At 36.8% G+C, this 57,671-nt stretch carries 60 protein-coding genes and 1 riboswitch (1 of these 61 only partly in view); of the genes, 17 read left to right on the plus strand and 43 right to left on the minus strand.

The window, feature by feature from the left end; all coding sequences use genetic code 11:
- The 4 genes from G8Y84_RS06465 to G8Y84_RS06480 form a co-directional block, all read right to left on the minus strand.
- On the minus strand, window positions 1–545 hold the 5' portion of the coding sequence (locus G8Y84_RS06465) for a 5-oxoprolinase subunit B family protein (protein WP_103159353.1). 139 nt of this gene lie to the left of the window's left edge; only the first 545 of its 684 coding nucleotides appear in the window; it begins with the start codon at window positions 543–545; its stop codon lies off the left edge, out of view.
- A gap of 232 nt (window positions 546–777) precedes the next feature.
- Window positions 778–1,386, minus strand: coding sequence for an aminotransferase class IV (locus G8Y84_RS06470; protein WP_165806200.1), 609 nt, complete (start codon window positions 1,384–1,386; stop codon window positions 778–780).
- A gap of 3 nt (window positions 1,387–1,389) precedes the next feature.
- The gene (locus G8Y84_RS06475) at window positions 1,390–2,526 is read right to left on the minus strand and encodes an anthranilate synthase component I family protein (protein ID WP_165806201.1); all 1,137 of its coding nucleotides are present in this window, start codon (window positions 2,524–2,526) and stop codon (window positions 1,390–1,392) included.
- Complete coding sequence (locus tag G8Y84_RS06480; RefSeq protein ID WP_037572590.1) at window positions 2,510–3,103, minus strand: anthranilate synthase component II; 594 nt, start codon at window positions 3,101–3,103, stop codon at window positions 2,510–2,512. The genes G8Y84_RS06475 and G8Y84_RS06480 overlap by 17 nt, the downstream gene beginning before the upstream one ends.
- A 331-nt stretch (window positions 3,104–3,434) precedes the next feature.
- On the opposite strand from G8Y84_RS06480, the gene queC reads away from it, so the two are divergent.
- The 5 genes from queC to G8Y84_RS06505 all read left to right on the plus strand — a co-directional run bounded on the left by queC (window position 3,435) and on the right by G8Y84_RS06505 (window position 6,263).
- Window positions 3,435–4,106, plus strand: a complete 672-nt coding sequence (gene queC, locus G8Y84_RS06485; protein WP_037572593.1) for a 7-cyano-7-deazaguanine synthase QueC — start codon at window positions 3,435–3,437, stop codon at window positions 4,104–4,106.
- Window positions 4,103–4,534 (plus strand): 6-carboxytetrahydropterin synthase QueD, encoded by a 432-nt coding sequence (queD, locus tag G8Y84_RS06490; RefSeq protein WP_105962945.1) that lies wholly within the window; start codon window positions 4,103–4,105, stop codon window positions 4,532–4,534. Before queC ends, queD begins: the two co-directional genes overlap by 4 nt.
- The gene (gene queE / locus G8Y84_RS06495) at window positions 4,527–5,240 is read left to right on the plus strand and encodes a 7-carboxy-7-deazaguanine synthase QueE (protein ID WP_037572599.1); all 714 of its coding nucleotides are present in this window, start codon (window positions 4,527–4,529) and stop codon (window positions 5,238–5,240) included. The genes queD and queE overlap by 8 nt, the downstream gene beginning before the upstream one ends.
- A gap of 101 nt (window positions 5,241–5,341) precedes the next feature.
- Window positions 5,342–5,929 (plus strand): hypothetical protein, encoded by a 588-nt coding sequence (locus tag G8Y84_RS06500; RefSeq protein WP_037572602.1) that lies wholly within the window; start codon window positions 5,342–5,344, stop codon window positions 5,927–5,929.
- A 76-nt stretch (window positions 5,930–6,005) separates the two neighbouring features.
- Window positions 6,006–6,263, plus strand: coding sequence for a GlsB/YeaQ/YmgE family stress response membrane protein (locus tag G8Y84_RS06505; protein ID WP_037572603.1), 258 nt, complete (start codon window positions 6,006–6,008; stop codon window positions 6,261–6,263).
- Between the two features lie 807 nt (window positions 6,264–7,070).
- Here G8Y84_RS06505 and G8Y84_RS06510 read toward each other — a convergent pair.
- From G8Y84_RS06510 to norA, 8 genes are all read right to left on the minus strand, one after another.
- Window positions 7,071–8,048: a glycosyltransferase family 2 protein gene (locus G8Y84_RS06510; protein ID WP_037572604.1), complete on the minus strand. Its 978-nt coding sequence runs from the start codon at window positions 8,046–8,048 to the stop codon at window positions 7,071–7,073.
- Window positions 8,049–8,374: 326 nt separating this feature from the next.
- Window positions 8,375–9,739, minus strand: coding sequence for a hemolysin family protein (locus G8Y84_RS06515; protein WP_037572605.1), 1,365 nt, complete (start codon window positions 9,737–9,739; stop codon window positions 8,375–8,377).
- A 471-nt stretch (window positions 9,740–10,210) separates the two neighbouring features.
- On the minus strand, window positions 10,211–12,130 hold the full coding sequence (locus tag G8Y84_RS06520; protein ID WP_105962941.1) for a PTS fructose transporter subunit IIABC: 1,920 nt from the start codon (window positions 12,128–12,130) through the stop codon (window positions 10,211–10,213).
- A 1-nt stretch (window position 12,131) separates the two neighbouring features.
- A complete protein-coding gene (gene pfkB / locus G8Y84_RS06525; protein ID WP_107363567.1) occupies window positions 12,132–13,055 on the minus strand; it encodes a 1-phosphofructokinase in 924 nt (307 codons plus the stop codon).
- Window positions 13,052–13,807, minus strand: a complete 756-nt coding sequence (locus tag G8Y84_RS06530; RefSeq protein WP_105962939.1) for a DeoR/GlpR family DNA-binding transcription regulator — start codon at window positions 13,805–13,807, stop codon at window positions 13,052–13,054. Before G8Y84_RS06530 ends, pfkB begins: the two co-directional genes overlap by 4 nt.
- A gap of 153 nt (window positions 13,808–13,960) precedes the next feature.
- Window positions 13,961–14,437 carry a Cys-tRNA(Pro) deacylase gene (gene ybaK / locus G8Y84_RS06535; RefSeq protein WP_037572609.1) on the minus strand — a complete coding sequence of 159 codons (477 nt, stop codon included), beginning with the start codon at window positions 14,435–14,437 and terminating at the stop codon, window positions 13,961–13,963.
- Between the two features lie 18 nt (window positions 14,438–14,455).
- Window positions 14,456–16,777 carry a CDP-glycerol glycerophosphotransferase family protein gene (locus G8Y84_RS06540; protein ID WP_165806202.1) on the minus strand — a complete coding sequence of 774 codons (2,322 nt, stop codon included), beginning with the start codon at window positions 16,775–16,777 and terminating at the stop codon, window positions 14,456–14,458.
- A 68-nt stretch (window positions 16,778–16,845) separates the two neighbouring features.
- Window positions 16,846–18,006, minus strand: a complete 1,161-nt coding sequence (norA, locus tag G8Y84_RS06545; RefSeq protein WP_107367095.1) for a multidrug efflux MFS transporter NorA — start codon at window positions 18,004–18,006, stop codon at window positions 16,846–16,848.
- A gap of 291 nt (window positions 18,007–18,297) precedes the next feature.
- Here norA and G8Y84_RS06550 point away from each other — a divergent pair, with 291 nt between their 5' ends.
- Window positions 18,298–18,915, plus strand: a complete 618-nt coding sequence (locus G8Y84_RS06550; protein ID WP_037572616.1) for a DUF1361 domain-containing protein — start codon at window positions 18,298–18,300, stop codon at window positions 18,913–18,915.
- A 286-nt stretch (window positions 18,916–19,201) separates the two neighbouring features.
- Window positions 19,202–19,918 carry a CPBP family intramembrane glutamic endopeptidase gene (locus tag G8Y84_RS06555; RefSeq protein ID WP_107367094.1) on the plus strand — a complete coding sequence of 239 codons (717 nt, stop codon included), beginning with the start codon at window positions 19,202–19,204 and terminating at the stop codon, window positions 19,916–19,918.
- Between the two features lie 220 nt (window positions 19,919–20,138).
- On the opposite strand, the gene mdh is transcribed toward G8Y84_RS06555, so the two are convergent.
- From mdh to G8Y84_RS06575, 4 genes are all read right to left on the minus strand, one after another.
- Window positions 20,139–21,080 carry a malate dehydrogenase gene (gene mdh, locus G8Y84_RS06560; RefSeq protein ID WP_107367093.1) on the minus strand — a complete coding sequence of 314 codons (942 nt, stop codon included), beginning with the start codon at window positions 21,078–21,080 and terminating at the stop codon, window positions 20,139–20,141.
- 140 nt (window positions 21,081–21,220) lie between these two features.
- A complete protein-coding gene (locus tag G8Y84_RS06565) occupies window positions 21,221–21,505 on the minus strand; it encodes a hypothetical protein (protein ID WP_037572624.1) in 285 nt (94 codons plus the stop codon).
- A 24-nt stretch (window positions 21,506–21,529) separates the two neighbouring features.
- The gene (locus G8Y84_RS06570) at window positions 21,530–22,438 is read right to left on the minus strand and encodes an aldo/keto reductase (protein ID WP_037572625.1); all 909 of its coding nucleotides are present in this window, start codon (window positions 22,436–22,438) and stop codon (window positions 21,530–21,532) included.
- 20 nt (window positions 22,439–22,458) lie between these two features.
- The gene (locus G8Y84_RS06575; RefSeq protein ID WP_037572627.1) at window positions 22,459–23,379 is read right to left on the minus strand and encodes a CobW family GTP-binding protein; all 921 of its coding nucleotides are present in this window, start codon (window positions 23,377–23,379) and stop codon (window positions 22,459–22,461) included.
- 220 nt (window positions 23,380–23,599) lie between these two features.
- On the opposite strand from G8Y84_RS06575, the gene mgrA reads away from it, so the two are divergent.
- Complete coding sequence (gene mgrA, locus G8Y84_RS06580) at window positions 23,600–24,037, plus strand: global transcriptional regulator MgrA (protein WP_037572629.1); 438 nt, start codon at window positions 23,600–23,602, stop codon at window positions 24,035–24,037.
- A gap of 368 nt (window positions 24,038–24,405) precedes the next feature.
- Here mgrA and G8Y84_RS06585 read toward each other — a convergent pair whose 3' ends face one another.
- The gene (locus tag G8Y84_RS06585) at window positions 24,406–26,049 is read right to left on the minus strand and encodes an amino acid ABC transporter ATP-binding/permease protein (protein ID WP_165806203.1); all 1,644 of its coding nucleotides are present in this window, start codon (window positions 26,047–26,049) and stop codon (window positions 24,406–24,408) included.
- Between the two features lie 56 nt (window positions 26,050–26,105).
- Window positions 26,106–27,710 carry an ABC transporter ATP-binding protein/permease gene (locus G8Y84_RS06590; protein ID WP_103159336.1) on the minus strand — a complete coding sequence of 535 codons (1,605 nt, stop codon included), beginning with the start codon at window positions 27,708–27,710 and terminating at the stop codon, window positions 26,106–26,108.
- Window positions 27,711–27,956: 246 nt separating this feature from the next.
- Here G8Y84_RS06590 and G8Y84_RS06595 point away from each other — a divergent pair, with 246 nt between their 5' ends.
- From G8Y84_RS06595 to G8Y84_RS06620, 6 genes are all read left to right on the plus strand, one after another.
- Complete coding sequence (locus G8Y84_RS06595; protein ID WP_105962933.1) at window positions 27,957–28,811, plus strand: undecaprenyl-diphosphate phosphatase; 855 nt, start codon at window positions 27,957–27,959, stop codon at window positions 28,809–28,811.
- Between the two features lie 305 nt (window positions 28,812–29,116).
- Complete coding sequence (locus G8Y84_RS06600) at window positions 29,117–29,758, plus strand: CPBP family intramembrane glutamic endopeptidase (RefSeq protein WP_037572638.1); 642 nt, start codon at window positions 29,117–29,119, stop codon at window positions 29,756–29,758.
- A gap of 37 nt (window positions 29,759–29,795) precedes the next feature.
- Entirely contained in the window at window positions 29,796–30,152 is a 357-nt protein-coding gene (locus G8Y84_RS06605) for a DoxX family protein (RefSeq protein ID WP_037572641.1), read from the plus strand.
- 356 nt (window positions 30,153–30,508) lie between these two features.
- On the plus strand, window positions 30,509–31,816 hold the full coding sequence (locus G8Y84_RS11580) for a hypothetical protein (RefSeq protein ID WP_069191673.1): 1,308 nt from the start codon (window positions 30,509–30,511) through the stop codon (window positions 31,814–31,816).
- Window position 31,817: 1 nt separating this feature from the next.
- Complete coding sequence (locus G8Y84_RS06615) at window positions 31,818–32,279, plus strand: YaiI/YqxD family protein (RefSeq protein ID WP_105996673.1); 462 nt, start codon at window positions 31,818–31,820, stop codon at window positions 32,277–32,279.
- On the plus strand, window positions 32,279–32,845 hold the full coding sequence (locus G8Y84_RS06620) for an LOG family protein (protein ID WP_037573069.1): 567 nt from the start codon (window positions 32,279–32,281) through the stop codon (window positions 32,843–32,845). The genes G8Y84_RS06615 and G8Y84_RS06620 overlap by 1 nt, the downstream gene beginning before the upstream one ends.
- 38 nt (window positions 32,846–32,883) lie before the next feature.
- On the opposite strand, the gene G8Y84_RS06625 is transcribed toward G8Y84_RS06620, so the two are convergent.
- From G8Y84_RS06625 to G8Y84_RS06640, 4 genes are all read right to left on the minus strand, one after another.
- Entirely contained in the window at window positions 32,884–33,426 is a 543-nt protein-coding gene (locus G8Y84_RS06625) for a GNAT family N-acetyltransferase (protein WP_165806204.1), read from the minus strand.
- Between the two features lie 93 nt (window positions 33,427–33,519).
- Window positions 33,520–33,819, minus strand: a complete 300-nt coding sequence (locus G8Y84_RS06630) for a hypothetical protein (RefSeq protein WP_037572650.1) — start codon at window positions 33,817–33,819, stop codon at window positions 33,520–33,522.
- 100 nt (window positions 33,820–33,919) lie between these two features.
- Window positions 33,920–34,246 (minus strand): SA0632 family lipoprotein, encoded by a 327-nt coding sequence (locus G8Y84_RS11380; RefSeq protein WP_233650031.1) that lies wholly within the window; start codon window positions 34,244–34,246, stop codon window positions 33,920–33,922.
- 64 nt (window positions 34,247–34,310) lie between these two features.
- Complete coding sequence (locus G8Y84_RS06640) at window positions 34,311–34,760, minus strand: GNAT family N-acetyltransferase (protein WP_165806205.1); 450 nt, start codon at window positions 34,758–34,760, stop codon at window positions 34,311–34,313.
- 91 nt (window positions 34,761–34,851) lie between these two features.
- Between G8Y84_RS06640 and G8Y84_RS06645 the strand changes: the two genes are divergently transcribed.
- On the plus strand, window positions 34,852–35,556 hold the full coding sequence (locus G8Y84_RS06645) for a DUF1129 family protein (protein ID WP_103159333.1): 705 nt from the start codon (window positions 34,852–34,854) through the stop codon (window positions 35,554–35,556).
- Window positions 35,557–35,758: 202 nt separating this feature from the next.
- Here G8Y84_RS06645 and G8Y84_RS06650 read toward each other — a convergent pair whose 3' ends face one another.
- The 10 genes from G8Y84_RS06650 to G8Y84_RS06695 form a co-directional block, all read right to left on the minus strand.
- Window positions 35,759–36,247 carry a DUF456 domain-containing protein gene (locus G8Y84_RS06650; RefSeq protein WP_037572658.1) on the minus strand — a complete coding sequence of 163 codons (489 nt, stop codon included), beginning with the start codon at window positions 36,245–36,247 and terminating at the stop codon, window positions 35,759–35,761.
- An 18-nt stretch (window positions 36,248–36,265) separates the two neighbouring features.
- Entirely contained in the window at window positions 36,266–37,468 is a 1,203-nt protein-coding gene (locus tag G8Y84_RS06655) for a sugar efflux transporter (protein WP_165806206.1), read from the minus strand.
- A gap of 18 nt (window positions 37,469–37,486) precedes the next feature.
- Window positions 37,487–38,353: a LysR family transcriptional regulator gene (locus tag G8Y84_RS06660; RefSeq protein WP_037572662.1), complete on the minus strand. Its 867-nt coding sequence runs from the start codon at window positions 38,351–38,353 to the stop codon at window positions 37,487–37,489.
- An 87-nt stretch (window positions 38,354–38,440) separates the two neighbouring features.
- A complete protein-coding gene (locus G8Y84_RS06665) occupies window positions 38,441–39,019 on the minus strand; it encodes a ribonuclease FAU-1 family protein (RefSeq protein WP_069191674.1) in 579 nt (192 codons plus the stop codon).
- 216 nt (window positions 39,020–39,235) lie between these two features.
- Window positions 39,236–39,949, minus strand: coding sequence for a YebC/PmpR family DNA-binding transcriptional regulator (locus tag G8Y84_RS06670; RefSeq protein ID WP_105962931.1), 714 nt, complete (start codon window positions 39,947–39,949; stop codon window positions 39,236–39,238).
- A gap of 74 nt (window positions 39,950–40,023) precedes the next feature.
- On the minus strand, window positions 40,024–41,022 hold the full coding sequence (locus G8Y84_RS06675) for a HesA/MoeB/ThiF family protein (protein WP_165806207.1): 999 nt from the start codon (window positions 41,020–41,022) through the stop codon (window positions 40,024–40,026).
- Window positions 41,022–41,789 carry a thiazole synthase gene (locus G8Y84_RS06680; protein ID WP_165806208.1) on the minus strand — a complete coding sequence of 256 codons (768 nt, stop codon included), beginning with the start codon at window positions 41,787–41,789 and terminating at the stop codon, window positions 41,022–41,024. Before G8Y84_RS06680 ends, G8Y84_RS06675 begins: the two co-directional genes overlap by 1 nt.
- A gap of 1 nt (window position 41,790) precedes the next feature.
- The gene (gene thiS / locus G8Y84_RS06685) at window positions 41,791–41,991 is read right to left on the minus strand and encodes a sulfur carrier protein ThiS (protein ID WP_037572673.1); all 201 of its coding nucleotides are present in this window, start codon (window positions 41,989–41,991) and stop codon (window positions 41,791–41,793) included.
- Window positions 41,975–42,574, minus strand: a complete 600-nt coding sequence (locus G8Y84_RS06690; RefSeq protein WP_051604941.1) for a thiamine phosphate synthase — start codon at window positions 42,572–42,574, stop codon at window positions 41,975–41,977. The genes thiS and G8Y84_RS06690 overlap by 17 nt, the downstream gene beginning before the upstream one ends.
- Before the next feature lie 58 nt (window positions 42,575–42,632).
- Window positions 42,633–42,741: riboswitch (TPP riboswitch) on the minus strand.
- Window positions 42,742–42,755: 14 nt separating this feature from the next.
- On the minus strand, window positions 42,756–43,391 hold the full coding sequence (locus G8Y84_RS06695) for a Bax inhibitor-1/YccA family protein (protein WP_084275979.1): 636 nt from the start codon (window positions 43,389–43,391) through the stop codon (window positions 42,756–42,758).
- Window positions 43,392–43,672: 281 nt separating this feature from the next.
- On the opposite strand from G8Y84_RS06695, the gene G8Y84_RS06700 reads away from it, so the two are divergent.
- Complete coding sequence (locus G8Y84_RS06700) at window positions 43,673–44,494, plus strand: CHAP domain-containing protein (RefSeq protein WP_037572675.1); 822 nt, start codon at window positions 43,673–43,675, stop codon at window positions 44,492–44,494.
- Between the two features lie 221 nt (window positions 44,495–44,715).
- Here the strand turns inward: G8Y84_RS06700 and G8Y84_RS06705 are convergent, their stop codons facing one another.
- From G8Y84_RS06705 to G8Y84_RS06715, 3 genes are all read right to left on the minus strand, one after another.
- Window positions 44,716–45,717 carry an inorganic phosphate transporter gene (locus tag G8Y84_RS06705; RefSeq protein ID WP_037572676.1) on the minus strand — a complete coding sequence of 334 codons (1,002 nt, stop codon included), beginning with the start codon at window positions 45,715–45,717 and terminating at the stop codon, window positions 44,716–44,718.
- A 14-nt stretch (window positions 45,718–45,731) separates the two neighbouring features.
- Complete coding sequence (locus tag G8Y84_RS06710; protein WP_037572680.1) at window positions 45,732–46,349, minus strand: DUF47 domain-containing protein; 618 nt, start codon at window positions 46,347–46,349, stop codon at window positions 45,732–45,734.
- Window positions 46,350–46,861: 512 nt separating this feature from the next.
- Window positions 46,862–47,809 carry an NAD(P)H-binding protein gene (locus tag G8Y84_RS06715; protein ID WP_037572682.1) on the minus strand — a complete coding sequence of 316 codons (948 nt, stop codon included), beginning with the start codon at window positions 47,807–47,809 and terminating at the stop codon, window positions 46,862–46,864.
- 112 nt (window positions 47,810–47,921) lie between these two features.
- Between G8Y84_RS06715 and G8Y84_RS06720 the strand changes: the two genes are divergently transcribed.
- Entirely contained in the window at window positions 47,922–48,428 is a 507-nt protein-coding gene (locus tag G8Y84_RS06720) for a GNAT family N-acetyltransferase (protein WP_037572684.1), read from the plus strand.
- Between the two features lie 229 nt (window positions 48,429–48,657).
- Here the strand turns inward: G8Y84_RS06720 and G8Y84_RS06725 are convergent, their stop codons facing one another.
- The 8 genes from G8Y84_RS06725 to G8Y84_RS06760 all read right to left on the minus strand — a co-directional run bounded on the left by G8Y84_RS06725 (window position 48,658) and on the right by G8Y84_RS06760 (window position 57,293).
- Window positions 48,658–49,698, minus strand: coding sequence for an alpha/beta hydrolase (locus tag G8Y84_RS06725; RefSeq protein ID WP_037572686.1), 1,041 nt, complete (start codon window positions 49,696–49,698; stop codon window positions 48,658–48,660).
- A 42-nt stretch (window positions 49,699–49,740) separates the two neighbouring features.
- Window positions 49,741–50,808, minus strand: coding sequence for a YkvI family membrane protein (locus G8Y84_RS06730; protein ID WP_037572688.1), 1,068 nt, complete (start codon window positions 50,806–50,808; stop codon window positions 49,741–49,743).
- Window positions 50,809–51,048: 240 nt separating this feature from the next.
- Window positions 51,049–52,488 carry an MDR family MFS transporter gene (locus tag G8Y84_RS06735; protein ID WP_165806209.1) on the minus strand — a complete coding sequence of 480 codons (1,440 nt, stop codon included), beginning with the start codon at window positions 52,486–52,488 and terminating at the stop codon, window positions 51,049–51,051.
- Window positions 52,489–52,676: 188 nt separating this feature from the next.
- The gene (locus G8Y84_RS06740; RefSeq protein ID WP_037572694.1) at window positions 52,677–53,177 is read right to left on the minus strand and encodes a hypothetical protein; all 501 of its coding nucleotides are present in this window, start codon (window positions 53,175–53,177) and stop codon (window positions 52,677–52,679) included.
- A 165-nt stretch (window positions 53,178–53,342) separates the two neighbouring features.
- Window positions 53,343–54,359, minus strand: coding sequence for a FecCD family ABC transporter permease (locus tag G8Y84_RS06745; RefSeq protein ID WP_165806210.1), 1,017 nt, complete (start codon window positions 54,357–54,359; stop codon window positions 53,343–53,345).
- Complete coding sequence (locus tag G8Y84_RS06750) at window positions 54,356–55,315, minus strand: FecCD family ABC transporter permease (RefSeq protein WP_051604946.1); 960 nt, start codon at window positions 55,313–55,315, stop codon at window positions 54,356–54,358. The genes G8Y84_RS06745 and G8Y84_RS06750 overlap by 4 nt, the downstream gene beginning before the upstream one ends.
- A 64-nt stretch (window positions 55,316–55,379) precedes the next feature.
- Window positions 55,380–56,186 (minus strand): ABC transporter ATP-binding protein, encoded by an 807-nt coding sequence (locus G8Y84_RS06755; protein ID WP_103159326.1) that lies wholly within the window; start codon window positions 56,184–56,186, stop codon window positions 55,380–55,382.
- Between the two features lie 273 nt (window positions 56,187–56,459).
- Entirely contained in the window at window positions 56,460–57,293 is an 834-nt protein-coding gene (locus G8Y84_RS06760; RefSeq protein WP_037572705.1) for a YitT family protein, read from the minus strand.
- Between the last annotated feature and the right edge of the window lie 378 nt (window positions 57,294–57,671).

Raw genomic sequence — 57,671 nt, forward strand, 5'->3', positions numbered from 1 at the left:
GTCGTTGTGATTCCACATTTTTTATTTTCTAAAATCACAGAGCCTGCAGGGATAAATTGCTTTTCTTTCGCTGTATGGTGCACGGCCAATGTTTCTGGAAGGCCTGATAAATATGGGAAACCTGGAGAGAACCCCATCATCGAAACAAAATATTCAGGTGCCGTATGTTGTTGAATATAGGTCTCTCGGGTCAATCCTAGTTCTTCTAAAACAGACTCAAAATGTGGGCCATTGTCTCCACCATAGTAAACAGGGACTTTAATACAATGGCGTTTTTCATCCCAAGTTTCGTGACTTAAATCAATTTGTTCAATTAAGGCTTTCATATATAAAAAAGGAGATGAAATGTCCAAATGTTTCATCATTTGTCTTGCATCATAAGAAATAAGCATATCCGTTTCAGTAGGAACAATTTCAGTGATAAAAGGATAGCCTTGTTCTAATAAGTACTGCCTTAAAATTAATAATCGCTCTGTCGCTTTAGGCGAAAGTGCTCCCTTTAACGACACAACAATAGCCTGATCGCCTTGGCTATATACTTTCATGAATTTCACCCCATTAATTATTTATAGAATAACTTTAATATAAATGTGAGCCATTTTAAAAGTGCTTTGACAAAATGATAAATCAAAACCGCTTGAATGCTCAAAATAACAACTAATACAATATAGGCGCGGACTATCCACTCACGCTCTAAAAGCTTTTGATTTATTCTTTGTCCTATCCACAACACAACAATGATGGAAACCAAATATAAAAGAAGCATGTCGCCCACCTCTATACATTAATAAGTTTAACAGGCACCCATCCTCTTAAACTGTTAATCATCCATAGTTTACCACCTTGATTTAAAAATTGCCTCATGGTAGCTAATGTCATATGTTTTGTTATCAGTTGCTGTTGGTCTAGTAAACTTTGACGCATACATCCTTTTAAAAAATCTTTTTCATAGGGGGGTGTATAAAATCGACCTTCATATTCGACAACAACATTTCCAATATCAAATTCTAAAATTTTATCATTAGTATCATAAAGTAGAATCAGTTGCGTCTCGTGTGTATGTTTTAAATAATCTCGCTCCGTCGTTTTATAAATGCGCTGCCACGTCGGCGTGTTGGAACAAATCTGTTGTAAGCCTGCCGTCATTTGCTCAGTCGGCGGAAGTGGCGCATGCTCGAATTGAAATGTCCCTTCTTGTTTCAAACTAATTTTAATACGGTGCGTTCCAGTCGGGAGCAAAGTGGAAATTTCTGTCATGAACTCGTTCCATTTGATGTCATTAAAATTAAATTGAAACGCTTCACTTGCACGTTTCAGCCTTTGAAAATGATAGCTCTCTCGTTTAAATGTACCTTCTTCTAAACGCATTGTTTCAAAGAGTTCCATAATTTATCCCTCTAAAATTTTAGTTTTGTCTTGGAATTCTGCATATTCCTTCGCACTATCTGAATCTATTGTAATCCCAGCGCCCACACCGTAAACCGCTTTTTCATTTAAATATTGTACAGTGCGAATCGGCACATTAAAAATAGCGCGACCATCCGGTAAACAAAGTCCCAGTGTCCCACAATAGATATGTCTTGGTGAAGCCTCTAGTTCGTGAATGATACGCATCGTATTCACTTTTGGCGCACCTGTGATGGAGCCACACGGAAACAATGCCCCCAATACATCGTTTAATGATTTGTTATCAGCAACTTCACCGATTACCATTGACGTCATTTGAAAGACAGTGGGATAACGCTCTACATCAAAAAGTCGGGGTGTCCGAATCGTCCCTGGTTGTGCGATTCTCGTAATATCATTACGCAACAAATCGACAATCATCACATTTTCTGCGCGGTCTTTTTCAGAGGTTTCAAGCGCTTGTTTATGTTCATCATCTATTGCTTTTGTATTCCCTCTAGGCATCGTCCCTTTCATAGGCTTACTGACGACCATTTTTTCATGTTCATCAAAGGGACCCATCTGAAAAAACAACTCTGGCGAAATAGAAGCTACTTGTATTTCATCAGTATCAAATAACGCCGTATAATGTCCGTTAGTCTGTGTGGTGAGTTGTTGGTATAAAGCTTGAATCCCCATCGTAATAGGTGCTTCAAGGCGCGTTGTATAATTGACTTGATACGTTTGTCCTTCGATAATTTCTTGTTGAATGCGTTCAATTTGGTGCTGAATTTGCGCTTTAGATTCTGTAAAACGAAAAGCGAGGGGCTGATTCACAACCGTTTTCTTCTCGTAATTGTGTTCAGTCACAGGGTGTTCAAAGACATAACATGCGGCATATATCCCGTTTTCCGGATCTTTTAATTTAAAACTATCATTATAATACTTCGCCGCTTCATAAGGTAAATAAAGAGCGACATAGTAGCCTTCTTTTTGGTAATATTCGGCTTGATCGATGACTTCCCCGACAGCCTTACATCGTTTAGCAATAAAACGATGTACTGGCGTATCAAAGGTTAAATTGATTTTGTCACTATGATGCGCATCGTGATAATATTGAAAATTAAATGTGACAACCATGTTGAACACCGACCTTACTCAAAAAATTAATCATTTGTGCCCGTCCGTATTCTGATAATACGGATTCAGGGTGATATTGCACACCATAAATTGGATAATTTTCATGTTTTACTCCCATAATAATCCCCTCTTCATTTTGTCCAGCAATGACTAAAGGAGCATGCACCGTGTCAGCATCCACCATTAAGGAATGATAGCGCATGACTTTAAAAGGCGAGGGTAGACCTTCGTACAAATCCATTTGGTTATGAAACATCTCCGTCGTATGCCCGTGTACTGGCCACGGCGCTTTAATAATATCTCCCCCGTAATACTCACAAATCAACTGAAAGCCTAAACAAACACCTAAAATTGGACATTGAGATTCGAATTGTTGTAATACCTCAAAGAGTATAGGGTAATCTCTCGGCGTGCCAGGACCTGGAGAAATCACAATAGCTTGCGGTTGCATTTCTTTAAGTTGCGTGACATTGACATGACTGATATCTATCACCTCAATCTGACACATCGTTGCTTCATTTAGCAAATCCACCACATTATATGTAAACGAATCTTTATTATCTATCATCACTATCATGTACATTCGCCTCATTTAAATTAATAATAAATCTATTATCACAGATGTATCGGAGATTGACAAAGAGATTAACCGTTTTTGCACCTTGATTTCTGAACTTAAATGTATTAAAGTATGGAACGTAACTAAAGACAGAGGTTCCTAGCATTTAACCCTCTATAAAAAACTAGACACCCGATAGGGATGAAAGATAGTATTTTTTCTCCCTGCTAAACGGTCTAGTCCTGTCTGTCTTTTTAGAGAAGACAGGCTTTTTTTATGGACAAAGATGACATCTTACAGATTAAGACGATTACATTAGGAGCTTCTAAATACAAAGGAGCGGTTTTTTATGTCTGAAGTGCTTCAAAACGAAAAAGCACTTGTCGTTTTTAGTGGCGGACAAGATAGCACGACATGTCTCTTTTACGCCAAAACCCATTTTAAAGAAGTGGAACTTGTGACCTTCGAATATGGTCAACGTCATTCACAAGAAATTGACGTCGCCAAAAATATTGCGCAAGAACAAGGTTTAAAACATCATGTTTTAGACATGTCTTTACTCAGCCAACTTACACCGAATGCTTTAACTTCTCATGATATGGCCATCGATACTTCAAATGACGTCCCTAACACATTTGTCCCTGCGCGAAACTTGCTATTTTTATCTTTTGCTGGTGCACTCGCCTATCAAATCAATGCCAAACACATTATCACAGGCGTTTGCGAAACGGATTTTTCAGGATATCCAGATTGTCGAGATGCCTTTATCAAATCGATGAACGTGACGATGAGTCTTGCGATGGATCGAGATTTTGTCATTCACACCCCATTGATGTGGCTCAATAAAAAAGAAACATGGGCGTTGAGCGATGAACTGGGCGCACTTGATTATATTCGTCACAATACTTTAACTTGTTATAACGGTATTATCGCAGAAGGCTGCGGCACATGTCCTGCATGCCAATTAAGACAAAACGGTTTAGACGCTTATTTAGCTGAGAAAGGAGAGAGTCATTCATGATGCATCAAACCTATCCTCAAGTTTCACACGACTATGTTTTTGAACTGAATAAAGATTTTAATTTTTCAGCTGCCCATGCGATTCCAGATGCACGCGCTGGAAAATGCCAACGTATTCATGGTCATACCTATTTCGTCAATTTAACAATTGCGGGAGACCAGTTAGATGACTTAGGCTTTTTAGTTAATTTTAGTACGCTTAAACAACTCGTACATGATCAATTCGATCATTATCTTTTAAATGACTTGGCTCATTTTGAAGGGAAATCTCCTTCAACAGAAGTCGTAGCTCAGACGATTTATGAGATGGTAGAAGCGCATTTAGCGACGCTTAAGCACAATCCAACGTGTCTTCAAGTCTTTTTAAGAGAAACCCCTTCGAGTTATGTCGTCTACCGTCCACGTAAAAAGGAGCATCAGCATGGTTAAAATACCTGTACTAGAAATTTTTGGACCTACCATACAAGGCGAAGGCCGGGTCATTGGAAGAAAAACAATGTTTGTGCGTACAGCAGGGTGTGATTTCCGCTGTAGTTGGTGTGATTCTAAGTTTACGTGGGATGGCAGTGCGAAAGAGGACATTCGCCTTATGACACCTGAAGCAATTTATGAGGAACTTAAAACGATCGGCGGAGATTACTTTAATCATGTGACGATTTCAGGGGGTAACCCTGCTTTAATTAAAGGCATTCAATCCCTTGTCGACCTTTTGCAAACGCATCAAATTTACACTGCGCTAGAAACTCAAGGAAGTAAATTTCAACCGTGGATGCGACAAATTGACGATCTCACTATCTCTCCTAAACCTCCAAGTTCTGGGATGCACCAAAATTTAGAGGTATTAGATAAGGTGATAGAACAATGTGTGACGTCCACTTTAAACCTTAAAGTTGTTGTGTTCGATGAAGCAGACTACACCTTCGCACAAAGCATCCATCAAAGATACCCTCATCTTCCCTTTTATTTACAAGTGGGAAACCCCTTTTTACAAGAGGAAGTCGATCATCATACAGATAAATTGCTTATGCGCTACGAAACGTTGATAGATCGTGTAATGACAGATGCCTCTATGAATAATGTTTACGTATTGCCTCAACTTCATACCTTATTGTGGAGCAACAAAAAAGGTGTATAAATTATAAATAACCAAATTAATAAAAAGAGGACCATTTCGCATGCTATCTCTACATCTTATTGTTATAATGAAAAGATGAATTAAAAAGATAGGAGAACACAATGGTCCTTTTTGTCATTTTGAACATCGTCGTCATCTTTATAGTGTTAGCATTTGATTTACATAAAAATCACTATCAATCTTTTAGATTTAGTAGTGTACTATTGGCTATTGCTATCAATAGTGTCATTAATCAAATTCTATTAAGTAAAATTACATTCATATCATTAGCGGCCATGTTCATGTTTATTGTGTGGACCATTTTACATTTTTATTTAGACCATCAAGTCTCCCCTTATAAAGTGCATCAACAAAAGTTTCTAATGACGATTTTTACAATTATGGTAAGCATTGGGTTAATCATTACATACCAAACAGGCGATCAATCTTATTATATGTCTGTCCCATTTGCAGCACCTACCATCTTTATTTTTGGAGGAATTTTATTTTTCTCCAGCACGTTTCATTCACCACGTTATGAATCGTTTTATCAAAAAATTAAAGTGCGTCATCCCGTTTGGGAGGGTACGCTGTTTATGCTCATTGGTCTGGTAACCTTATCTATTTTAACGCCGTTATGGTACATCATTGTTATCATCTATTTTGGCTTTTTTGTTGTAATTAATTTAGAAAAGTTATACAAAAATTAAAAATTGATGATTAGACACACTTTAAACGTGGTATAAGTATCAAGACACTAGCTTAGATACAAAGGAGGTTATATACATGGGCTTTATTTTAATGTTAATCGTCGGTGGACTTATCGGTTGGGCTGCAGGTGCAATCCTCGGTAAAGACATCCCAGGGGGTATCATTGGTAACATCATTGCTGGTCTTGTTGGTTCAGCTTTAGGTACAGCAATTCTTGGCCACTGGGGTCCATCATTAGGTGGCGTATACATTTTACCAGCTTTAATTGGTTCAATTATTCTTATCGTAATCGTATCTTTAATTTTAGGTGCTTTACGCGGTAAAAAAAGATAATATGTAACGCTATAGAATTCAACGGTCAGTGATGCGCTCACTGACCGTTTTTTTGGTTCTATAATTATTCGGGATAATACATAACTCCAACTCCAATTAGAAAGCCCTCAAAAGTTACCTTCAGATAAACTTTGAGGGCTATTTTAATACAATTTAAATGAGCGGAAAAGAATTATCAAATCAATTTTATAACGACCACAAATACAGCAAATTTAATCCGACTTCTAAGCCACATCTACTAAAGCATTTTATCAGAAGCGAAAAAATTGAGGTTAGGCAGTCGTTGACTAGATTGCGTATCAGATTTTAAGCTTCGTTCAATATACACTCCCACTTCATGAATGTGTATTTAGGGGGTTGGGACATAAAGATTACCAATAATTAGAAAGCCATCCAAATTTATAGTCAGGTAAATTTGGATGGCTATTTTGATATAACTTAATTCAATAAAATTGAATTGGTAAAGTAAAATTTATAACTTTAGGATTGTGAATAAATATAGTAATTTTGATTGATTCCTAAGCCGAGACTTCTGAGGCATCTAGCTGAAACCTAAAATCCATTTTAAGATTTTTTGCTGACTACAATAAAAATAGTGGCAGTAGCTGACTGGATTGAGCATGCGCTTTTTAAGCTTTCCTCAATGTAAAGGACCACCTATTCACGTATGTTCATAGGTGTACTGAAGACGTAACTCATTACATTCCTAACGTCTTCAAGCACCGGCAGGCATTACTACGAAATTAGATAGATTTCTGTAATGCTCCCAGAAAAGCGAGGCTTTATGGAACAATCAAATACATGAAATTAATTATGTCCTAGCTCCTCATCTTGATGCATCTTCGGTGGTTGAAGATTTGAGGTTTGAACGATATATTTTGGACGCTGTTTGACTTCGTAGTATATACGTCCGATATATTCTCCGATCACCCCAATCGAGATGAGCTGAATGCCTCCGATAAATAAAACAGCAGCAATGATTGTAAAGTAGCCTGGAACTGTAACGCCATGGGCAATCGTATCAAAGAGGAGATAGGCGATATAAAGCATACTGATTACAAAAATAAAGAGACCAAAATAAATCATCGTGCGTAATGGTTTATTATTGAAAGAAATAAGTCCATCAATCGCATAATTTAATAAACTGCCAAAAGACCATTTCGATTCTCCAGCTTCTCTTTCCACATTTTTATAACTAATCACTTTCGTATTGTAGCCTATCCATGCGAACAGACCTTTAGAAAAGCGATTGTATTCACTCAAACTCACTAAAGACTGTACCGCACGTTGGCTGAGCAATCTAAAATCACCAACACCATCTTCTAAATGAATATCTTCTACAAAGTAATTAATCATTTTATAGTACGCGCGTGTGATCCATTTTCGTGAAGCTTTTTCACCATCTCGATTACGTTTAGCAATCACTTGATCATAACCTTCGCGATAAACATCGACCATCTCAGGAATTAACTCAGGTGGATGTTGTAAATCTGCATCAATCATGACCACAGCATCACAATCTGTACTATGTTCAAATCCTGCTATCATGGCCGACTCTTTGCCGAAGTTTCGACTGAAAGAAAGATACTTCACTGTCGGAAGAGTGGCTGCAGCATTTTGTAAAATTTCAATAGTATCATCTTTACTTCCATCATCTACAAATAATAAATCATATTCAAAAGATTTTTTCTTCGAGGCATCATCTAATATAGATGTTAATTTTGAAATCGTTTGTTGAATTATTTCTGTCTCGTTATAACATGGCACGATGACTCTCAATTTCATTATAGTGCACCTACTATCTATTTTTCTCAAGTGTGAGGACCTAAAAAAAATCTGCTTTATTGTAATAAGCACCTCTTACTTTTAGAGGATTGTCCTTTTCACACTCTTCTCTTAACTATAACAAGAATTTACCCATTTCGCCTACAAAAAAGGAAATACAATTCTTAATTTCAGTTTAAAATTTATCTCAGCGTGGCTAGCATTTCAAAATTAAATTAGCCGTATGTCCTCCAATTTGTTCTATTAAATTTCATTGCCATATTTTACATAAAGTCAAAGCGGGCGCTTCTTATGCCTCATCGACATAGTGCGCCCGCTTTACATCATTATTTTTCTGTTGTTTCTTCTTGTGTCTCTTCTTCATCCTCTTCACTCAAACGAGGACGTTCTCCGTTATATTCATAACGTAACAAGACATTTATAATCTGATGGTTTTCAATTTCTGAAACGACCCAACGATCATATTTTGTATCAATATATTCGTCTTGTTCTAATTCTGTGTTTTGTGATTGTAGCCAACCTCCGATAGTATCAATATCTTCAGAGTCTTCAAATTCAATATTGTACTCGTCTTCGAGATCACTTAACAAGACACGACCGTTAATTTGATATATTTGATCGTCTAATTGAATGATATCATTCACTTCGTCATCATCAAACTCATCTCGAATTTCACCGACAATTTCTTCAAGGATATCTTCCATCGTCAATATACCTGCTGTTCCACCGTACTCATCAATAATCAAACTGATGTGCACGTGTTCTCGTTGCATACGAATCAACGCATCACTGATACGCGTTGTTTCAGATATCATTGGTAACTCATGAATATAGTTGGCAATTTTAATCGGTGTGCCAGATGCATATTCTGTTAAAAATTCTTTAACATTAATGAATCCTTTAATATGGTCTTTATCTCCATCTTCTGTAATTGGATAACGTGTAAATTGATGTTCTTTGATGGTTTCTAATAATTCGTCGACATTAAACGGCTCATTTAATGTAATCATTTGTGTTCTAGGTACCATAATATCTTTGGCGTGACGCTCATCAAATGAAAAGATATTTTGCATGTAAGCCAATTCTGTTTGGTTAATCTCCCCACCATGATAACTGTTGTTCATAATGATTTTAAGTTCTTCTTCTGACATCGCATCGTTACCCGCATTTGGATCTGCTCCAAATAGGCGAATAATTAAACGGGCAGAGCCGTTCATCACCCATATAAGGGGTTTCATAATAAAACCAAAAATATAGAGTGGTCGAGCATAAAGTAACGCAATATTCTCTGTATATTGTATGGCTAACGTTTTAGGCGCAAGTTCCCCTACTACCACATGAATATACGTCACGATAATAAAGGCTGTCACAATTGAAATTGTTGCGACAAGCGCATCTGGTAAATGCAGTAACTCCACTACAGGGTGTAGAATACGTTCAAATAACGGTTCTCCTAACCACCCTAAACCAAGGGATGTGACTGTAATTCCAAGTTGACATGCGGATAAATAATAATCCAAATTTGAAATCATGCGTTTCAATATTCTTGCATTGCCGTTACCTTCAGCAATCAGTTGTTCAACTCGTGATGCGCGCACTTTAACTAACGCAAATTCAGAGCCTACAAATACAGTGGTTAAAGCAATTAATGCTACAAATATTGTTAAATATAATATGGTCGTACTATCCAATTAGTTCCCTTATAGAAAGGGATTCACCTCCGTTTTTTTGCATCGCTCAATTAAAGGCGATGACATCAATAATTTCATGCGTAGAACTTTAGCGTATCTTGATGTTAAATCCTTCCCATTGAGCTCCCTCCAGACGCAAAAATATTAATTCTATCATAGCATAATTTTTAGTGAAATAATACTATCAACACACATGACCTGATAAAACGACTTTATTTTTTACTCCCTACTAAATGAAATGCTTCTAAATGCACATAGAACATTAAGGCAAAAATTTTATTTATTCACGAATGTGCGTTACCCCTCCACTTACTGACCTTTCAGTGCTATAAAAATAGCCATCAAAATTCACCCGAGAGTAAACCTTGATGGCTTGGTCACATAAAATGACCGCTACATCTTAACTTATTATGATGGATATCTATAGTTTCGTTTAAGTACTTTTCAGCACAGATTTTTGACGCGATTTATTTAAGTTAAATCTGATGTTGTTAATTTTTCAGTATCTTTTTTCAAGATGCCGTAAAGCACTGCACTTATGATTGATCCGATTAGAATCGCAATAATTGTAAATAACGAATGACTCCAATCTGTACCAAAGATAACGAAAATACCACCATGTGGGGCTTGGATGCGTGAACCGAATAATAAGGCAAGTCCACCCGCCACACCTGAACCGACCATCATAGATGGAATAACGCGTATTGGATCGGCAGCCGCAAATGGGATGGCACCTTCTGTAATAAAGGAAGCGCCCATCACAATGTTAGGAACTATTGAACCACGTTGCGCTTTAGAGAATTTACGTTTAAATAGCATCATTGCGATGGCAATTGCGATTGGTGGTACCATTCCGCCTACCATTGCGGCAGTAATCGGCGCTGCATTCCCCGCTGTTAAAGCAGCTGTACTGAACACATAAGCGGCTTTGTTGAATGGGCCACCCATATCGATAGCCATCATTGCACCGATAACAATGCCTAAAATAACAATATTAGATCCAGAAAGACCATTTAAGCCATTTTGTAGCGCACTATTGAGCCAAGATGCCGGTGTGTTAAATACATAAATCATTAATAATCCTGTAATGAGTACAGAAAAAATAGGATAAATTAATGTTGGTTTTAATCCTTCTAACATTTGTGGGAAGTTTTTAGTGAGCGCTTTAATCCCTTGTGTGAGATAACCTGCTAAGAAACCTGCAATAATCCCACCAATGAAACCAGAACCCCCTGTTACGGCGAGCATACCCCCTACTAAACCAGCGGCAAAGCCAGGCTTATCAGCGATACTACGTGCAATATATCCAGCTAAAATAGGAATAATGAGCGCAAATGCACTTTTGTTTCCAATTTCCCAAAGACTAGCGGCAAATGCATTATACTCAGAGCTTTTCGGATCAAATGAGTTTGGACCAATCATAAAAACGATGGCCATCAAAATACCTCCGGCAATAACGAGAGGTAACATATTCGAAACACCATTCATTAAATGTTTATAAATCGTTTTGCCTACACCTAGTTTTTCTTCATTAGCATCTGAAGTCTGTTTAGCGTCGTCAGCAACGAATGGTTTACGACTTGTATCCAGTGCTGTTTGAATTAGGGCTTCTGGGCGTTTAATCCCATCTGCAACAGGGACTTGTACCACGTTTTTACCATTAAAACGATTCGTTTCAACATGGACGTCTGCAGCTACAATAATTCCTGTGGCACGTTCAATATCATCTGCTGTTAAAGTATTTTTCACACCGCCCGCACCATTTGTTTCAACTTTCATTTTAACGCCCATTTGCTCTGCTTGTTTTTTGAGTGCATCGCGTGCCATGAAAGTATGGGCGATACCTGTCGGACATGCGGTTACTGCGAGGACATAAGGTTCATTGTCATTGCTTGGTGCAGTTGTTGCTACCTCTTCTGTTTCTTCTTCTGTGGCTTCGTCGTCTGCTTGGTTGATTATCGCTAAAACTTCTTCGGGTGAATTTGCTTCCAACAGTTTTCCACGTATACCTTCGTCCATTAAAATCCCTGATAATTTCGCTAAAGCATCTAAATGCGTTTGTGCTCCTGACTCAGGCGCTGCGATCATAAAAAAGAGATGCGCAGGTTGCATGTCTAAACTGTCATAATCAATACCTGCTTTAGATTTACCAAAGGCGATGGCAGGTTGGTCTACAGCGGCTACTTTGGCATGTGGAATGGCAATCCCCTCACCGATACCTGTGGAGCTTTGACTTTCTCGATTTTTTATTCCTTCAATAAAGCTTGCTAAATCATTTAATTTTCCAGCTTTTTCTAATTGACTCGCAAGTTCTTCAATGGCGCTATTTTTATCTGTTGCACTTAAATCCATTGCGATGGTTTCTTTTGTGAGTAACTCAGTAATTCTCATGTTACCCCTCCTTATGAATGGGTGTCACTGACACCTGTGATTGTAATGATTGAATGGCTTGTAACTCGGCTAAATCGTCATTAAATGCTGTTGCTGAACCTGAAGCAATGGCAAGTTTTAATCGTTGTTCAATTGGTAGCTTTGAAGCGTTTCCAGCAAGCATACCTGCCACTGTACTGTCCCCAGCGCCTACTGTATTGATCACTTCACCTTTTGGCGCTGTGATTTTAAAGGCGTTTTGCGCATCCACATAAATCGCGCCTTCTCCTCCCAGAGAAACAAGAACGGCTTGTGCCCCTTCTTCAAGGAGACGTGAGGCGTAATGTACAATCTCCTTGTCACTACTCATTTTCACCTCGAACATTTCTTCTAGCTCATGCTGATTCGGTTTTACAAATAAGGGACGATATTTCAAAATCCCTTTCATTAAGCCTTTTTCTGCATCAACAACGAGTTGAGCCCCCGTTTGTTGTACAACTTTCGCAATTTTTTCGTAAGTCGTTTGAGGTAAACTGCTCGGTACACTTCCCGCTAATACAACAATATCTTCGGGTGTCGTTTGTTGAATACGTTGAAGTAAAGATTGGAATTGTGCTTCAGAAATGGATGGGCCCGCCGCATTAATCTCGGTTTCTTGTTCATTTTTCAATTTAATATTAATACGGGTGTCTTCGTTTACTTCAGTAAAATCTGTTTCAATACCTGCATTTTCTAACTGATTTTTAATAAATCGACCAGGAAACCCTCCAATAAACCCTAATGCTATAGAAGGCACTTGAAGTGTCTTCAATACTCTAGAGACGTTGATCCCTTTTCCACCAGCAAATTTAGCTGTAGAAGTCGAACGGTTAAGTTCACCCGGACGATATTGATCTAAGAAAACAATATAGTCAATGGATGGATTTAAAGTCACTGTATAAATCATAATGCTCCTCCTAAAAATTCATAGACGTCTTTAAAACGGCTAAGATTATGGCTTTCAAACGCTTTAGTTGATGTAATGATAATAGGTGTCTCTTCCGTATGAATACGCGCAAAATAACTTTGATAAAATTTTGAAGCATCCGCTAAAATGTAGGTTTGTAAACCATAGCGCATTGCATTTTCTTTCATAAATGCCTCTTGTTCGTCTGGCGTTGTCAATCCTGCATCATAATCAATGCCGTTAATACCTAAAAACACCTTGTTGAAAGAGTAATGTTTAAGACTGTCGGCCGCTCTGCTTCCGACAACAGCCATTGTCGTAGGTTTAATGGAACCCCCAACGATTCTTGTCAAATAGCCTTTTTTAATTAACGCTTCTACATGCGGCAACCCATTAGTGACAACAGTAATGTCTTTCGCCTTGATGTGCGCAATCATCTCTAATGTCGTAGAGCCTGCGTCAATGTAGATACAATCTCCATCTTTAATTAATTGGGCAGCTTGTTGCGCAATTTGTATTTTTTCATCAATGTGCTGCGTACGTTTCGTATCTAAGGCCAATTCTTGTTGCGCTTGTGTTAATTTTGCCCCCCCATGCACACGGATGAGCCATCCTTCTTCTTGAAGTTTGGTCAAATCACGACGCATCGTTGAAGCACTACACCCTGTATATTCAATAAGATGTTGCAACGATAAAAAGTGGTGCTTGCGCAAGGCATCTAAAATCATTTCATGTCTTTTTTCGGTTAACATTGAGTCACCTCATTTCACTTACATTATAATGAATCCGTTTCCACAAATCAATCATTTTCTATCACTTACAATCAAAAACAACCATATAACGACGTATAAAAGACACATTTAACGTTTTTTTCAATCAAAAACAATCAAATGTGTCTTCAATCCTTATGTTGTGATGATGGAGGCTTTGTGCGCTTTTGCGAGGGTAGCTAAATCTTTGGGGTCCACGCCCATTTGCACACCACGCTGACCTGCACTGACATAGACACGGTCGTTGTCAAACATCGTCGTATCAAAAACTGTAGGAAAGGCCGTTTTCATCCCTATAGGTGAACAGCCTCCTCGCACATACCCTGTCACCCGCTTTAAATCGTCAAGTGGCATTAATTGTAGCTTTTTTTCTCCCACAACATGTGCCGCTTGTTTCATATCAAGATGGGCTTGTACTGGAATGACGAACACAAAATGGTCATGTTGTGCATTTTCAAGTACTAATGTTTTAAAGACTTGCTCTGGGTTCGCCCCTATTTTTTCAGCGACATGCGTCCCGTCCATATGGGTGTCGCCCACTTCGAACGTACGTACCTCGTAGGAGACTTTTGCTTGATCTAAACGTCGCATCGCATTAGTCTTTTTAGCCATTACGCTCACTTCCTCACTTTAATTAAACATTTTATTTACAATTTTCTTATCTGAACATGATGTATCTTGTGTCATAAACGTTTGAATGATTGCACTGTGATCCACATGTGGATGCGTTTGAATATACTGCGCAATTTCACGTGGCTCTGCAGGAAACTGTCTTACACTGGCAATTTCTTTAAAATCAAAATAAAAACCTACAGATTGTTTATAGTCGGACGTATCTTCATCCAAGACTATCATCGGACGATTCAGATGCGCATAATCAAATAATGCCGAAGAATAATCGGTAATCAGAGCGTCTGAAATCAAATAAAGCTCCTGTATGTCTACCCATTCGTTCATAAAACAGTGAATACGTGGGTGCATATGGCGATAAGTTTCATACAGATGACCTTCATTAGGATGAAGTTTTACAATCACTTCATAATGATTCGGTAAAGCATTAAGGAGTGCGATTAAATCTAACTGTGAAATTTGCTCACGTTGTGTTTTGCGCCAAGTTGGACAAAACAGGAGATAACACGTTTCTGAGTGTTTGATATCAAAATATTTTTCTTGTATTTCCATACGTTTTCTCGCATTGTTGTTATCTTTTAGCAACAAACTATTTCGCGGCGCCCCTTCTTGCCATATACGTAATGATGGGTGTGCTTTTAAATTAAATGCACTTGATATGAGTGTTTCATAACGGTCAGAACATGATAAAAGGATATCCCACTTTTTCATGCGTGGCATAAAAGCCTCGCTTTGGCGCTTACGCTCTTCTTCATCTATTAAGTCATTAACCATGCGTTTTAGCGGAACACCATGCCAAGTTTGGATGACTTCTTGCTTCGGATGTTTTAATAAACGATCCCATAAATTGCCGTTAATAATCACAAAATGCGATTTTTCAAATGCTTCGACATATTCCTTGGAACCAAAACGGACAGGATGAAAACCGTAGCGTCTAATTTCAATATCAACAAATTCATTACTTGAACTTACATGAATCTGATGTTGTGGATATTGACGTTGAATCTCTAGCGCGAGTGCTTTAGGGTCTCCCGAAAAGTTTTTCCCATGAAACGATTCGATAAATACATGGTTCTTAGAAGGTGAATATTTCTGTTGGTGACGTTGTTTGTATTTTTTCTCGGTCGCAAAAATCGCACGTCTTGCATATTGATAGAGACGGGATTGTTTATTAAATTTACGTTTCCATGATTCAGGAAGATGATTAAACGCTTTTTTTAGCGTATGTTTTATCACATAACGACTATAATAAAAACGCTCAGCGCTCGAGACTTGTGCGACTTCATGTGCCTTAATATCATGGGATTGTGCCATAGAAAAAAGCTGTTCTAATAATGCTTGACTATAGTCTTCATATTGAAACTGCTGATGAAAATATTGAAAATCTTCTTGGCGCATCGTCTCAGTATAGGTTTCATTTATAGCTTTCATAATGAGTTCATAGTCATGTGTGAGTTGTTTATTTAAAAATGAAACCGCATGAAAGGGTTCATAAATCGGTTGAAGTACTTGGTCATCTCCCGGATAAATACAAGCTTTGTGTCCCTTGCCTATCGCTTCAAGTATTGAATATCCTAAAGTTTCATATGGAGAAGTAGATAAGTATATCGCATGTTCAGGCATGGCTTTGTTAAGGTGCACATGTTCTTCGAGATGATAGTAACGAATGAGTTGTTCGTATAACTCGAGGGAGGGTCCATATCCTTGAACGAACAGCTGTACATCCCTTTGCCCTTTCGTATGTACAATAAAATGCATTAATCTTAAAGCGTAGGAAATATCTTTAATCGCATCTTCAAAACGTGCTTTAATCATTAAATTTTTCGTTGGAGGACTTGGCATAGGTTGATAAACGATATGATCTGTATTGACATACATCGGAAAAACATAAGGATAATCATAATGTTTTTCAAATTGTGTTGCAATCTCAGGGGTACTTACGCGTATCGCGTCTACCGCTTCTAGTGCTAAATCACGCGTTCCGTGAATATAAGCTAACGGTCCGTGTATTTCACCAAGAATTTTAATGTGCGGCGCCCGGCGTTTTACCTCACGCGCAAATCCAAAAAAGTCCTCTCTCGTCAAAATGAGGACGTCACACGCAAGCAACGATTTTTCACTTCGAAAGCTTTCAAAATGAATGCCTTCGATTTCTCGGCGTGCATCGCTTTTTAACTTTTGAATATGACGTTTTCGAAATGGTAAATAATTAATGTAAGTGACCGTGTGGCCCGCTTCTTTTAATGTACGCAATAGATTTAAATTACTGCGTGTTGTGCCTCCTTGTTGAAATAAATTAAACCCTAATATTTTTATATGCATAGACGGTTCGCTCCTATAACTAGTCTTTTCATAAGTTTATGGATATTACTTTTAATCATCGATATGCTTTAATTGCTTTTTAAACGTTGGCGTAACTGTTTTTCGATAAAGATGACCATGCATCCTAGTGCCATAAAAGCAATGGACATGAGTAGCGGGAATTCAATATTCAAATCATAAAGCCCTCCTGCAAATAAAGGTCCTACAAAATTACCCATACTCGTAAATGTTGAGTTGATGCCTCCTGCAAAACCTTGCCTGTCGCCAGCGATATTTGAAAAATAATTGGTTAACGCAGGGCGAATCAAATCAAACCCAATGAAAACAATAAAGCAAATCAACATCACATGCCAATAAGTGTGAGCGAAAATTAAAAGCCCAAGAATGATTGCAGAATAAATCAAAGCATACGTAATAAATGTCAATTCACTAAAATATCGGATTAGCTTATCGAAAAAGAAAATTTGAAAAATCGCTCCAAAAATGCCACCACCTGTAATAGCGATAGAAATATCCGCCGGCTGAAAATTCATTTTATCAGCTGTGTAAAGTGGGAATAACGTTTCAAAAGCGGATAATCCTAAGGCAAGTATTAAAGTCAATATGGCAGGAGTGACAAACATTTTAAAGTTCACTTCGCTCAATTGACGTCCTTCTATTGTCGTAAAACCTTGCCCTGTTTGATTTTGAGGAGAACGTACGAGTAACACTGTCCCTACAAAAGCAAAGATCCCTAATACCCCAGCAAAGATAAACGGTAATCTATGAGAGAGTTCAGCTAAAAAGCCCCCCATCCCAGGACCTAATATAAACCCTGCTGAAATAATGGCTGACATATACCCAAAATTTTTAGCCTTATCTTTGGCCGGTGAAATGTCAGCAATCAAACCCGTCACACCAGGCATGACCATTCCGGCACTCAATCCTCCGAGAACACGGGAGATAATGAGAATCGTAAATGTATGGCCAAACGCAAAAAGAAACTCTGACACACTAAATAATACAAGCCCGATACAAATAATGAGTTTCTTTCCTAATTTATCAGCTAATGCACCGCCAAAAGGAGAAATGATCATCTGTGCGAGTGCAAAGGCGGCCACAAGTATACCTAAGTCAGCCCCAGTAAGCCCTAAATCCTTCAAATAAATTGGCAACACCGGAATCACGAGCCCAATACCAAGAAAGATTAAAAATATGTTTGTATATAAAACGATAAGCTGTTTTTTCATATGCCGACGTCACCTCCAAAGCAAATAGTGAATCTATTATATATGTGTCTATCCCAAGTTGAAAAGCGTTATGAGTTGAATTCTCTACATATTTTCCGTAGTGTATGTGACGGATAAAACTATACAGAATTCACTTCTGATGCAACTTATAAAATGGTATTTAACGTTTGTGTCACGCGAAAAATTGGCACATCCTGTCTCATCACACTTTATGAGTAAATGGTGATGTCCCATATTAAATTTATTTAATTTTATCACACTATGACATTTTTATTTTAAAGGAGGCCTTATATGCAAGCCCGATACATTGCTCGAGCCTTATACATCGTTTTAATGTTGGTGACGTTTATCGTCCCTCATCACTTTAAATTTCTTTTATTAAATATGACGCTTGCTTACATCCCATTAGAACTGGCTTATCTATTAAAACTATTTGTGCCTAGACGCTTGTTTGAATGGCCATTATTTCTTATCTACCTTCTTATCTTCGTGTTAATGCTACCGAACACATTTTACATGGTGACAGACTTAATACATTTAAATCAGTTTTCATTTAGCTTTTTATCTGGCCTTGTCTTAAATGAATGGATTCACTTTGGTTTACTCATTTGTGGCGTTTTATTCGCTGTCTATTGCTTTATGTTGATTTCACTTGAGCTCTTCCATTTGCCTTTCCCGGCTTGGATACGTTACGGGCTGTTAGTTGGGATGATTTTATTAAATGGATTAGGCATTTATATTGGTCGCTTTTTAAGATTTCATAGCGTCCATATTATTAATAATCCGTTTTCAGTCATTTGGTCTACATTGAAATCCATCGATAGCGCAGCTCTGACGTTTATTTTATTAATGGCGTTAATACAAGGCCTTCTATTACTATGTTTGAAAGGAGTACGAACAAGACCATGATATTTGTATTTCTCATTATTGCTCTCCAATGCGGAATGAGTGTTTTGCTTTATCGTCTTAATTGGCCTATACCGTGGTGTATTGCGTTATTTTTCTTGCCCTTTGGCATTGGTCTATTTTTACTCCAACTCTTTTATTATGAGCGTCACTATCCGAACTGGCACGTCCCTTTTCACATTAAATTAAAGTTAAAATATATGTATATTCTCACATTTTTTGAATTTGTATTTTTGTATTTACTTCTTTTTGTGGTTAAATAAAGATATTACATCATGGGAGGCAAATTATGAACGCATCTAAAACACAGCGTCCGCATTGGCGGGATTTGTGGGCATTTGTCATTTATTTTGGATTATCTCAAATCATTGCGCTTTTGCTCTACTATTTTTATATGCATTTTGCAATTTCAAAAACACCGACGCCCGTCCTCTTTTTATGGACGAGTACTTTGACTTCTGTTGGGGTCATTGGTTTTCTTGCTTGGTCACATCGCCACCATCTAAAAACAAAATTGATACAACAACTGAGAGGATTAAAGCAGGCCTTTCTCTCCATCATTTTGGCGTATGTCATTTATCTTATTTTGAATGTCTTTTTAGGTGTGGCTTTAAAATTTTTGCCAAAGGCTTGGCAATTTGACAATACTTCGAACCAAAAATCACTTTTAGTTCTGTTTCAAGATAAAAGTTGGCTCCCTTTTGTTTTCATCGTTTTAGTCATTTTAACGCCAATTACAGAAGAGTTGTTATTTCGACATATTATCATCGGGGAACTGGGCAAGAAATTTGGGATTAGGGTAATGGGAGCTTTTTCCATATTTATTTTCACATTTTTGCACGTGAAGTCTGCCACATCCCCTTTTGAAGCAGCCCCTTATTTATTAATGTCTTGCCTATTTGTAATTATGTATATACGGTCGCGATGCAATATTGCCGTTTCTATCACATTACATATGTTGGTCAATGGCTTTTCGTTTTTGGCCATTGTGATGCAATCTATTTAACCCTTTATCACATCTAACGCTAACATTCCGATGACCTTAAATGAATTAGCCCTCAAAATTTACGCTTAAATAAATTTTGAGGGCTAATTTAATAAGACTTGAAATAGAAAATATTTATTTTCGAACTAAAAGTAAAATCTCATTACAACCTAAAGGAATTGTTTTTTAATTCAAGCACATCGTTCATTTCTAATCTAAATTCTTAAGTAACATCAATAACTTAAACATGCCCCTTGAGTAATGCTTTAAGTTGGCGTACCGCTTCTGCAGAATGCGCAAACTGTTGACGTTCCTCGTCTGTCAAATCAATTTCAATGATTTTCTCAATCCCATTTGCCCCTAACACTGTTGGCACACCGATATATAAATCTTCTAACCCATAAACACCGTTACAATAGGCGATACTTGGCAACACACGCTTTTTGTCTAAAATAATGGCCTCCACCATTTCATATACCGCAGCTGCAGGGGCATAATAAGCCGAGCCATCTCCGAGCAGTTTGACAATTTCCGCACCCCCATTTTGTGTGCGCTTAATAATATCTTGTATTTTTTCTTGCGGTAAAAGTTCATTGAGGGGAACGCCATTCACATGACTATGTCTTATTAAAGGTACCATTGTATCCCCATGACCACCTAGAACGATGCCATGCACATCATTAACCGCAACGCCTAAAGCGTCTGCCACAAATGTATTAAATCTTGCTGAATCTAATACTCCAGATTGTCCCATCACGCGTTCACTCAGAAATCCTGATTTTTGATAGACAGTATAGGTCATCGCATCAACTGGGTTCGTGAGTACAATAATTTTACACTCCGGTGAATATTTAACAATTTGCTCAGTCACCTCAATCATGACTTGTTCGTTTGTTTGAATCAATTCATCTCTCGTCATGCCTGGCAAACGTGGCACCCCTGCCGTAATCACAACAACGTCAGAATCTTTAGTTTCACTATAATCCGTTGTCGATGTGACATGCGTATCAAATCCTAAAATCGATCCGCTTTGTAAGATGTCTAATGTTTTCCCTTTGATGGCTTGCTTATTTTTTTCTCGATCGACTAAAACGACATCCGCAATGTCGCGTGTTGCCGTTATAAAGGCCAGTGTTGAACCTGTATGCCCCGAACCTATAATAGATACTTTTTTACGTTTCATGACCGAATCCCCCTTTATCCTTCCTCATTTTCATTATAGCATCGAAAATTGAAATATGAACGTTAAAATGAAAGCGCTTTCTAAAAAATATATAAAAATAGGGGCAAATAACATGCGCGTCATCTCCCCCTAGTATTACCTTAACTATGTGCTGAAAAGAATACATTTAAAACTACTGCAAAAATGCCTACGATACAAAGTGTCATGACCAGAAGCAGTAGACTTGTTTTTCCATACTTTAGTAAAAATGCAATAAATGTGGCGATGACATGATAGACCATAAATACGCCAATGATTGCGACGAACCAGATAATTTTAGGTGAAAATAACAACACCAACATCATTAAAATCGCAAAAACTACATACGGCACAGCAATCATGTTACGCATAAATACAAAATGCCGTCTTTTTACATCTTGAGTCATTTTTTAAATCTCCTTTATCGTTATTTACGGAATATCATATCCTTGAGCAGCCGTATAAATATCGAACCATTCCTGATCTGATAACTGTATTTCTAAACCTTTTATGGCTTGTTGAACACGTGTCATATGTTGTGTCCCAAGGATAGGTAGAATAGACGCAGGATGTTTCATAAACCATGCAATCACAACTGCCTCGACGGATGTCTGATGCGATGAAGCTATTTGTTTTAAAACAGGTAACACACGCTTCGACACCTTATCAGAGGAATCAAATAATCGTCCTCCCGCAAAAGGCCCCCAAGCCATTATTTTAACTTGGTCTTTATACATATCATCTATTGTCCCATCGTGAAAGGCATTTAAATGATAAGGTGAAATTTCAACCTGGTTAACTGCGATATGAAAGCGGTCATCTTTTAAACATTCATTTAGAAGTTCATATTGAGAACGTCGAAAATTTGACACACCAAATGATTTTACTTTCCCTTCTTCAACTAATTCCTGGAGAGCTTCTGTAATTTCACAGGGTTTCATTAAGGGAGATGGTCTATGAATTAATAAAGTGTCAATCACGTCCACCTGTAAGTTATTTAATGAACGCTCAACCGAACGCTTAATATGTTTTTTACTGACATCATAACGATGTTCCGTTTGATCAGGAAATATAGTGTTAGGTTGCACGATACCGCATTTAGTGACGATTTCAATTTGAGATTTAAGCTCAGGAGATAAATTTAAAGCGTCTCCAAACATTTTTTCAACAGTGTAATGCCCATAAATATCAGCATGGTCCATCGTTGTTATACCATTTTCAACAAGTTGATGTATGAATGTATTCAATTCCTGTTTTGACATGTTCCATTTGTCTGCACGATAAAATCCTTGGATGATTTGTGAGTACGAGACATGTTGATTAATCGAAACCTTTTTCATTTCAGTCTTCCTCCCTTTCTTTAGCTAAATTGTAACATATCCAGTTGGTCTCTTAATTTAGACTTATCTAAATGTTCACCTATAAATACAAGCGTGAGCGGAACTTCTTCTTGTCCCACACTTTCTAAAGAAGGAATGGGATGTGCATATTGAAATGCCATTGTCTCGTTGGGTTGCTCCCTTAACTTGAGAAAGCCTTTCACTCTTAAAATATTATCTGGAAATTTCAGTATGAAACTCACAAACGCTTCTTGAGAGACAGGCCCTTGAAATGTATAAGTCATACTTTGAAAAACGGGATGCCCATGAGAAGATTTGAGTGAAGTTGTAGCATCTTTAGTTTGTGGTTCTAGCATTTCATGTAGTTCTCCAAATGAAGTCCAAACCACGTGACTATTCGGAGCAAATTCACGGATTTGAGAATACATTTCTTCTTTTTTATCCTCTTTTAATAAATCTGTCTTATTGACAATGATATGGTGGCTTGCACGCATTTGATCTTCTAACAACTGACGTTTCGATGCACTCAAAGTATCAAAAGAAATGATATCGGGCGCTGCGACTATTGTAATAATTTCAGGCGTCTGTACTATTTGAATAAGCTTTGGATCTTCACATGCCACCATCATGTCTATCGGGTTGGCTATCCCTGTTGCTTCAATCACGATGTGTTCTACTTGATTATGTTCTACTAATTGTTGTATGGTACTCATTAGCTCTGTTTGTAAATTACAACAGACACACCCATGCATTAATGAAACTTTTGTATCTAAATGATTTAAAAGTTGCCCATCCATGTCAAAATTACCAAATTCATTGACAATTAACGCAACTTTCTCATCATTTTTTAATATTTTTGGCATATAATTGTTTAGAAATGTGGTTTTGCCGCTCCCTAAAAAACCATTAACAATTGTAACTTTTGTTTTATCATTAAACATAAAATCTAACCTTTCTCTTAAATAAACAACAAATTTTTGAAAATGTATGTATAAATCTGTCTTTTAGCTTGATAAAGTGTGTAGAATCTTCTAAAATTACTGCATGCTTTATTTTTAGCATAGCATAGATTTAAGTAGAGCGACTTAAATCCACTCAATTATGGACGGATTCCCATCCGTGAGAGAGAAATACGGATAGAATGTCTGGAGGAAAAATATTATGTCTGATCATCTTAATTTAAAAGAGCAAGTATGTTTCAGTTTGTATAACGCACAACGTCAAGTGAACCGTTATTATTCAAACAAAATATTTAAAAAATACAACTTAACTTATCCACAATTTCTAGTACTTGAAATTTTATGGAATCAATCACCTGTAAATGTGAAAAAAGTTGTTACTGATCTTGCCTTGGACACAGGAACGGTTTCGCCATTACTTAAACGTATGGAACAAATTGATTTAATCAAAAGAGAGCGTTCTGAAATCGATCAACGTGAAGTCTACGTACACCTCACTGAAAAAAGTGAAAAAATGAAACCTGAATTAGAAAACGCTTCTAAAACTGTAGCTGAAGCCTCTTCACTTGATCCTGATGAAATTAAAGAATTGAATCGTTTACTTGATAAGATCATTACTGCTTTTAGTGAATCAAAATAATTGAGTGTACAGATTAACTTCAGTAACGGTGTAACTGTATCAAAATCGCCCTATTCTAGCTAATTGGATTAAACAAGATTTTTTAGCATATTAACGAAGCAGTATCTTAAAATACTGCTCCTGCCTTATTTAAAGCATGCCAATCAAATTAAAAATATAGATAACCTCTGCGTTATCCTACACAGAATATTTAAGCACGTCCGCCTTAATTCTTTAAGACGTAGACGTGCTTTTTTACATCCTCATACGCAATGATGAAATTAAATTATTAGTCAATATTTCGCATCGTATCAAAGCATCCTCTTATTCATGACTTACGTCACAGACAATCAATTCGTGACCCCCTATATAGATGCTTGGTCTAAATTTTAAACTTGTGGATAGCGTTGAAGTTTGCCATCTATCATCTTGTACACTGTGTCAAATCCACTTAAAATATTTAAATCGTGTGTCGCCACAATAAGAGTATCCGCTGACTTGTGTATTTCTGACATGATATTCGCCGCTCTTTTAGCATCAATGCCTTGGGACGGTTCATCTAGTATCCATACGGGTGCCCCTTTCAACCATAGACGTGCAAGTGCTAAACGTTGAAACTCCCCACCTGAAAGCGCCTCTCGGTTTAAAGTGACATTGCGCTCTAAAGCAATATGAGCTAAACCGACGCGTTCCAATGCTTGTAAATCTTCTTTTTCTGAACCGTTAATTAATAAATTTTCTTTTATAGAACCATCAAAAAACTGCGCATCTTGCGTTAAAGCATTGACTTGCGTTAACCAATGTGAACGATGAAACTGAGAGGTGCCCGCAATATTAAATGTTCCATTTGTAACTGGATAAAGTCCCATCAAGAGATGGAGTAATGTAGATTTCCCTGAACCTGAGGCACCTAAAATTGCGACATGTTCCCCTTTTTTTATTTTAAGCTGAACCGACTTAAGGACTGGCTGTTCCTGTGTTGGAAAGCGATGTGTGACTTGGTCTAAATGAAAAAGCTCAGTTTGGTCTTTTAAATTGGCGACAGTAATTTTTTCGTCTCCTTCAGCGACGTGTCCAAGCGTCATCACTTCATTCAGTTGTTGCGTCGCTTGATCCGTTTCTGCTTTGTAATATGCCACCTGACTCATCATGACATGTTGTTCAAATAAGGTTAATAACATAAGGACTGTACTTGTAGACAAAACAGGATCAAAAGCGCCTTGTTTTATTTGAAAAATGATGCACAGAATCGTTAAGAAAATGGCAATCATACTGATGACATTTAGGATAAATTGATAAAAGATATGAAACATTTGTTCTTGATGCTCTGCTTCACTTAATTGTTTTTCTGCCTCATTTAGTGAATCCCTGTAAGTACCAAGTTGGTTAAATCGTTTTAATTCTTCATAACCTAAAATAAAATCAAAGTACCGATGCATGAAATAGTTATATTTATAATCTAATTTTTGTTTAATGGTCAATGCGCGCTTGGCACTCACATTCGGGACTACCCATAATGATAAAGCCATAACTATCGCAATGAGCACCGCATGCCACGGTGTAAAGAATAGTAAGGTAATAATTGTGATGATACTCGTCAATCCAATCACAATTGGCGGATAATATACTCTTAAATAAATATTTTGGAGCGATTCGATTTGTGACACCATGTTTCCTAATAAATCACTTGTTTTAAAATGTCGAAATACGTTTGGAACAATTGGAACAAGCGCTTTGTAAAACTGAACACGCACATCACGCAACATCGTAAATGTCGCTCTATGCGAATATAATCTTTCATAATAGCGTGTAATCGCACGGGTGAAGCCGAATAATTTCACACTTACGATTAAACCCATTAAAGCAAATAAAGGGGCCCCTAAGGCACTTTGCGTAATCATATAGCCACTTAAAAAGAACATGGCTAAAGCAACCATCGTCCCGACGCCACCTAGGATAACAGCGAGAACAATATCACGATTCCACTTAATATTTAACGATGTATTTAGAGACCGGGTTATACGTTTCGACATAGTTTTAAAATCCTTTCTTTAAATAATCACTTTCACCCATTTTCAACTTGTAGCATTTACATTTCAGTTTTAATGATAGTGTCATCTTTAATCATCTTTCCTCCATCGATGTACCATCGTCTCGTTGCAGTATTAAGCACCTCTTGTCGATGTGCAATGGTGAGTGTGGTGCATTTAGAAAAGTGCGATTGTAGTGTTTCTTGTATTTTTTGTTCAGTCTCTATATCTAAACCTGTCGTAGGTTCATCCAGCACAATCAAATCAGGATTTAATAATAAAACACGTGCCAGCTCTATTCTGCGCATTTCTCCTCCGGAAAGCATTTCGCCTCCTTCCCCAATCATCGTATAGATGCCTTTTTTTAGTTGGGCGACTTTATCACTCAAAGCAACTTGTTTTAAAACTGTTTCAATCGCTAATTCGTCCGTCTCTTTAAATAAGGTGATGTTTTCAGCAATGGTAGCATTAAAAATATACGGCTGTTGCGATAAATAACCTATATTTAAAGGTTTAGCATAGGTGATGGTGCCTTTAGACAATGTGCGTTCACCTATTAAAAGTTGCACTAACGTTGTTTTACCGGCGCCACTTGGACCCACAATCGCGATATGGTCTCCTTCGTGAATACACCCTGATACATCTTGAATCACGTCTACATCCGTGTGAGGATAGCGGTAAGAAACGGCTTTCATCTCAATTAATGGTTGTTGATGCGCATCTATAGGGATAGGTGGCTGTTCGACTGTCTCTTCATCCAGTGCTTTTCGAACAATGTCACTCGCCCCCTCACTCTCTTTACCGACGTGAAACGCTTGCCCTAAATCCTTCATAGCATTATAAAATTCTGGTGCTAATATAAAAGCAATAGTGGCTGATAAAAACGAGATATTCTTAAAAACGATTAAACTCAAACCAACCTCTAAAGCAACAAGACCAATCCCTAACATACTAATAAAATCTAGCATTAAGCCAGATAAAAATGCACTTCTAAGAATGACCATTGTTTTATCTCGAAATTGCGTACTCTCTTGTTCTATTTTATCGATCGCCAAGTCGGAACGTTGAAACAATTTGAGGGTCACCAATCCACGTGTCAAATTGACAAAGCGCTGACTGAATTGGTTTAAAAATGTCATTTGATCTTTCGCTGCATCACGTGTTTTCAACCCGAAAATAATATAGAACAAAGGAATAAACGGTGCGGTCACGAGCATAATCACTGCTGAAGGCCAATGTATTCCAAACATCACGAGAATAATCACGAAAGGAATAAAAGTGGATTTGAAAAATTGAGGTAAATACGTTCTAAAAAAGGGCAACATCTCTTTAATTGTTTCTGTCGCAATATTGATCTTTGCACCCACAGGTTCACTGGACTGTTGATGAAGTAATCGATATCTCACCTCACGTCGCACAAGATGGCTTATCCGTTCGCCTAACACATCATTAAACATCATCAATGTCGCTCTCAGTAGCAATGCCATTGCGAGTATGGTGAGCACATAGAACCAAGAAGCGCCTTTGTTAAATAACAGACGGTCTAAAATCACTGCGATTGTCACATTTTGAGCAATCACGGTCAATGCCAATATAAGATTAACCACACCGAAGAGCACAACATAAAGTCGGTATTGTTTTAACCAATTAAAAAGCCATTTCATATTCATACTCCTTTAAAAATCACTTCTATCCACATAGATAATTATTGAATATGGATAGTATATAATGATACATTTTATGATGCATTAGAATTCACTTATAAATGCTTTAAGTTGTGACAGTTTATTTACAACCTAAAATCTCATACTTTGGACCGATAGCATTATTTTAGTGAGACATGCTTATAAAAGATATGCTATGATAAGCTAAGTTATAAAGTAAAAATAAACATAAAGAGGGTTAATGGTATGCTATTTTTCGAATTACTTAAGGCATTAGTGCTTGGTATCGTTGAAGGTTTAACAGAATTTGCGCCTGTCTCTTCAACGGGTCACATGATTTTAGTAGATGATATGTGGTTGAAATCAACACAATTTTTAGGTTCTGAATCGGCATTTACATTCAAAGTTGTGATTCAGTTAGGATCCGTATTTGCAGCAGCATGGGTCTTTAGACATAAATATTTTGAAATGTTACACATTGGCAAATATGCCCCAGAAGTCCAAAGCGGACGTCGTTCTAAGCCACGTCGTTTAAAAATCACTCATATTTTAGTAGGGATGATTCCTGCAGGTATACTTGGTGTGTTATTTGACGATTTTATTGAAAAACATTTGTTCAGTGTACCTACTGTATTAATTGGCTTATTTTTAGGTGCCATTTATATGATTATCGCTGACAAGTTTAGTCGCAACGTTCGTAACACCATTCAAGTCGACGAAATTAACTATTTTCAAGCATTCGTCATTGGTTTATCTCAAGCGATTGCGATGTGGCCTGGTTTTTCGCGTTCAGGGTCCACAATTTCAACGGGTGTATTAATGAAAATGGACCACAAATCGGCTTCTGACTTTACCTTTATGATGGCCGTACCTATTATGTTAGCCGCAAGCGGACTTTCACTCGTTAAAAATATAGGTTTTATTCACCTTTCTCATATTCCGTTTTATATTATTGGATTTTTAGCGGCATTTATTTTTGGATTATTATCTATCAAGTTATTCTTAACGTTAATCCAACGTGTAAAATTATTACCATTTGCGATTTATCGAATCGTACTCGTGGTTGTTATCGCTGTTGTTTACTACGGCATTATTAAATAATATTAAAATAGCCATTCCAATTTATTAGAAGGTAAGTTGGAATGGCTTTTTAATATACAACGTTAAAAAATGATATTTGAATGTTAATTCGCCTCACTTTGTTTTAAAAGGCAATGCCAAAATAACATAGTCACTTGTTAGAGTTAAATCCCTCTTTTCAATTTTCTACTATTTTTCCTACAGACGTATTAAGAACAATCAAAACTTAAATATCTAATCCTTTATTAATTTTAAGAATTATTTAATGTTTATTTTTTATATTCCCCTTTACTATAATGATAGACGAATTATTGAAAGGGGATATAATGAATCACATTTCAACTTTTTTTAAAGATGATTTATCTGTATCAAAAGAGTCGACAGGACGCGTCTTTTTAAAGGGAATACTATTTGCATTCCTACTAATCATTGCTTTTGATATTAGCAACTACACGCCTGACCATCCTCTATGGTCTGTCGTCTCAGTCATATGCCTTGTGGTTATTATCGCCATAATGCCTTACTTTGGTATACATTTTATTTCTTTGAAAGCCTTAAAAGTCTCGGATCTTTTTATTGTTATCGCTGCATTATTATTTATGTTCGGCTTAGATAATGCATTCACTTATTTTATAGATGATAACAATGTCAACGACACTGGCATTGATCATGATTTCCAAGGCGTGCCATTATGGGCTTCAATTATAAGCATCGCTATAGTCCCAGCGATTGCTGAAGAACTGGTCACACGTGGCATTATTTTACGCTTATTTTTTAGACATCATTTATTTATAGGCATGATTGTTTCAAGTGCAATATTCGCTTATTTGCACGAATCCGATTCACTCATTGGCTACCTTCCTTATTTTTATGCAGGTCTCATATTTTCACTTGTCTATTTAAAAACAAAGCGTATTGAAGCAGCCATGTTGGTTCATTTTTTAAATAATTTTCTAGGAACAATTTAAAGTTATATACATCAAAGATTAGAAAGGAAGATGCCTTATGAAACTAGGTATGTTACTCATTAGATGGATGCTTGCAACTTCATTTTTAGTACACGGAACTTTAAAATTTGTGGATTTAGACGGAACGATTCACTTTTTAGGGTCATTGGGATTACCCCCAACTTTAGCCGTTTTAATGTCAATTGGTGAAGTTGTCGGCGGTGTCATGCTCATTGCCGGTATACTTACGCCTTATGTTAACGTGTTTTATATCAGTGTGATGTTAGGTTCAATTTTCACACTTAAATTAAGTCGTGGTTATGTGAGTGGCTTTGAATTTGAAATCATTCATATCGTCATGAACCTCGCTTGTATTTGTAGCTATAAATGGAATAAGTGGATGCAATTTTATTAAGCCCTTGCGTGCGCACCACATAAAAGGGTTATCTTATAGAGACCTATATCATTTTAACTGTCGACAAAAGCGAAAGATTTCGTCGACAGTTTTTATACTTTCTTTTATCATTTTTGCTTTCTCACGCTTTGCTCTTATTTGTTGAACATCGCTAGAATACTCCTACAATTTCCTCGAAAACATACAACTTCTCCTATAATGTTAAAATGAAAGACCTCACCCTTTTGTTTAAATCACTCTTATCAAATTCTCAAATCATCTGTATTTTGCTACTCAAATGAATTGTATTGCGCGTTTATCATCTAGTATCATAGGGTAAAAGGACTTAAGTATATTCATAAATGGAGGCAACGTGCATGAATAAAACGATTAAAACGATTATCAACGTATTACCTATTTTTATCGTTCCTTTAATTACAGAACGACAAAAATTCAAAGAACACCCTGAAGTAAAAAAAGTAACACATGCAACAGTAAACACTTCAAAAGCAGTTGCACATAAAACATCGAATGCTGCAAGCCATGTTAAATCAACGGCAGGTCATGTGACACATTCAGTAACGTCAAATACGAGTCAAATTAAAGATCATTTAGCAACAAAAAAACGTCGCCGTGATTACAATAAAGCGATGAAAAAAGAAGCAGAAGCACAACGTTATAGAAGAGAAGAAAATGTCCGTGCACGTGGAGAAAAGATAGAAGAAGAAAACCGAAAAGAAATCAATAAGTTGAATAAAAAGCTTCAAAAAACTATCGATCAACGCCACAAAGACGAAGAAAAAGCTTTAAAAAAACGTCAAAAAGATATGGTCAAAAACATGGATAAAATGCAAAAATACGAAGAAAAAGCAGGCCATGTCCCAGGAAATAATGATGCAAGTGACTTTGAATTAGCTTCATCTTCTAACGAAAAAGTGTTACAAGGGCATCAAGACCGTTCAGAAATTTTGAATGAAGGTCAACGTCTTGAAAAAGATAATAAAGCTGAGACTCAAAAATTAAATAAAAAACTTCAAAAAAATATTGAAAAACGTCGTAAAGAAGAAGAAAAACAACTTAAAAAAGATGAAAAAGCACGTAAAAAGCAGTTAAAAAAGCTTCAGAAAAAGGAAAATCACGCAGTTGAGTCAAGCACAATTGCTGGCGTTGCTCAAAACAATACAGAGGACACTCAAACAAAACCCTCTAAAAAGGAATTAAAGCAACAGAAGAAAGATGAAAAAAAGCGTGATAAACAAGCTAAAAAATTAGAAAAGAAAATCCAAAAAAGCGCTGAAAAAGTAGATTTAGCTGCTCAAGCACCTGATCCAGATAAATTACCACCACGCATCCAATCTATGTCAGAAGTGCAATCTTTTGAAGCACAAACAGGCCTTGTAGACAAGAAGCCTCAAGCTCAACATAAAGTATCACAAGCCGAAGAGACAAAAACAACACCACAATCAAATGAAACAACACAAAAACAGCAAGAGACCTCTACAAAAAAACCTCAAGATAAAAAGACAAGTGTGAAAACACAAGTAGAGGATAGCTTAGAAAGTGCTCCACTATTTAAAAAGCAATACGCTCAAATGGAACAACATGTGAACGATAGTGATCAACAGCGTAAAGACCATCAACTCAATAAAGTTTCACAAAAAACTTTAAACAAATTAAAACGATAATATGCGTGTACTCATTGATGGAGATGCTTGTCCTGTTGTTGATTCAATCATTGAATTGACAACTGAGACAGGCATTTTTGTACATATTTACCGAAGCTACGCACACTATTCGCATCAAGGTTTCCCGCCCCATGTTCAAGTACATTATATTGATGGTGGACGCGATGCAGTGGATTTTGCTCTCGTCAAAGGTATGTCATCAAAGGATTTAGTGGTCACGCAAGATTATGGTCTTGCAAGTATTGCACTTCAAAAAGCACGCTATGTCATGCATCACCTCGGCTATTTGTATACTCAAGACAACATTGATCAACTTTTATTGCAACGCTTTTATAACCAACAAGAGCGACGTAAAACTCGGCGTTATGGTAAAGGACCTAAACCTTTTAAGCAAGCTCAACGTCAACAATTTGAAGCCTCATTTCAATCCATTATCGATAAAGAAAAGGAGTCTTTTTCATGATTAAACGAATTGCAATTTTTTGTGGAGCAAGTAAAGGACATAATGAAATTTATGTGAACAAAGCCTATGAACTTGGCACTTATTTAGCGAAACACAACATCGAACTAGTTTTTGGCGCAGGTTCGGTAGGTATTATGGGTGCGATTCAAAAAGGAGTTTTAGATCATGGAGGCAAGGCTATCGGCGTGATGCCCCGATTTTTAGATGAACGTGAAATTACAAGTCAAGACGTCACAGAATTAATTCTCGTTGATTCTATGCATGAGCGAAAACAAAAAATGTCAGAGTTAGCTGATGCTTTCATTATGGCCCCAGGGGGTGCTGGATCCCTTGAAGAGTTTTTTGAAATATATAGTTGGGCGCAAATTGGTCTCCACCAAAAGCCGATTGGTATCTTCAATACAAACCAATTTTTTCAACCCTTAATCGCCCTTATTGATCATATGATAGCGGAAGGATTTATTGATCAAAAATATAAAAATTTGGCTATGCCCTATGACACCCCTGAAACACTCATCGACGGATTAAAACAAGCCAAACCTATTTCAACAAGAACATATGACTAACAAAACGCCTAAAGCGCACATTCTGCACTTTAGGCGTTTTATTCTGGTTTCCAAACATAGCGTACATTTTCTTTTAATTCATGATAGGTACTTAATTCTAGTTTATCAAAATAATCTACAAATGTCATGCCGATTTTCTCCATAACACGTATAGACGCTTTATTGGCTTTCGCAGCAATCGCATATATAGGCCCTAAATTCATGCCCTTAATATAATTTAATACCGCTTCAGCCCCTTCTTGTGCAATACCATTATCCCAAACCTCAGGCATCAGTCTCCAACCAATCTCATAAAATGGGAGCTCTTGAAAAGTGTACTGACTGTCTTTAGAAATATAATTCAGACCTATAAATCCTATCCATTGATGTGTCGCTTTTAATTCGACCGCAAACAAACCGATACCTTGTTTTTTCAATGAACTCCGCATCGCTTCAAAGTCGAGTTGAGAGCGCTGATAACTCAATAAACTTGTAAAATAACGACGGACTTGACGATTGGCGTTCATTTGTTGGAGCGGTAATAAATCTGAATCTTGCCAATCTCTTAATATCAATCGCTCAGTCTCAATATACACTGTCATAAGGTAGCCCCCTTTCTCTCTACTTAAAAAATTTCATAATTAAAACACGCTCCATAGCTACATCCGCTAAAGAACGTGTAAAATACTTTGAACCTATGCTCTTGAAATGTAGCTTATAAGTTGAATTTTGACGGCTTTGTCTTTGAGGCGTTCAAGATTTTGACCTTTTGTTGTTGTAAAAACAGCATCCACAAGATCGTTTTTGTGATTTAAACGGTAGGTTGCTGTATATGTTTCCCAATCGTGTTCAAAGTTTGGTTTTAATGCGATATTACGGTGTATTTCACCTGTAGAGTCAATAATACTATAGCCTGTAATATTTTCAATTTCACGGCCTAATTCAACTAATGACATATCGCGGCCTTCAATTAAGTTAAATTCTTTTTCATACATGGTGGAGTCCCTCTTTTCTATTACGATCAATTTATGTGTTTTTTTACCCTCATCTCACGTTTATCAAACGCCATCTTTTTTATCTTTAGATGTCTCTGTTTTAGTTTTTTTCTTGTTTATGCGATGCGTTTGAGGCATCATGTGCACTTTGAGATGAATCTTCATGATGTGCATCCGTTTTATCTTTATTTTTCGAGTCAGAAGAGTGCTTTTCTTTTACGTCTGGTTTTTTTATATCTTCTTCTAACTGCTTGATTTGGTCATCTAACTTTTTGCTTTGATCTTTTAGCTTTTTATTTTCATCTTGTAATGTTTTTTGTTCTTTTTCTAATGATTTGATTTCATTTTGAAGTTTATCTTTTTCACTTTGACCACAGCCTGCTAATAAAACAATACTTGCCGTTAAAGTACACAGTAATTTTTTCATATGTATTCTCTCCAACATTTAATTGCTGTTTCCATTTTATCATGGTTCCTATCCCTACGCATCTTTAGTCTTCCCCTATCGTCTTTTGCATGATAACCTTTTTCACAGTATAGCCTAACTTTTCATTCAGTGCGCGCATAGGTTCATTTTCTTCTAGAACTGTCCCTATAATTTGTCTTGCCTGTTGCTCAGACGCCCATGATTCTACCCGCTGTTTGAGTGAAGTCGCCAGCCCTTTATGACGATACTTAGGCGTGACATAAAGCGATTCTATCGTCACAGTTTTTGTGGCTTTTTCATGATGTGCCCAAATAAATGCCATCACTTGGTCTTGTTCGACTTTGGCTTCTACAAAGTCGTCACTCAAGTCAATCCGTCGTTGTATCATTTCTTCATAAAGGGCACAAGCCATTTTAGACTGGCGTGGCGCAAGAGGGTCATTCTGAAGCATTTGAACATGGATTTGTGCTATTTGTCGAATATATTCTATCTCTGTAGCAACCATTCTTTTCATTTCTTTTACTCCTTTAAGATTGATTTGTGACTTCAAAATCGTCATAATATAATCATCTTAAATTATGCCATAATTTTGTAGGAGGTGTGTGATGAAGTCTGTCGAGCAATTAACACGTGATAACAATGTCAAAGCGTTACGCCTTAACAATACAGATAGACAAATTTTCGAAAGTTATATGACGTATGTCCGCGCCGATATGCGTGTCAATGCCTATGATTCTGAAAAAATGTTACAACAGATTTTGGAGCATTTATTAAAAGCCGAAGATAAAGGCACGCATGCGATGGACTTTTTCAACCACAATCCTAAAAAGCATGCGATACACACCATTAAAACGTTACCCAATCATACGATTATTAATATTTTTAGAACGATTTTGAAACATCTCATCTTACTACTTGGTGTTTTTTGTTTCCTAAAAGGGTTCCTCGGCTTTTTTATTAATGATACTCGTATTTACCTTTACACATTTCCTATTACCTTTCTAATAGGATTGTTTGTCTTATTTTTATTTATTTGGGCTTGTTATAAAATGGTGCAATTACAAGCCTTTAATTATTCAAGATTCTCGTGGTTTTTTGGCTATATTGTCATTATTGCTCTGTTTGTAACATTATTTTTACTCTTTTTCTTCCCTCAAAATTTTTTACAATGGGGGCCTTATATCAATATCGGTAACTGGACCTTTATACTCATTTCTTTTGTGATTGTTCCAATCGGTCTATATTTAAATGATCGTCAAGAAAAACAAAAAAGCACACAAACTGCTTCTTGGCGGTACAAAGGCACTTAAATCATGAATTTTAGGTAACCTATATTTTAGGCTTTTGTTTTAATCGGGTTAAAATTCCAATGAAAATTTCTTTATTAGAGAAAAGTTGTCCGAGGACCTCTTATTGTCTTAATTAAATTGTATTAAAAATAGCCATCAAAATTTATCTGAGAGTAAATTTTGATGGCTTTCTTGTTTAAGAAAGTGACAATTAAAAAATAATTCAGTTGATAAGTAAGGCATCGACAAAAAACCATATCACCATAATTAACATCACAAAAGCTTGGGTGAACGTACTTGAGAAGAAAGCAACTATAGACCCAAAGCTTGCTTTTAACGCTACATCAAATCGTTTTTGCTCTAGCATTTCAACAATAAGTACTAAAATAAAGGGAACAATAACAATTCCAAATGGTGGGAGAATAAATGAGCCAAGAATCACACCGATTAATGCCGCCCATTCTCCTTTTTTGCTTCCTCCGAATCGATTAACAAAATAGCGATTCATTAATAAATCTGAAATGAAAATCAACAATGTTAAAAAAAGCATGCCTAGCCAAAATATCCAAGAGAGGGAAGTATCATCTATCCCCCATTGATAAATGATAAATCCTATCCATAAAAAGAGTACCGCTGGAATCACGGGTTTCAGTAATCCGATAAACGCGATAACAAAAGAGATTAGTACGAGAAGCCATAAAAGCCATATCAACTTTTCAACACATCCTTTCTATTGCATAGTGGGTTTAACGTTTGTTTTCGTTAACAAAATCAGAATAAATCCTAGCGCAAGCGATGATGCTGAAACATAGAATACGTTTCCTAAACCCACCCATTGGCTCATTGCGCCTCCTAATAAATTTCCGAGCAATTGTCCTACAACCATCGCATTCGCAAAAAGCGTAGAGGCATATCCAGGAAATTGAGGTAATATATCTTGGAAATAACTAATGCCAATCCCTAATAATACAGCTAAAAATGCGGCTAAAAATACTTGACCGATGAGCATCATCTTCACGCTATCAAAGATGCCAATACTTCCGAAAAATAAGCAACCACACACAGCAGCTATGGCAAGAAGTGTTTTCGTTTCAATTTTACTTGCGACCATCCCTAAAATAATCATAAACGGCACTTCCAACCCAGCACATAAACTTGCGAGGTGGCCGACATATTTTTCGTCTTCATGAAGGTATTGTGTCACAAATAAAGGCATATTCAATGTGTACATCCATTGGCCAATATGTAATAAAATAAAAGCTAAAAATGGGATAATCAAATACGTATGCTTCAGCATGGAAGGCGCATTTTGTTCCATTTTATGCGTCCCTCGAATAGGTTTTTTGACTTTCGGTTCTTTAAAGAAAAACACTTGAAGGATTAATGTCATTAAAATAATTGCGACTGTCCCGCCAAACAAACCGTCGTAACCCCAAGACTGATTCAAAATATTTCCAACTAACGGTCCAAATAAAAAGCCGAATGAGAACATTGACCGTAGCACAGAGTTGGCAAATACGGCACGACTACTTGATGTTGATTGATTAATGGACTCTCTCGCAGACGCATATAGCTGAGGCATTGCTGGTGCAAATAAACCTTGAAACAGTGCATAAAGCACAATAAAAAGCGTAATATTATTCACAAAAAAAGGTAATGAAAAACTCAGTGCCCCCATGAATAAGGCGATAATAATGATGACTTTTCGATTGATGGTATGGGTATCTGAAAAACGGGCAACAATGGTATTCATGAGAAATTGGCAAATAGCGGCTAATGCCAATAGCAAACCAAACTGGTTGGTCGTCATTCCTAATTTATTTGTTGCAAATAAGACAAAAAACGGCACCGTCACCGCAATCCCCATACCAATGAGCATCATATTGACGATAAAGAGCTTGTAGTTTTTTATATGAAGAAGTTCCCGAAACATATTTTCCTCCGTTCGTGATTATGTTGTAGGTCGGCCTACGTGTTCTTTTAAAATATTAATAAATGAGCTCACTTGTGGGAGCTGTACCATACTCACATCATAACTTAAATAAGTAGAGCGAATTAAAGATTCTTCTTCGATATCGACTTTTACCATTTCAAATTCAGTTTCATCTAAGTCTTTAACCATGATTTCTGGTAAAATCGTAACGCCTACGCCACTTAAAAGTAGCGCTTTACATGTGGCCACTTGGTCAACTTTAATACGTGCATGATAATCTTGAGACATATGATGATGGTACCATGTTTTGATTTGATTAATATAGACCGGATCCGCTTGAAACTCAATAAACGGTAATTTTTGAAGTTCTTCTGCTTTATTTTTAGGATAAATAAAATAATGTTGATCATCCATTAAATGATCATTATGTAAATTCAAAAGTTGGTTCCCGCGAACAATCATTATATGATAATCGTTATGATGGGCTTTAATATGCTCACTCGAACCTACTTGCAATTGGATTTCAACGTTAGGAAATTCAGCGGTATATTTAGAGAGCACTTGAGGTAGCACTGTCTGACCGACTAGAGAGGAACACCCGATGGATAATGTCCCACTCACTGAACCAATATGGGCTTTAATTTTGTCTTGAAACACACGTTCTCGCTTGAGCATTTCCTTCGCATGTTCAATGACCATAGCCCCTTCAATCGTCGTAATCAGTTGTTTTTTTGTCCGTATAAAAATCTCTACACCAAAATGACGCTCAATAGATTTCAAACGTTGCGTGACAGCAGGTTGTGATATATAGAGGCGTTCTGCCGCTTTTCTTAAAGTTCTTGTTTCGTCTAGTGTAATTAACAATCGATAATCATCAATTTTCATGGTCACCCTCCTTATAAATAAAAAAGAAACACTAGACATCGAGTGTCCAGTGTGCAGAAGTCATCACGTAATATTATTCATATGAATTTAAGGTGTGTGATGTTTATCGCTGCGAACTTTTTCTATTTTGTGGTATTTTCGATTTATTTTTCTGTAGCAGTACATCGCTTTGTCGTGAATACTTTCAAAATCTTCATCGATTTGGATCATGAGTTGGTGTGCGATGACATACGCTTCATGATATTGCTTTCGGGTAATTTGTTTGGATTTTAAGGCACGTTCTAAATCATCTTGATCCACAAGTTCATATTTCCCATTCGGCAGAACCAACACATCTAAACATAAATCTACCGTGCGAGCACGCCCTTTTTGTGTTATATTTTTCAAATTAATATCAAAGTAATACTGTAAAGGTTCTCCTTTATCGTTAAACATCACGGTTATACTATAACGTTTTTTTTCGGGTAAAATCTGTAGCCACTGAAAATGATCGTTTGCGACAACCATTTGTTTTCCAACAACAGTCACCTCCAAAGGTTCTTTCACCTTATTCATCGTTATCAAACCGATAATACCTTTAAACTTATTATTATTAACTTTGACTTCGATATAATCCCGATCTATGAGGCGACGCCAGTGACGTTTATCAATGTACTTTACTTTCACAGTCACCAACTCCCTTTTGTTCATTATATATAAAGTTCAGGATGATGTCACTAAAGAAAGGTCTCGGTCGATAGATTACGCCAAGTTTTATTCTTTTCCTTTTAGTCATAAATACCTATTTGAAGTCCTTTAAAGTAAAAAAACTGTCGACAAAGTACATGCCTTTGTCGACAGTGAAAACTGAGGTAACGTCCTGTGAACCTCTTTCGTTATTCATTAAAGTTCCACATTGTGGAAAACGTGTTGCACATCTTCTAAATCTTCTAATACATCAATCAACTTTTCAAAAGTCTCTTGGTCTTCTGCTGATAATTGCACTTCTGTTTGGGGAAGCATTTCAAATTCCGCCACTTCAAATTTGCTCACACCTAAATCTTTGAGCGCTTGTTGAACTGTCGCAAATTGATCTGGTTCAGCATATACAATCGTGAGGTCACCTTCTTCGATGACATCGCGAACATCGATATCCGCTTCCATTAAACCTTCTAATATTGTATCTGCGTCAAATCCTTCAAATGCAAAAGTGGCTGTATGGTCGAACATATAGGCTACAGAACCAGAAACCCCCATATTTCCGCCATTTTTACCGAAAGCTGCACGGACGTCTGAAGCCGTACGATTCACGTTATTGGTTAAGGCATCTACAATGACCATTGAACCACTTGGACCAAAGCCTTCATATCTTAGTGCATCAAAGTTTTCTTCTCCGCCACCTTTAGCTTTATCTATCGCACGATCAATAATGTGGTTCGGTACAGAATATGTTTTCGCACGCTCTAATACAAGTTTCAATGCTTGGTTTGACTCAGGATCAGGTTCTCCAGACTTAGCTGCCACATAAATTTCTTTTCCAAATTTTGCATAAATACGACTCGTATTTTTATCTTTTTGTGCTTTTTTCTCTTTAATGTTGTTCCATTTACGTCCCATTCTTTACATCTCACTTTCGATTGCTAATGAATATTCTTATTATACCGCTTTTAATTTACGATTATCAACTCGCGTTATCGTGAGGTCTCAAAAATGGATTGCGTAAGGTGAGCGGCTTCTTGTTTATCTGTACATCCATAAATCAATAAACGTCCATCTTGAAAAAAGGTCATGGTATATTGTTTAAATTTCAATTGTTTAACAAATGGATTTTGTTGAATGATATGAATGTTCGGCGAAAGGTGACGTTGAAAATCTTTCGCATCAAATCGAATTTGAATAACGCCTCCACACAGGACTTCCATTCGTGTTTTTTTCGCGTGCATTAAGCGCGTAAAATGACGCGCACTACACACAGGACACGTCGGTTCTTTCAACTCTAGAATGGATGTCGTTTTCATAGTGCCTTTATATATATCCACATATTTCATCGTATAAGTAAAAGTCCCTGTCATTAAATAGTGCATTAATTCAGCCACAGCCATACTACTCGCGATATGCACTGCCGGAGGTAAAACACCATGTATGGAACAACTTTCATAAGTTTCAGGGGGCTCTGGCATGAGACACTGCAAGCACGGACCATGCGCATCTATAGGAAACACACTCACTTGGCTACCGATGATTGCACTATAAATATATGGAATATTAAGGTATTGCGTCGCTTCATTCACTAAAAATCGTGTCTCATAATCGTCCAAACCATCTAACACCATATCAGGTTGGGTCTCTTTCATAAGACATAGGATATTTTCAGAAGTCACTTCAACATTTAATGGGATGATATTCACTTCATGATTCATTGCATGTAAACGCATTTTTAACGCGCTTACTTTGGGACGCATCTCTTTAGCATCTTCCTCGATGTAACCACTTTGCCGATGTAAGTTCGAAAAAGTCACTATATCTTTATCAATGAGTGTGAGTTTGCCCACGCCACATCTTGCAAGTTGTTCTGCAATCCCACTCCCTAAAGCCCCTACTCCCACTATAAGGACATGTAGCTGCTGGAGTTTGTTTTGCGTTTTCAAACCAAAAGCCGGGTACTTTATTTGTCTATCATAGCGATTCATTAAAGAAACCCTAACCCTGTGGATGGACTTGATTGGACAGCATTATAACGAATAGGAATACGCCCTGCTTCGTAACTAAGTCTGCCCGCTTCAATGCCTTTTTTCATCGCTTCCGCCATTTTGACAGGGTCTTTAGCACGAGAAACCGCTGAATTTAATAAAATGGCATCTGCACCTAGCTCCATGGCTTCAGCGCAATCTTTCGCAGAACCTATGCCAGCATCAACAATGACAGGCACCTGACTTTTTTCTATTATATAACGCAAATTGAGTGGATTGCTGAGGCCGCGCCCCGTCCCAATTGGAGAGGCTAGTGGCATAATCGCATGGACCCCCAATTGTTCTAAACGTTTAGCTAACACGACATCATCAGAAATATATGGGCAAACGATATAGCCTTTTTTCAACAAAATATCGCATGCTTTATACGTCTCAATCGGATCTGGTAATAACGTATCGTCATCGCCAATCACTTCAACTTTAATCATATCGCATATGCCAGCCTCATTCGCAATCTCTGCAATGCGCACAGCTTCCTCTGCCGATTTAGCGCCCGCGGTATTCGGAAAAGTGATAAATTGCTCTAAATCCACCTCAGCTAAAGGGTTCGGTAATGCTTCATCATATAAACTCATACGTCTTACAGCGAAAGTTAAGACTTCGGTTTCTGAAATACGAATGGCTTTTTTTTGGACTTCAGCATTTTCAAACTTTCCTGTTCCTAAAAATAATCTTGAGTTAAACGTATAATCCGCTATTTTAAACAACTTAACCGCCTCCTACAAATTCTAAAATTTCAATCCGATCATTGTCTGAAAGAGATTGTTTATCCCATAAAGAACGTTTCACTACATGACCGTTTAATTCTACGACCATGCGTTTACTTTCTATACCGAATTGTTGAATGAGATCGAACACCGTTGCTCCTTCATTTAACAGTTGGGATTGCCCATTAATTTCTACATTCACTGCCTTCACCCCCTTTTTCATACCATTGCTGAACAATATACTTAAATTCATCTAAGTTTTGATGAAACGCACTACCAATCATCGCAATCCCCGAAAATTTACTAGGTATCTCTGCAACTGTTGTGTCATTAATACCGCCAATTGCGACGAGAGGAAAATGACAATTTAAAGCTTGTCTGACTTCACTCACCGTCCTTGGGGGCTGATTGTGTTTAGAGGATGTATTGAACAAATGGCCATAAAGTCCAAACTTTGCACCTTGTGCTTTAGCAAATTCAATAGCGCTTTCCGAGTGAACGGACATGCTTACTTCCCACTCTTCTACACGAAATGCAGTTGGCCATTCATATTCGCGAAAATGTATACGTCTAATGCCCAATTGTTCAGCACATTGCACGTTAGAATGGATGATGATTTTTGACTTTGGAAATCCTTTATTTATTAATGTTGTAACCCAAATCTTTAAATCATCAGCTTCAGTAGGTGTCCGTAAGATGACTCCGTCGATATAGGGTTCAATTAGAATTAAACGTTGTTGATGATGACGATGTAATAATTCATATGGTGTGACTGCAATAATCAAATTTTATTCCTCCAATAAAAAAAGCTACTTTTCTAGACATAGAAAAATAGCTTTAATGCATGAATACATGCCACTTTCCTACGCCAGCATTATCTGGATCAGGTCCGGGAATTTTAAAATCACTATTTTAATCTCAGCCATTATTCATGGCACTTCCAGTGGAAACATCAATTATTTAATTTTATCGGCGAACGTAACGTGCAAGATTGAGCACGTAACGGATGATTCTAAATAAGTTTAAGAATAAATTGAAACCCATTTCCCTTGGAGAATAGGCCCCTCTTTTCATTCTATTAAAATCATACAACGTATAAAGTAAAAAAAGCAACAAGCCAACCACAGAAATAAGTGTATGATATATCGGATTATGGATAAACCAACCGACTAAACTCGCGACAATTAATGCGACAAGCGTGACAAACAAATATTTTCCTAAACTAGAGGCATCTTTTATCATAAAGAAACCAATCATTCCAAAAATAATAAATCCGACAATGGCTAAAAGAACATTTTTAAAGAAAACACTCGGTCCTAAATCTTGTAAAGCTACTGTAAAAGCCGCATAAGATAACAGTCCAGAAACGATTGTGTAGATATGTGACATGATGGGCCCACTAAATCGTGCCCTTTGTACAATCATCGTTAAGAGGATTAAAACAAGTAAAACAATAGACAAGGGTTTACGCCATTCAAGCGGCAAAAATTGTCCAAAATACGTGGCAATACCAAATATCACCCAATAATATGTGAAAAATAGCCAAACTTTTCCGTATTGAAATGGATGCTTCGACACCGATGGTCTTGTTTGAGCTGACAATACAATCCCCCCTTTTTGTTTCAAATTTACTATTTTATGCTAAAACAGTCTCACTATTATTACAACCATTTTAATATTTTGTCTATCTTAAAATAGGGTATAGGTCTAAAGTCCTATTGTGTCACCAGTTGCAAATGCTCATTAAACTGAATTTTGTTTTTTACAACATTACACATTTGTAACAAGTCACATATCACCCCTCATTTTTGATACCATGTAAGAGAATCTTAAATACGTATCAAATTTATGAGAAACAAATTATGAAATAAGGGGGCAATACCTTGAAAAAATTTGCTTTTGCACTTACATTCACTTCTGGAGCAGCGGCATTACTCGTTCATCAGGATGCGGAGGCATCAACACAACATACGGTACAATCTGGTGAATCTATTTGGTCTATCGCACAACAATATGGTGTTTCAGTAGATCAACTTACTCAAGACAATAACTTATCAAACCACATTATCTTTCCAGGTCAAGTATTGACGATTGGGTCAAGCAATGAGAATAATAGTCAAAATACAACAGCGCCTCAATTATCACAAGGTCAAACGCATACTGTACGTGCCGGTGAATCTTTGGATATTATCGCTGCGCAATATGGCGTAACGGCACAAGACATCATGAATGCAAACCAACTTAATGGTTACCTTATTTTCCCTAACCAAACATTGACTATCCCTGGAGGGTCAGGTGGTAATAGCACAACAATTTCTGGATCACCAAGTGGAACAACAACTCCAGATAGCGGCTATACATCACCAACATTTAATCATCAAAACTTATATGACTGGGGTCAATGTACATGGCATGTCTTCAACAAACGTGCAGAAGCGGGACAACCTATCAGTACATATTGGTGGAATGCAGATCATTGGGCAGCAAACGCTGCGGCTGACGGTTATACGGTCGACCACAATCCTACGGTCGGTTCAATCATGCAAAATTATGAAGGCCCTGTGGGACATGTCGCATACGTTGAACAAGTGAACCCAGATGGTAGTATTTTAATTTCTGAAATGAATTATAATACACCTCCTGGTACTCCGGATTATCGTACAATCCCTGCATCAATCGCATCATCTTACAATTATATTCATTAATTACATTTATTTTCTTCATTCACTGTTGAAGTATTTTAAATTGAAATAACGAGTGAGGTGTGGTCCTCACTCGTTATTTATGTTGATGAACAATGTGGAAAATCAATATCATAAAAGAAAATGTTATAAATGAAGGCTCTTCCCCTTCAATCCCCTTTGCCGGGTGTTTTTGACATAGAGAAAGGACAGGTGCTCTTATACCACCTGTCCTTTATTAATATTTATAAAAAGAGATTCAAGATAAGAAAAAATATAGCTGCAATCACAGCGGTAATAGGCAACGTGATGACCCATGTGACAATCATACGTTTCGCTGTATTCCAATGTACACCTTTAATACGGTTAGCTGAACCCACACCTAAAATAGATGAAGATACAACGTGTGTCGTTGAAAGTGGGAAATGTAAATAAGATGCTGTGAAAATCGTTAAGGCTGAAGCTAAATCAGCCGCCGCACCATTAGCAGGACGAATTTTCATGATATTCCCACCTACTGTTTTAATAATGCGCCATCCTCCGACAGCGGTACCAATACCCATCGCAGCCGCACAAGAAATTTTCACCCATAACGCAGGTTCAACATTCGTTTGGAGATTGGCCACGATTAAAGCCATCGTGATAATCCCCATAGACTTTTGGGCATCGTTTGTCCCATGTGAAAACGATTGTAATGCTGCTGTGAAAATCTGGAAGAAACGGAAATTTTGATTTGTCCGTGCCAAATTTGCGTTTTTAAATACTTTTTTAACAATCGAATAGATAATAAAACCTACAATAAATGCAATCACAGGTGAGAGTAAAAGCACTAAAACAATTTTAGTGAAACCTTGAAAATGTAAAACACTGAATGAGCCCGCAGATGCAACCGCTGAACCTGCAATCGCTCCAATTAATGCATGAGATGATGAACTTGGAATACCAAAATACCAAGTCACAAGGTTCCATACAATGGCTGCTAAAATGGCTGCTAATACTACCACTAAACCATTTTTAATTGTAAATGGATCGACGATATCTTTCGTAATTGTCGTTGCAACACCTGTAAATGTTAATGCTCCAATAAAGTTCATGATTGCTGCTAATAAAATCGCGTGTCTTGGTGCTAACGCACGTGTAGAAACAGCAGTGGCTACTGCATTTGCAGTATCGTGAAATCCATTAATAAAATCAAACACTAATGAAAAGATAATAATAGCCACCGTTATCAGCACTAAAAATTCCATAAGATTGATACTCCTTAGCTATTTTTCATAATAATTGTTTCAAAATTATTTGCTACTGTTTGACAACGGTCAGCAATATTTTCTAAGCTCTCATAGATGTCTTTAATTTTAATTAATGTCACTGGATCTGTTTCACTGTTGAAAATATGTTTAATCGATTGACGTAAAATACCGTCACAGTTTGTTTCATATTCTTTGATATTAATTGAATGTACGCGCATGTGAGATAGTTTTTTCTCAGTCATTAAGCCAATCGCTAGCTTCATTTCACCGATTGCTTTTTGGATATTGTCTACGAATTCAGCCATATACTCATCTGTATATTCGATAGAATACATTTCGAACATTGCTGATGTCTCCTCCATCGCATCTAAGACATCATCAATGGCATTACATAAAGACATAATATCTTCACGTTCAATAGGAGTGATAAACGTTTGGTTTAAGTCTGTAATGACTTGATGCATTAAATCGTCTCCATGAGATTCATACGTTTTGATATTATCTGCATATGTACGTAAATCTAAATGCGAGTTGAAATCCATTTTGCCGAATTCTTCTGCAGCACGGTCAAGGTTATAAATCATATCCTCTAGGCGCTCCATAAACTTATCCTTCTTTTTTCTAATCATTTGAAATCCTCCGTTCAACTGTCGTCCTATCCCTTTTGTAAAATCTTCGTTGATTTAATTATAAATCAATGTTAATTCTTTGTTAACTCATTTGAGAAAGCCAATGCTTTCCAAATGGGCAAAACTTTGAAATTAATTGAGATTATAAGTTTTCACTCAAATTTCATAATCCTATTTGAAAATAGCATAAATCTTACACTAGCTCAATTAAATTTACAAAACCTTAACATTTCTATTTTATTATCGCTCTCATATTAGGATATTCCTTGAGTTGTATTTATAAAGATTTCTTATTTTTTAACTTTAAAGGGTAAAAGCGCAAGGGATATCAATGTTTTATCATAAAAACAAAATCTTCATAATTTACAGACTATTAATCATTTATTTTTATGACATTATATTTTTCTAATAACAAAAACTTATCATTAAACTTAAAATAAAAAACCAGAACAACTTTTGTACTGGTTTTTTATTCAGTGCTTATATGTTTTAAAGATGATGCGTCTTTCTTGTTATGATTCGTTCTCCTCTTGCGTCTCCTCTTTTTTGGTATAACTCAAAGGCTCTCCATTCAGTTGTCGGTGTTGCAATGTTTGAATGCGACATTTTGTATCAAAACCACGAATCAACATTTGGTAAAAAGGCACTTGAATCATATACACAATTGGCCAAAATGCCTTAGGTATATAATCAAATAGGTGCACGACAATCCAATTAAATTGCGCAATATATCTAAATTCAATACATGCACGTTTTCCCTCTTTTGTATGTGAAATTGAGCTCTCAATTGCTACTAAACGATAAAAATGATGATCCACGCGTTCAAGTTCGAAGGTAAATAAATGTTTATTATTTTTCTTCTTATAAAATTTGAAAACATCTCCTTCTCTAACTATTTTAACGCGTGTTCCTGTTGTTTGTGATAACCAGTGAGTCATCTGGTCGATACATTGATTTAAATCCCAATGCGGGGGTTTTGGAATATGATGCGCAATACGAATATCGTCATATTTGGCTGCTTGAAATTCTACAGAAATATGCGGTCTATTGATACGTTTACTTGTCGCACGTACATGAACGCCTTGGGATTGGAGTTGTGTTAGTGTTTCTTGATCAAACTTGCTTCCTCGGACATATAATATTTCACGTACTCCACATACTTTAGCGGCACGTCCAAAATTATCTGCTGCAATAATGTTCAGTTCTTTCGCAAGTGCGCGTGTCATTTTAGCAGAATGTTTTGTCGGATCAATAAAAAATATCGCAAGATCCATACCATTCATCGCATTTTGAACATCATAATAATTATAAATATCTCCTTTTATCCATGTCACATTTTGAGTGGAATTCTTTTTAGGATATTTAGACATCGTGTAAATATCATAGTCAGGCGTTAAAGATTCAATTAAAGATTTTCCAATCGTACCGGTTCCTCCGGCTAGCAAAATTTTTAAACGCATGGTGATGCTCCTTTCGAATAACTTTCTATACTTGTTAAAGTGCGTTACAATAAATGATGGTATCTTATTCCCTTTTTAAAGAAGTGTAAAATGAAGAAATGGAGTTGGAAGCATGTCTTTAGAAATTAGAGAAATTAGTATTAAAGACGTCGAGGCCTTTACAACCTTGATGCAACAAGTTTTCGAAGAATCAAAGTACATGCTTTATGATCCTGGTGAATATGTTCCGTCTCTTGAGTACGCTATTTCAAATTTAGAAGAAGTGATTACTTCACCCCACTTAGCCATACTCGTTGCCGAAAAAAATGATATGCTCGTCGGATACATTACCATTGTCTCTAAACGCCTCCATCGCATTGAACATAAGGCAAGAATCACTATGGGTGTTTTAAACCAAGAGCAAGGATTTGGTATTGGCCAATCGTTAATTCATGCATGTAAAAATTGGTGTAAAGCGCATGATATGTCACGTATAGAGCTCACTGTCGTCACAGACAATAAAGCAGCCGTTCACCTGTATGAGCGTGAAGGATTTAAAATTGAAGGTGAATTGCAACATTCGCTTAAAATTGACACGCAGTATTTTAATGAATACCTTATGGCCTATCTCCTTGACTAATCTCGTTTTATTTTAGCATTGCTCCATATTAATACCTATTATAACTAAAATCATACAATCAAAATAAGTAGAGACATCAACCCTTTTATCTATTTGTTTACAAGTATACGTTAAAACCCAATCAAAAACTCTTTTTATTTAAGTTGTACTAAAATAGCCATCAAAATTTATCTGAGGATAAATTCTGATGGCTTTCTCATTGAAAGAAGCACTAAGCCCCTATTTTATGCTATTCTGTAGGTTCCTCTTCATATGGATTCAAGTTGATTTCTGTTTGCGGTGATGCGTGGATGTCCGATTTTAAGTTTTGTTGAGACGTGTTACGACTTAAAAAGCTAAGAACACGGCGAATATTTTCTTTTGACTCTGGTTTTTCCATATGAAATTGATATTGATGTTTCAAATGATGCGATCCATCATAAAACAAAGTATCTACAGGAATTTGCTTTTCTTTAAGCGCCTGTGAGAAAGAATCATTTTGTGATTTAAATGGATCTGCGTCTCCTACCGATAAGTACGTAGGTGGAAAATTTTGCGTAATTTGTCGCTCAGTAGACATTTGATTAATGACTTTCAAATGTTTTTCCCAATCTTTAGCACCTGTATAACTTCTCATAAAGAGGTCAATACGTGGGAATTCAGTGGCACGTACAGTATGCATATCATAAAATCCACCAAAGAATACCGCTGCTTTAATATTTTCAGACGGAATTTGTTGATTGAAATCCATTTCTTCTCGCAATTTTGGATTTGTTTGAATAGCTGTATATTGGCTATTGATTTGAGCACCTGCAGAATCTCCGCCGAAAATCACTTGATTTAAGTCGATGGGTAAGTTTTTTTGATTATTTTTTATAAAAGCGACAGCGTGATCCATTTGCATTAATGGCGTTGGATATTGAAACTCAGGCGCTAACGCATAATTGACATTCACGACAACGTACCCTCGCTCAACAATATTTGCCAATAACGGATTTTTATATTGCTTATCTCCAGCGATAAAACCGCCACCATGAGCCCAGAAAATGACAGGCAATTTTTCGTGAGCGCTAATGTTTTTAGGCATTAAAATATCTAGTTGACTGTTAGGTAAACTTTTCATATATGAGATATCTGTCAGTGCTGTGACGTTATTATTTTGAATAGCAACTTTTTTATGTGCGCTTTTACTTGTGCGCTCATTATGTAAAAAATAGCCGACAACAAGGCCGGCTATAACAAGACAGATTACACATATCACTACAAGCCAACTCATCTTACGTTTCTTCATAAAAATTCTCCCTTTCGGAAAAATTTTATCATATCTTATGAATTAAGCAATGTGTTTCTTATCTTGAGATTTTCTATAAAAATATTTTACTATAACAGCGAGAACAATAAATAGACCGATAACACCCATCATAGGATAAACAAATGCAATTAAACCTTCGAATCCTACGAAACTTAAAGCGTAGGCAATCGGCATAATAATACTAATCATAATGTAATATTTTTTCGTATATGGACTCGTAAAGCGAGCTGCGAATGAATAGGATAAACCTAAAATCGTATTATACATCACCGCTAACATCACGATTGAGAACACAAACGTTAAAATAGGTGAAATTTGATTGGCTAATACGAGTGTCGGGATTGCAGAGTCTTTAATATTCGGATATTCAGTTTGTAGTGCAAAGTTGATTAATCCTAATAATATAAGGTAAACAACACCACCGATTAGTCCGCCTAGACCTGAGACTTTACGTTTAGAAGCATCTCCACCAATAGCTACTAACGTACTGAATCCTACTGCAAAAGCTAATCCACCGTAGTTGAAACCATTCCAAATCCCTTGAATTAAACTTGGTTTTTCAACCACACTATTGACCTCAGAAAATCCGATAGATCCTTTAAATAAGAATGTTGCCGCAATAATTACTACTAAAATAATTAAAACAGGTGTCACCATTCCTAATGCACCTACAATTTTATTGAAATCCATCAATAAAGTTAAATACACGATGACACACATAATTAGTGCACCTAACCATACAGGTACGCCAAAACTTTCAAAGAATGTTGAACCTGCACCAGCAATCATCGTTATAGTTACGGCATAGAGTGATAAAATCAAAATATAGTCAATCACTAATCCTAATTTTTTGCCAAATAAGTATTCCAAAGTTGATTCATGGTTATTAGCGTCAAATGCAGTTCCAATTTTCGCAACTTGACGACCAATAAATGTCAAAATAAGACCTGAAATAATAACACCAATGTATGAATAAATACCATACATACTAAAGAACTGTTTAACCTCTTGGCCTGTCGAGAATCCTGCACCTACGACAACACCAACATATGCAAAGGCAATTTTAATTGCTTCAGAATATTTGTGCATTTGTTTTGACCTCCTCATTTGCAAAACACGTTAAACATTAAACCATATTATACGTTTTATTTCAAATTAGCGTAGCCGAACAAAAACGCTGTAACCCTTGATATTACAGCGTTTACCGATGATATAAAATGATTTTTAGCAATGTAATTATACAAATTACCGTATAATCAATATGATTTATCTATGAATTACGAATATATATACACTTTTTAATTTTACTATTTTAAATATACCCCGTAATTATGACTTTTTAGCAGTTAAATTTGAATTTTTTCTTTCTTTTGATGCATTCGTTAAAGTCCAAGCAATGATGATAGCCATCACAAGCAATACAAGCGCAACATAATAAGCGATATGCATCCCTGAAGTCATCGCTTCATCTTTAATCGCCTTCGTCACGTGAGCATGTCCTGCTATTTTCATATTTTGAACACCTGTAACAATCCCTACAAATATCGCAATGCCTGCTGCTCCCGCCACAGGTTGTAACAAATTAAAAATCGCTGTACCATGTGGATATTTATCTTTAGGTAACGCATTTAAACCATTCGTGCTTGCTGGCATCATAATGGCTGCGATCCCAATCATTAAGACAATATAAGCAATCACTAATGTTAAAACAGATAATCCAGGATGAATCGTCGTATAAAATCCTGCACCAGCTAATAATAAAATTAAACCTGGTAGCACTAATTTACGCGGACCATATTTATCGAATAAGCCCCCCATAAAAGGAGAGAGAAAACCATTTAAAAGTGCGCCGGGAAGTAAAATCAATCCTGCAATTTTAGCTGAAAACCCCATCGGGCCTTGTAAATACATAGGCATGACGATTTCAGAAGCAAACATAGTCATAATGACGATGACGAAAATAATCATCCCTTTTGTATAGTTATGATATTTTAATACTCGAAAATCAAGAATAGGTTCATCTAATTGATATTGGCGACGAATGAAGAGGACAACGCATAGTCCCCCGACGATGAGTGGGATGAAAATAATCGGATTTAAAATTGCACCTTCTGTGGAACCCATTTTTGAAATACTAAAAATGATACCTGTAATCCCTAGCGTTGATAAAGCTACTGACCACACATCGATTTTCGGGCGCGTGACTTCTCCTACATTTTTTAAGAAAATAAATGCGAATATAAATGTAAAGAGCATAAACGGGACGACGATAAAGAAAAGCCAACGCCAACCAAGATAATCAACGATAAAACCAGATAATGTCGGTCCTAACGCTGGCGCAAACATGATCACGAACCCGAAAGTCCCCATCACTTTACCTCGAACAGATTCATCAAATAAAAGTAACATCGCATTCATAATGAGTGGAATCATTAATCCAGTGCCGATAGCTTGTATCATTCTTCCAGTTAATAACATTGGAAAATTCATAGCCGCTCCAGCAATTAACGTTCCAATTGTAAAAATCACAATCAGCCCTAAAAATAAACGTCGTGTTGAAAACCATTGAATGATTAAAGCTGATAGTGGGGAGACAATGCCCATGATCATCATAAAACCACTAGCCATCCACTGAACGGTCGTACGAGAAATATTAAAGTAATTCATTAATTCTTGAAGTGCAATATTTAACAAAGTTTCATTCAAAATCATAAAAAATGCACCAATTAAAAAGACAATCATGATGATGCGTGAGTGATTGTTTTCCATAAACTTCCCCCTTTTTAAGATAACTTGCACATTATACATGATATATTGTGCGAAATAAAGCTCATTAACTCAAAAATCTCTTTATTTCAATTTTTGTAGCTCATCATCCTTTAACATATAAAAACTGCCCACAAAGCCAAATACTTTGTGGGCGTGTCAAAAATAGAATACCTAATTTTTATAAAGATTTATTTTGCGTCTTTAAAACCACCTAAGTCATCAAAATCTACAACGACTTGGTCCATACGTTTTGCTGTTTCTTTTAGCACGTTTCGTGCCACTTTATTCTCAGGGTCTAATTTTAAAATTTGTTTTGCAACATCAAAAGCTTTTTTATCCGAAATGACTGGTTCAGGAATCGCATGAAGTAATAACATTTGAAGCAGGCTCTTAACTTCTTTTCCTTCAGTCAATTTAATTGATGACTCTGCATGATAGTATGCCGCATCTAAAGCACCCGGTACCTCACTTAATGGATAGACCAGTAATAAAAATGCAAGATCATGTATTTCTGATGTTTCTTCAGATTTAATCATATCGAGTAAACAAGTATAGTACATGACGCTTTCATCTTCATGAGCACTAGAAATGTAAGCTTCTTCAAATGCTAAGAAATCAGTCGCGGACATTAAGCTTTTAACAGCCGAAAATTCGCCATTTAAGACATGTTTTTGAATTAGTTCTTGCATAGCTTGTCCTCCTGAATTTGCATTTCATCATAGTTACACTTATTCTAACATAATTTAGAGAGAATTGCTTATATGTTTGGCATTTAATTTTCTTTATATATACATAAAGATGATTGAAATGCATCTACAATGCGTCATAGTACAAAACTTAAATAAAACCTTTCACTATAAACGTCGCACCCGATACATTAAGTATAAGAAATAAGGGGCACCAATAATGGCGACGACTACTCCAGCTGGCATGCCACTCGGTTGAATGAGTGTTTGTCCAATCGTATCTGAAATAATAAGTAATATTCCCCCTATCATCATCGCGAGCGGAAGAAAACTTTGATGTCTCGGTCCAATGATGGTTCTTGCAATATGAGGGCCCATAAGTCCAATAAATCCAATGGCACCAGCAACAGAAACTGCAACAGAGGATAATAATACCGCAATCACTACTAAAATAAGACGTTGACGATTTAAAGAAATCCCTAAACCGCGCGCTACAAGATCATCTGTGCTTAGAATGTTTAAAACTTCTGCTTGATAGAGAATAATGGGAATCATCACTACAAGCCATGGCAGAAACGCCCACACAAATGGCCACGTATCTCCCCAAATATTTCCAGCAAGCCAAGTAGATATAAATTCAGATTGACTTTTATCGAACGTAGAGATGATGGTGAGTGCGCCTCCAGAAAGTGCGGCTGATAAGCCAATACCGACTAAAACCATACTTGCGGGGGATAATCCTTGATCTCCTTGATAACTGAAATAGAAAATAAATACCGTCACCACGATGCCCCCAATTAAACTCACTATAGGAAGCATATAAACAAAATCATCGGCTTTAACGTGGCCAATGGCTATAAATAATGCAATGGCAAAGCCACTCCCCGCATTGATGCCTAAAATGCCTGGTTCAGCTAGAGGATTACGTGTAATACTTTGCAGAATCGCCCCACTTAAACTTAAAGCAATTCCAGCAAATAAGGTAATCAGTAAACGTGGCAAACGAAATTCGACAAGTATAAGTTCGGAGGCCCCATCGCCTAATCCTAAAAAAGTTTGCCCGATTTCTTTTAAGGTTAATGGGTACTCACCTACCATGAGGTTGACCATCATCGATAATACTAATATGATTGCGCCTATCCCTATTGCGAGACGACGTTTTTTCTTAACTTTTTCTTCAATCAATTGAGACGCCCCCCTTTCTTAATCAAATATAAGAAGAAAGGTACACCAATAAACGAAATGATGGCACTCATTGGCGTTTCCCCGAGGAGTCGCGCTAAAATATCAGCCACTAGAACAAGCGTACCTCCAAAAAGAGCTGAAAGGGGTAATATTTTTTCATATTCGGTTCCAATTAAAAAGCGCACTAAATGCGGGATAATCAAACCCACAAATGCAATTTGGCCAACCATTGCTACTGAAATCCCTGCGAGCAACATCGTTAACAACAGGGCACTGAGACTGATAATTTTCGTATTTTGGCCAAGCCCTTTAGCGATTGATTCCCCTAAACTTAGTATGGTCAATTGTCGCCGCATCAACATCAACAAAATAATGACAACTAGAATTAACGGCACACTGATATACAGGTGTTGCCAAGTCGTACTGGAAATCCCACCTGCATTCCAAAAATTGATGGATTGATTTAATCTAAAAAATAACGCGATGCCCTGACTCAATGCGGTTAACAAAGCACTTACCGCTGCACCAGCTAAAATGAGACGCATCGGATTAAATCCATCGCGTCTCGAATTACCTATAGTTAAAACTAAAGTTCCTCCGAAAATTGCACCGGCAAAACTGATTAAAATTAAAACTAAAAAAGGGGCGCCTGGAAGAAGAGCAAACGCGCATGCTAAAGCAAAAGCAGCCCCTGCATTCAAACCGATTAAACTTGGATCGGCAAGTCCATTTTTAGTGACACCTTGAATCACAGCACCTGATACAGCTAACGCCATACCGACCATCACTGCACCAATATCTCGGGGCAATCGAATTTCAACGATAACGTTATGTGCTTGGTTTGAAGGGTCATATTGGAGGATAGCTTGCCCAATTGTTTTAAGATCAACATGCGCTTCTCCAACAATAATTGACACAATAAAAGCAAAGAGTAATAACACGATGCCTAGCAACATATATCGTGTAAAATGGCTTTTTTTATGAGTTTTCCTTTGGACATTACTTTCTTTCGGCATCACTTTATTTTACCTTTTCATAGTGTTTGCATAATAAGTTATATGTGACGAGCATAGGTTTACCCGTACGTGGGTCAGTACTTAATTCAGCATCAATATTGAAAACTTCTTCGAGGATTTCGTTCGTCAATACTTCATGTGTTTCACCTTGTTTGACAATGTCACCTTTTTTCATCGTAATTAAATAATCTGAGAAACGAATCGCTTGGTTGATGTCGTGAAGCACCATGACAATGGTTGTCCCGTGTTCTTCATTTAATGATTGTACTAATTCTAAAATTTCAAGCTGATGTGAGATATCTAAATACGTCGTAGGTTCATCAAGAAATATAATATCTGTTTTTTGTGCAAGTGCCATAGCAATCCATACACGTTGACGTTGGCCCCCACTCAAATCATTCACCGCGCGATGTTTGAAATCATAAGTACCTGTGACACGCATTGCCCATTCAATCTCTTGCTTATCTTCATCTGACAAACGTCCAAATCCTTTTTGGTGTGGAAATCGCCCATAAGAGACCAATTCTCCTGCTGTTAGCCCATCTGCAACATCAGGGGATTGTGGGAGAATGGCGATTTTTTTGGCAATCTCTTTTGTTGATTGTGACTGAATATTTTTACCATCTAAGAAAACCTCGCCACTTTTTGTCGCTAACAATCGAGATAATGCTTTTAATAAGGTAGACTTACCGCACCCGTTTGGCCCAATAATAGAAGTAATTTTCCCATCAGGGATCGCAACATCTAAATTGTCGACGATTACGCGCTCTCCGTAACCTATTGTGACTTCTTTTCCTGTTAATCTACTCATTCTCATCCTTCTTTCTACGCTTCCACCGATTGAGCGTCATTTCTAATCTATATTAAAGTATATCTACATTTCTAATTGAGAATCATTTTCATGTCTGTACATTATATCATTTTTTAACATGCTTTTCTATTTGAAAATGATAAACAAAAATAAGAGCGGTATTGAAATATATCGCTCTCCTAAAGCTAAAAGCCATCAAAATTTACCCTTAGATAAATTCTGATGGCTATTTGATACAACTTATTTCAGTAAAAAGTGTCAGTAGATAACTCATTAATCCTCTACTAAAAATCCATTTCCATAAACATCACGCACATCATGCACCACTACAAAAGCATTTTTATCTATTTGACGAATGAGTCGTTTCGTACGTGAAAGTTGCGTTTTACTTATGACAGCATAAAGGACATCTGTTTCTTGTTTTGAAAAATAACCACGACCATTTAAAATTGTGACGCCTCGCCCGATATCTTCATCAATCATTTTCGCCACACGATCGGGTTCTTTGGAAATGATAGTGACTGCTTTTTTAGGATTTAAACCTTCGATGACGAAGTCAATCACTTTTGTGCCGATATATAAACTAATGAGCGTCACTAATACACGGTCTAAAGGAATCACTGTGAGTGAAATCAACACTACAATCACATCGAAAAAGAGCAATGCGTACGGTGTACTAACATCTAAATATTTGTTCGCAATTCCTGCAAGTATCGTTGTTCCTGCTGTTGTTCCCCCCGCAAGAATGATGATTCCAATCCCTAAGCCTACAGCTGAACCGCCAAATATCGCGTTCACCAAAATATTATCTGTTTGCACATGCCATGGCTCTGTTAAACTCAAGAAAATCGAAATTAGCACCGTCGCTAAAATCGTCAAGTACATGCTTCGTTTACTTAAAAATTTATACCCCACTGCAATTAGCACAGCATTGACAATAAAGTTTGTCCAAGCGGGTGAGATATGAAAAGCATAATATAAAATAATTGCTAAACCAGTGACGCCCCCTTCTCCAAGGTCGCCTGAAATTACAAATGCATTAACACCTGCTGCAAAAATGAAACTGCCGATAATAACCAAAATAATATCTCTAATTGTTCTTTTCACACCGACATCCCCCTTTTTTAATCTATCGTTGTAACATAGTCATATTATCACAATTTATTCACAATTCGTACCCTATCAACAATAAAGAAGAGACAAGCCACGGCCAATTTAATAGAATGAATAATAATAAACAGTGTCCCTAAAAATAAACTCCTACTTCTATTCAGAAATATATTCTCTTTAGTCTCTAGTAAATAAGAATTCACTTGATGAAGATTGACTAATCCCTTATATACAAGTTATTTCTAAGCTCGCGCAAATAAATTTTAAAAATTTCTGAATATTTAGTTTACTTATAGGGTGTCTTTATGTATAATAAGAATTACCTTATTTGTTGCAAAGCAACAAGAGGCCATCTCCTTTGTGTTGTTTATAGTA

It is taken from the genome of Staphylococcus sp. 11511212 (genome assembly GCF_011394755.1).
GTDB lineage: Bacteria > Bacillota > Bacilli > Staphylococcales > Staphylococcaceae > Staphylococcus > Staphylococcus chromogenes.

Excerpts from the sequence above, each read along its gene's own strand:
- G8Y84_RS06750 (WP_051604946.1), bottom strand. The coding sequence starts at position 55,315 with ATGTTGCTAGGCATCGTGTTATTACTCTTTGCTTTTATTGTGTCAATT.
- G8Y84_RS06510 (WP_037572604.1), bottom strand. The coding sequence starts at position 8,048 with ATGAAATTGAGAGTCATCGTGCCATGTTATAACGAGACAGAAATAATT.
- G8Y84_RS06670 (WP_105962931.1), bottom strand. The coding sequence starts at position 39,949 with ATGGGACGTAAATGGAACAACATTAAAGAGAAAAAAGCACAAAAAGAT.
- norA (WP_107367095.1), bottom strand. The coding sequence starts at position 18,006 with ATGAAAAAACAGCTTATCGTTTTATATACAAACATATTTTTAATCTTT.
- G8Y84_RS06570 (WP_037572625.1), bottom strand. The coding sequence starts at position 22,438 with ATGAAAAAGGTTTCGATTAATCAACATGTCTCGTACTCACAAATCATC.
- G8Y84_RS06675 (WP_165806207.1), bottom strand. The coding sequence starts at position 41,022 with ATGAATCGCTATGATAGACAAATAAAGTACCCGGCTTTTGGTTTGAAA.
- G8Y84_RS11580 (WP_069191673.1), top strand. The coding sequence starts at position 30,509 with ATGAATAAAACGATTAAAACGATTATCAACGTATTACCTATTTTTATC.
- G8Y84_RS06615 (WP_105996673.1), top strand. The coding sequence starts at position 31,818 with ATGCGTGTACTCATTGATGGAGATGCTTGTCCTGTTGTTGATTCAATC.
- G8Y84_RS11380 (WP_233650031.1), bottom strand. The coding sequence starts at position 34,246 with ATGAAAAAATTACTGTGTACTTTAACGGCAAGTATTGTTTTATTAGCA.
- queC (WP_037572593.1), top strand. The coding sequence starts at position 3,435 with ATGTCTGAAGTGCTTCAAAACGAAAAAGCACTTGTCGTTTTTAGTGGC.
- pfkB (WP_107363567.1), bottom strand. The coding sequence starts at position 13,055 with ATGATTTATACAGTGACTTTAAATCCATCCATTGACTATATTGTTTTC.
- queE (WP_037572599.1), top strand. The coding sequence starts at position 4,527 with ATGGTTAAAATACCTGTACTAGAAATTTTTGGACCTACCATACAAGGC.
- G8Y84_RS06715 (WP_037572682.1), bottom strand. The coding sequence starts at position 47,809 with ATGCGTTTAAAAATTTTGCTAGCCGGAGGAACCGGTACGATTGGAAAA.
- G8Y84_RS06720 (WP_037572684.1), top strand. The coding sequence starts at position 47,922 with ATGTCTTTAGAAATTAGAGAAATTAGTATTAAAGACGTCGAGGCCTTT.
- G8Y84_RS06725 (WP_037572686.1), bottom strand. The coding sequence starts at position 49,698 with ATGAAGAAACGTAAGATGAGTTGGCTTGTAGTGATATGTGTAATCTGT.
- G8Y84_RS06710 (WP_037572680.1), bottom strand. The coding sequence starts at position 46,349 with ATGATTAGAAAAAAGAAGGATAAGTTTATGGAGCGCCTAGAGGATATG.
- G8Y84_RS06480 (WP_037572590.1), bottom strand. The coding sequence starts at position 3,103 with ATGATAGTGATGATAGATAATAAAGATTCGTTTACATATAATGTGGTG.
- ybaK (WP_037572609.1), bottom strand. The coding sequence starts at position 14,437 with ATGGCTAAAAAGACTAATGCGATGCGACGTTTAGATCAAGCAAAAGTC.
- G8Y84_RS06735 (WP_165806209.1), bottom strand. The coding sequence starts at position 52,488 with ATGGAAAACAATCACTCACGCATCATCATGATTGTCTTTTTAATTGGT.
- G8Y84_RS06500 (WP_037572602.1), top strand. The coding sequence starts at position 5,342 with ATGGTCCTTTTTGTCATTTTGAACATCGTCGTCATCTTTATAGTGTTA.
- G8Y84_RS06740 (WP_037572694.1), bottom strand. The coding sequence starts at position 53,177 with ATGCAAGAACTAATTCAAAAACATGTCTTAAATGGCGAATTTTCGGCT.
- G8Y84_RS06555 (WP_107367094.1), top strand. The coding sequence starts at position 19,202 with ATGAACGCATCTAAAACACAGCGTCCGCATTGGCGGGATTTGTGGGCA.
- mdh (WP_107367093.1), bottom strand. The coding sequence starts at position 21,080 with ATGAAACGTAAAAAAGTATCTATTATAGGTTCGGGGCATACAGGTTCA.
- G8Y84_RS06640 (WP_165806205.1), bottom strand. The coding sequence starts at position 34,760 with ATGAAAAGAATGGTTGCTACAGAGATAGAATATATTCGACAAATAGCA.
- G8Y84_RS06505 (WP_037572603.1), top strand. The coding sequence starts at position 6,006 with ATGGGCTTTATTTTAATGTTAATCGTCGGTGGACTTATCGGTTGGGCT.
- G8Y84_RS06660 (WP_037572662.1), bottom strand. The coding sequence starts at position 38,353 with ATGAAAATTGATGATTATCGATTGTTAATTACACTAGACGAAACAAGA.
- G8Y84_RS06595 (WP_105962933.1), top strand. The coding sequence starts at position 27,957 with ATGCTATTTTTCGAATTACTTAAGGCATTAGTGCTTGGTATCGTTGAA.
- G8Y84_RS06520 (WP_105962941.1), bottom strand. The coding sequence starts at position 12,130 with ATGAGAATTACTGAGTTACTCACAAAAGAAACCATCGCAATGGATTTA.
- G8Y84_RS06530 (WP_105962939.1), bottom strand. The coding sequence starts at position 13,807 with ATGTTAACCGAAAAAAGACATGAAATGATTTTAGATGCCTTGCGCAAG.
- G8Y84_RS06550 (WP_037572616.1), top strand. The coding sequence starts at position 18,298 with ATGCAAGCCCGATACATTGCTCGAGCCTTATACATCGTTTTAATGTTG.
- G8Y84_RS06470 (WP_165806200.1), bottom strand. The coding sequence starts at position 1,386 with ATGGAACTCTTTGAAACAATGCGTTTAGAAGAAGGTACATTTAAACGA.
- queD (WP_105962945.1), top strand. The coding sequence starts at position 4,103 with ATGATGCATCAAACCTATCCTCAAGTTTCACACGACTATGTTTTTGAA.
- G8Y84_RS06585 (WP_165806203.1), bottom strand. The coding sequence starts at position 26,049 with ATGTCGAAACGTATAACCCGGTCTCTAAATACATCGTTAAATATTAAG.
- G8Y84_RS06475 (WP_165806201.1), bottom strand. The coding sequence starts at position 2,526 with ATGGTTGTCACATTTAATTTTCAATATTATCACGATGCGCATCATAGT.
- G8Y84_RS06630 (WP_037572650.1), bottom strand. The coding sequence starts at position 33,819 with ATGTATGAAAAAGAATTTAACTTAATTGAAGGCCGCGATATGTCATTA.
- G8Y84_RS06655 (WP_165806206.1), bottom strand. The coding sequence starts at position 37,468 with ATGTTTCGGGAACTTCTTCATATAAAAAACTACAAGCTCTTTATCGTC.
- G8Y84_RS06540 (WP_165806202.1), bottom strand. The coding sequence starts at position 16,777 with ATGCATATAAAAATATTAGGGTTTAATTTATTTCAACAAGGAGGCACA.
- G8Y84_RS06755 (WP_103159326.1), bottom strand. The coding sequence starts at position 56,186 with ATGAGTAGATTAACAGGAAAAGAAGTCACAATAGGTTACGGAGAGCGC.
- G8Y84_RS06605 (WP_037572641.1), top strand. The coding sequence starts at position 29,796 with ATGAAACTAGGTATGTTACTCATTAGATGGATGCTTGCAACTTCATTT.
- G8Y84_RS06625 (WP_165806204.1), bottom strand. The coding sequence starts at position 33,426 with ATGACAGTGTATATTGAGACTGAGCGATTGATATTAAGAGATTGGCAA.
- G8Y84_RS06730 (WP_037572688.1), bottom strand. The coding sequence starts at position 50,808 with ATGCACAAATATTCTGAAGCAATTAAAATTGCCTTTGCATATGTTGGT.
- G8Y84_RS06590 (WP_103159336.1), bottom strand. The coding sequence starts at position 27,710 with ATGAAATGGCTTTTTAATTGGTTAAAACAATACCGACTTTATGTTGTG.
- G8Y84_RS06565 (WP_037572624.1), bottom strand. The coding sequence starts at position 21,505 with ATGACTCAAGATGTAAAAAGACGGCATTTTGTATTTATGCGTAACATG.
- G8Y84_RS06705 (WP_037572676.1), bottom strand. The coding sequence starts at position 45,717 with ATGGAATTTTTAGTGCTGATAACGGTGGCTATTATTATCTTTTCATTA.
- G8Y84_RS06575 (WP_037572627.1), bottom strand. The coding sequence starts at position 23,379 with ATGTTTAATGATAAAACAAAAGTTACAATTGTTAATGGTTTTTTAGGG.
- mgrA (WP_037572629.1), top strand. The coding sequence starts at position 23,600 with ATGTCTGATCATCTTAATTTAAAAGAGCAAGTATGTTTCAGTTTGTAT.
- G8Y84_RS06645 (WP_103159333.1), top strand. The coding sequence starts at position 34,852 with ATGAAGTCTGTCGAGCAATTAACACGTGATAACAATGTCAAAGCGTTA.
- G8Y84_RS06600 (WP_037572638.1), top strand. The coding sequence starts at position 29,117 with ATGAATCACATTTCAACTTTTTTTAAAGATGATTTATCTGTATCAAAA.